Origin of the sequence: Rhodocyclus gracilis (assembly GCF_009617575.1) — a bacterium.
Taxonomy (GTDB): domain Bacteria; phylum Pseudomonadota; class Gammaproteobacteria; order Burkholderiales; family Rhodocyclaceae; genus Rhodocyclus; species Rhodocyclus gracilis.
The window spans coordinates 1-53,511 of the sequence record NZ_WIXJ01000002.1; the positions used below are offsets into that span (position 1 = coordinate 1).

65 protein-coding genes (1 of these 65 only partly in view) are annotated in these 53,511 nt (G+C 64.0%); 41 read left to right on the forward strand and 24 right to left on the reverse strand.

The features are described from left to right. The 6 genes from GHK24_RS03050 to GHK24_RS03075 form a co-directional block, all read right to left on the reverse strand. A partial coding sequence (locus GHK24_RS03050; RefSeq protein ID WP_153468888.1) for a transposase occupies positions 1-153 on the reverse strand: 153 nt, incomplete at its 3' end. 64 nt (positions 154-217) lie between these two features. Then, the gene (locus tag GHK24_RS03055; RefSeq protein WP_153468891.1) at positions 218-565 is read right to left on the reverse strand and encodes a phage protease; all 348 of its coding nucleotides are present in this window, start codon (positions 563-565) and stop codon (positions 218-220) included. A 210-nt stretch (positions 566-775) separates the two neighbouring features. Beyond that, positions 776-2,233 carry a hypothetical protein gene (locus GHK24_RS03060; protein WP_153468894.1) on the reverse strand — a complete coding sequence of 486 codons (1,458 nt, stop codon included), beginning with the start codon at positions 2,231-2,233 and terminating at the stop codon, positions 776-778. Between the two features lie 4 nt (positions 2,234-2,237). Next, positions 2,238-3,311, reverse strand: a complete 1,074-nt coding sequence (locus tag GHK24_RS03065; protein ID WP_194286362.1) for a nucleoid-associated protein — start codon at positions 3,309-3,311, stop codon at positions 2,238-2,240. 285 nt (positions 3,312-3,596) lie between these two features. Continuing rightward, positions 3,597-4,040, reverse strand: a complete 444-nt coding sequence (locus GHK24_RS03070; RefSeq protein ID WP_153468897.1) for a hypothetical protein — start codon at positions 4,038-4,040, stop codon at positions 3,597-3,599. Beyond that, positions 4,037-4,468: a helix-turn-helix domain-containing protein gene (locus GHK24_RS03075; RefSeq protein WP_153468900.1), complete on the reverse strand. Its 432-nt coding sequence runs from the start codon at positions 4,466-4,468 to the stop codon at positions 4,037-4,039. Before GHK24_RS03075 ends, GHK24_RS03070 begins: the two co-directional genes overlap by 4 nt. A gap of 114 nt (positions 4,469-4,582) precedes the next feature. Here GHK24_RS03075 and GHK24_RS03080 point away from each other — a divergent pair, with 114 nt between their 5' ends. Both GHK24_RS03080 and GHK24_RS03085 read left to right on the forward strand, forming a co-directional pair. Next, positions 4,583-4,831, forward strand: coding sequence for a DNA-binding protein (locus tag GHK24_RS03080; protein ID WP_153468903.1), 249 nt, complete (start codon positions 4,583-4,585; stop codon positions 4,829-4,831). A gap of 8 nt (positions 4,832-4,839) precedes the next feature. Then, complete coding sequence (locus GHK24_RS03085; RefSeq protein ID WP_153468906.1) at positions 4,840-5,076, forward strand: hypothetical protein; 237 nt, start codon at positions 4,840-4,842, stop codon at positions 5,074-5,076. A gap of 90 nt (positions 5,077-5,166) precedes the next feature. Here GHK24_RS03085 and GHK24_RS03090 read toward each other — a convergent pair whose 3' ends face one another. Next, positions 5,167-5,544 (reverse strand): hypothetical protein, encoded by a 378-nt coding sequence (locus GHK24_RS03090; protein ID WP_153468909.1) that lies wholly within the window; start codon positions 5,542-5,544, stop codon positions 5,167-5,169. A 120-nt stretch (positions 5,545-5,664) separates the two neighbouring features. Here GHK24_RS03090 and GHK24_RS03095 point away from each other — a divergent pair, with 120 nt between their 5' ends. The 24 genes from GHK24_RS03095 (at position 5,665) to GHK24_RS03205 (ending at position 22,433) form a co-directional block, all read left to right on the forward strand. Further along, on the forward strand, positions 5,665-6,147 hold the full coding sequence (locus GHK24_RS03095; RefSeq protein WP_153468912.1) for a hypothetical protein: 483 nt from the start codon (positions 5,665-5,667) through the stop codon (positions 6,145-6,147). Then, the gene (locus GHK24_RS03100; RefSeq protein ID WP_153468915.1) at positions 6,144-6,452 is read left to right on the forward strand and encodes a helix-turn-helix domain-containing protein; all 309 of its coding nucleotides are present in this window, start codon (positions 6,144-6,146) and stop codon (positions 6,450-6,452) included. The genes GHK24_RS03095 and GHK24_RS03100 overlap by 4 nt, the downstream gene beginning before the upstream one ends. 9 nt (positions 6,453-6,461) lie before the next feature. Next, positions 6,462-7,535, forward strand: coding sequence for a hypothetical protein (locus tag GHK24_RS03105; RefSeq protein WP_228384521.1), 1,074 nt, complete (start codon positions 6,462-6,464; stop codon positions 7,533-7,535). A 3-nt stretch (positions 7,536-7,538) separates the two neighbouring features. Further along, positions 7,539-9,332 carry a DDE-type integrase/transposase/recombinase gene (locus GHK24_RS03110; protein ID WP_153468919.1) on the forward strand — a complete coding sequence of 598 codons (1,794 nt, stop codon included), beginning with the start codon at positions 7,539-7,541 and terminating at the stop codon, positions 9,330-9,332. A gap of 290 nt (positions 9,333-9,622) precedes the next feature. Beyond that, positions 9,623-10,528 (forward strand): ExeA family protein, encoded by a 906-nt coding sequence (locus GHK24_RS03115; RefSeq protein ID WP_228384522.1) that lies wholly within the window; start codon positions 9,623-9,625, stop codon positions 10,526-10,528. Then, complete coding sequence (locus GHK24_RS03120) at positions 10,528-10,875, forward strand: hypothetical protein (RefSeq protein WP_153468925.1); 348 nt, start codon at positions 10,528-10,530, stop codon at positions 10,873-10,875. The genes GHK24_RS03115 and GHK24_RS03120 overlap by 1 nt, the downstream gene beginning before the upstream one ends. Next, positions 10,866-10,997: a hypothetical protein gene (locus tag GHK24_RS13770; RefSeq protein WP_277986400.1), complete on the forward strand. Its 132-nt coding sequence runs from the start codon at positions 10,866-10,868 to the stop codon at positions 10,995-10,997. Before GHK24_RS03120 ends, GHK24_RS13770 begins: the two co-directional genes overlap by 10 nt. Positions 10,998-11,084: 87 nt before the next feature. Next, positions 11,085-11,621 carry a host-nuclease inhibitor Gam family protein gene (locus GHK24_RS03125; protein WP_153468928.1) on the forward strand — a complete coding sequence of 179 codons (537 nt, stop codon included), beginning with the start codon at positions 11,085-11,087 and terminating at the stop codon, positions 11,619-11,621. Then, on the forward strand, positions 11,618-11,857 hold the full coding sequence (locus tag GHK24_RS03130; protein ID WP_153468931.1) for a helix-turn-helix domain-containing protein: 240 nt from the start codon (positions 11,618-11,620) through the stop codon (positions 11,855-11,857). Before GHK24_RS03125 ends, GHK24_RS03130 begins: the two co-directional genes overlap by 4 nt. A gap of 130 nt (positions 11,858-11,987) precedes the next feature. Next, positions 11,988-12,698, forward strand: coding sequence for a DUF2786 domain-containing protein (locus GHK24_RS03135; protein WP_153468934.1), 711 nt, complete (start codon positions 11,988-11,990; stop codon positions 12,696-12,698). 4 nt (positions 12,699-12,702) lie between these two features. After that, the gene (locus GHK24_RS03140) at positions 12,703-13,179 is read left to right on the forward strand and encodes a phage protein GemA/Gp16 family protein (RefSeq protein WP_153468937.1); all 477 of its coding nucleotides are present in this window, start codon (positions 12,703-12,705) and stop codon (positions 13,177-13,179) included. Continuing rightward, complete coding sequence (locus GHK24_RS03145; RefSeq protein WP_153468940.1) at positions 13,176-13,508, forward strand: Mor transcription activator family protein; 333 nt, start codon at positions 13,176-13,178, stop codon at positions 13,506-13,508. Before GHK24_RS03140 ends, GHK24_RS03145 begins: the two co-directional genes overlap by 4 nt. Positions 13,509-13,516: 8 nt before the next feature. Beyond that, on the forward strand, positions 13,517-14,029 hold the full coding sequence (locus GHK24_RS03150; RefSeq protein ID WP_153468943.1) for a hypothetical protein: 513 nt from the start codon (positions 13,517-13,519) through the stop codon (positions 14,027-14,029). A gap of 100 nt (positions 14,030-14,129) precedes the next feature. Beyond that, positions 14,130-14,669, forward strand: coding sequence for an N-acetylmuramoyl-L-alanine amidase (locus GHK24_RS03155; protein ID WP_153468946.1), 540 nt, complete (start codon positions 14,130-14,132; stop codon positions 14,667-14,669). Position 14,670: 1 nt separating this feature from the next. Next, positions 14,671-15,192, forward strand: coding sequence for a hypothetical protein (locus tag GHK24_RS03160; RefSeq protein WP_153468949.1), 522 nt, complete (start codon positions 14,671-14,673; stop codon positions 15,190-15,192). Beyond that, a complete protein-coding gene (locus GHK24_RS03165; protein WP_153468952.1) occupies positions 15,189-15,383 on the forward strand; it encodes a hypothetical protein in 195 nt (64 codons plus the stop codon). The genes GHK24_RS03160 and GHK24_RS03165 overlap by 4 nt, the downstream gene beginning before the upstream one ends. A gap of 42 nt (positions 15,384-15,425) precedes the next feature. Continuing rightward, the gene (locus tag GHK24_RS03170; RefSeq protein ID WP_153468955.1) at positions 15,426-15,815 is read left to right on the forward strand and encodes a hypothetical protein; all 390 of its coding nucleotides are present in this window, start codon (positions 15,426-15,428) and stop codon (positions 15,813-15,815) included. Beyond that, positions 15,808-16,119 carry a hypothetical protein gene (locus tag GHK24_RS03175; RefSeq protein ID WP_153114587.1) on the forward strand — a complete coding sequence of 104 codons (312 nt, stop codon included), beginning with the start codon at positions 15,808-15,810 and terminating at the stop codon, positions 16,117-16,119. Before GHK24_RS03170 ends, GHK24_RS03175 begins: the two co-directional genes overlap by 8 nt. Then, positions 16,119-16,673 (forward strand): DUF3486 family protein, encoded by a 555-nt coding sequence (locus tag GHK24_RS03180; protein ID WP_153468958.1) that lies wholly within the window; start codon positions 16,119-16,121, stop codon positions 16,671-16,673. Before GHK24_RS03175 ends, GHK24_RS03180 begins: the two co-directional genes overlap by 1 nt. Next, positions 16,673-18,085: a terminase large subunit domain-containing protein gene (locus tag GHK24_RS03185; protein ID WP_153468961.1), complete on the forward strand. Its 1,413-nt coding sequence runs from the start codon at positions 16,673-16,675 to the stop codon at positions 18,083-18,085. Before GHK24_RS03180 ends, GHK24_RS03185 begins: the two co-directional genes overlap by 1 nt. Further along, a complete protein-coding gene (locus GHK24_RS03190; protein ID WP_153468965.1) occupies positions 18,085-19,683 on the forward strand; it encodes a DUF935 domain-containing protein in 1,599 nt (532 codons plus the stop codon). Before GHK24_RS03185 ends, GHK24_RS03190 begins: the two co-directional genes overlap by 1 nt. Position 19,684: 1 nt before the next feature. Continuing rightward, positions 19,685-20,482 (forward strand): phage head morphogenesis protein, encoded by a 798-nt coding sequence (locus GHK24_RS03195; RefSeq protein ID WP_153468968.1) that lies wholly within the window; start codon positions 19,685-19,687, stop codon positions 20,480-20,482. 259 nt (positions 20,483-20,741) lie between these two features. Next, complete coding sequence (locus GHK24_RS03200; protein WP_153468971.1) at positions 20,742-21,704, forward strand: GlxA family transcriptional regulator; 963 nt, start codon at positions 20,742-20,744, stop codon at positions 21,702-21,704. 126 nt (positions 21,705-21,830) lie between these two features. Next, positions 21,831-22,433 carry a 1,2-dihydroxy-3-keto-5-methylthiopentene dioxygenase gene (locus GHK24_RS03205; protein ID WP_153468974.1) on the forward strand — a complete coding sequence of 201 codons (603 nt, stop codon included), beginning with the start codon at positions 21,831-21,833 and terminating at the stop codon, positions 22,431-22,433. A gap of 42 nt (positions 22,434-22,475) precedes the next feature. Here the strand turns inward: GHK24_RS03205 and GHK24_RS03210 are convergent, their stop codons facing one another. Further along, on the reverse strand, positions 22,476-23,672 hold the full coding sequence (locus GHK24_RS03210) for a trans-sulfuration enzyme family protein (RefSeq protein WP_153468978.1): 1,197 nt from the start codon (positions 23,670-23,672) through the stop codon (positions 22,476-22,478). A gap of 127 nt (positions 23,673-23,799) precedes the next feature. Beyond that, on the reverse strand, positions 23,800-24,198 hold the full coding sequence (locus GHK24_RS03215) for a RidA family protein (RefSeq protein WP_153468980.1): 399 nt from the start codon (positions 24,196-24,198) through the stop codon (positions 23,800-23,802). A gap of 232 nt (positions 24,199-24,430) precedes the next feature. On the opposite strand from GHK24_RS03215, the gene GHK24_RS03220 reads away from it, so the two are divergent. Together GHK24_RS03220 and GHK24_RS03225 are read left to right on the forward strand one after the other, a co-directional pair. Then, positions 24,431-25,414, forward strand: coding sequence for an amino acid kinase family protein (locus GHK24_RS03220; protein WP_228384523.1), 984 nt, complete (start codon positions 24,431-24,433; stop codon positions 25,412-25,414). A gap of 10 nt (positions 25,415-25,424) precedes the next feature. Then, the gene (locus tag GHK24_RS03225; protein ID WP_153468983.1) at positions 25,425-26,252 is read left to right on the forward strand and encodes an amino acid kinase family protein; all 828 of its coding nucleotides are present in this window, start codon (positions 25,425-25,427) and stop codon (positions 26,250-26,252) included. 181 nt (positions 26,253-26,433) lie between these two features. Here the strand turns inward: GHK24_RS03225 and GHK24_RS03230 are convergent, their stop codons facing one another. The 3 genes from GHK24_RS03230 to GHK24_RS03240 all read right to left on the reverse strand — a co-directional run bounded on the left by GHK24_RS03230 (position 26,434) and on the right by GHK24_RS03240 (position 29,992). After that, complete coding sequence (locus GHK24_RS03230) at positions 26,434-27,669, reverse strand: trans-sulfuration enzyme family protein (RefSeq protein WP_153468986.1); 1,236 nt, start codon at positions 27,667-27,669, stop codon at positions 26,434-26,436. A 152-nt stretch (positions 27,670-27,821) separates the two neighbouring features. Next, positions 27,822-28,634, reverse strand: a complete 813-nt coding sequence (locus GHK24_RS03235; protein ID WP_153468989.1) for an alpha/beta fold hydrolase — start codon at positions 28,632-28,634, stop codon at positions 27,822-27,824. Beyond that, positions 28,631-29,992 (reverse strand): O-acetylhomoserine aminocarboxypropyltransferase, encoded by a 1,362-nt coding sequence (locus tag GHK24_RS03240; protein ID WP_153468992.1) that lies wholly within the window; start codon positions 29,990-29,992, stop codon positions 28,631-28,633. The genes GHK24_RS03235 and GHK24_RS03240 overlap by 4 nt, the downstream gene beginning before the upstream one ends. 447 nt (positions 29,993-30,439) lie before the next feature. Between GHK24_RS03240 and GHK24_RS03245 the strand changes: the two genes are divergently transcribed. Continuing rightward, complete coding sequence (locus GHK24_RS03245) at positions 30,440-31,921, forward strand: phenylacetate--CoA ligase family protein (RefSeq protein ID WP_153468995.1); 1,482 nt, start codon at positions 30,440-30,442, stop codon at positions 31,919-31,921. A 50-nt stretch (positions 31,922-31,971) separates the two neighbouring features. On the opposite strand, the gene corA is transcribed toward GHK24_RS03245, so the two are convergent. The 9 genes from corA to GHK24_RS03290 form a co-directional block, all read right to left on the reverse strand. Next, a complete protein-coding gene (gene corA, locus GHK24_RS03250) occupies positions 31,972-32,937 on the reverse strand; it encodes a magnesium/cobalt transporter CorA (RefSeq protein ID WP_153468998.1) in 966 nt (321 codons plus the stop codon). Positions 32,938-33,126: 189 nt separating this feature from the next. Further along, a complete protein-coding gene (locus GHK24_RS03255; RefSeq protein WP_194286363.1) occupies positions 33,127-33,999 on the reverse strand; it encodes an EAL domain-containing protein in 873 nt (290 codons plus the stop codon). Positions 34,000-34,181: 182 nt separating this feature from the next. Continuing rightward, positions 34,182-35,453 carry an O-acetylhomoserine aminocarboxypropyltransferase/cysteine synthase family protein gene (locus tag GHK24_RS03260; RefSeq protein ID WP_153469004.1) on the reverse strand — a complete coding sequence of 424 codons (1,272 nt, stop codon included), beginning with the start codon at positions 35,451-35,453 and terminating at the stop codon, positions 34,182-34,184. Between the two features lie 206 nt (positions 35,454-35,659). Beyond that, positions 35,660-36,040, reverse strand: coding sequence for a hypothetical protein (locus tag GHK24_RS03265; RefSeq protein WP_153469007.1), 381 nt, complete (start codon positions 36,038-36,040; stop codon positions 35,660-35,662). Between the two features lie 28 nt (positions 36,041-36,068). Then, complete coding sequence (locus tag GHK24_RS03270) at positions 36,069-37,529, reverse strand: 4Fe-4S binding protein (RefSeq protein ID WP_153469010.1); 1,461 nt, start codon at positions 37,527-37,529, stop codon at positions 36,069-36,071. Positions 37,530-37,593: 64 nt separating this feature from the next. Beyond that, positions 37,594-38,394 (reverse strand): FTR1 family iron permease, encoded by an 801-nt coding sequence (locus GHK24_RS03275; protein WP_153469014.1) that lies wholly within the window; start codon positions 38,392-38,394, stop codon positions 37,594-37,596. Positions 38,395-38,415: 21 nt separating this feature from the next. Continuing rightward, positions 38,416-38,775 (reverse strand): cupredoxin domain-containing protein, encoded by a 360-nt coding sequence (locus GHK24_RS03280; protein WP_153469018.1) that lies wholly within the window; start codon positions 38,773-38,775, stop codon positions 38,416-38,418. Between the two features lie 18 nt (positions 38,776-38,793). Then, positions 38,794-40,347, reverse strand: a complete 1,554-nt coding sequence (locus GHK24_RS03285) for a carbohydrate porin (protein ID WP_153469022.1) — start codon at positions 40,345-40,347, stop codon at positions 38,794-38,796. 3 nt (positions 40,348-40,350) lie between these two features. Beyond that, entirely contained in the window at positions 40,351-40,902 is a 552-nt protein-coding gene (locus GHK24_RS03290; protein WP_153469025.1) for an iron transporter, read from the reverse strand. Positions 40,903-41,333: 431 nt separating this feature from the next. Between GHK24_RS03290 and GHK24_RS03295 the strand changes: the two genes are divergently transcribed. Together GHK24_RS03295 and GHK24_RS03300 are read left to right on the forward strand one after the other, a co-directional pair. Continuing rightward, positions 41,334-41,615 carry a hypothetical protein gene (locus GHK24_RS03295; protein ID WP_194286364.1) on the forward strand — a complete coding sequence of 94 codons (282 nt, stop codon included), beginning with the start codon at positions 41,334-41,336 and terminating at the stop codon, positions 41,613-41,615. Between the two features lie 136 nt (positions 41,616-41,751). After that, a complete protein-coding gene (locus tag GHK24_RS03300) occupies positions 41,752-42,720 on the forward strand; it encodes an EAL domain-containing protein (RefSeq protein WP_153469031.1) in 969 nt (322 codons plus the stop codon). A gap of 114 nt (positions 42,721-42,834) precedes the next feature. On the opposite strand, the gene cysK is transcribed toward GHK24_RS03300, so the two are convergent. After that, positions 42,835-43,809, reverse strand: a complete 975-nt coding sequence (gene cysK, locus GHK24_RS03305; RefSeq protein ID WP_153469034.1) for a cysteine synthase A — start codon at positions 43,807-43,809, stop codon at positions 42,835-42,837. Positions 43,810-44,199: 390 nt separating this feature from the next. Between cysK and GHK24_RS03310 the strand changes: the two genes are divergently transcribed. After that, positions 44,200-45,204, forward strand: a complete 1,005-nt coding sequence (locus tag GHK24_RS03310) for a sulfate ABC transporter substrate-binding protein (RefSeq protein WP_153469037.1) — start codon at positions 44,200-44,202, stop codon at positions 45,202-45,204. A gap of 12 nt (positions 45,205-45,216) precedes the next feature. Here GHK24_RS03310 and GHK24_RS03315 read toward each other — a convergent pair whose 3' ends face one another. Continuing rightward, the gene (locus GHK24_RS03315) at positions 45,217-46,029 is read right to left on the reverse strand and encodes a nickel/cobalt efflux transporter (RefSeq protein WP_153469040.1); all 813 of its coding nucleotides are present in this window, start codon (positions 46,027-46,029) and stop codon (positions 45,217-45,219) included. A 95-nt stretch (positions 46,030-46,124) separates the two neighbouring features. On the opposite strand from GHK24_RS03315, the gene GHK24_RS03320 reads away from it, so the two are divergent. The 4 genes from GHK24_RS03320 to GHK24_RS03335 all read left to right on the forward strand — a co-directional run bounded on the left by GHK24_RS03320 (position 46,125) and on the right by GHK24_RS03335 (position 48,483). Next, positions 46,125-46,397, forward strand: coding sequence for a metal/formaldehyde-sensitive transcriptional repressor (locus GHK24_RS03320; protein WP_153469043.1), 273 nt, complete (start codon positions 46,125-46,127; stop codon positions 46,395-46,397). A gap of 157 nt (positions 46,398-46,554) precedes the next feature. Then, positions 46,555-47,496 (forward strand): CysB family HTH-type transcriptional regulator, encoded by a 942-nt coding sequence (locus GHK24_RS03325; protein WP_153469046.1) that lies wholly within the window; start codon positions 46,555-46,557, stop codon positions 47,494-47,496. Between the two features lie 37 nt (positions 47,497-47,533). Beyond that, the gene (gene tadA / locus GHK24_RS03330; protein WP_153469049.1) at positions 47,534-47,998 is read left to right on the forward strand and encodes a tRNA adenosine(34) deaminase TadA; all 465 of its coding nucleotides are present in this window, start codon (positions 47,534-47,536) and stop codon (positions 47,996-47,998) included. Next, the gene (locus GHK24_RS03335) at positions 47,995-48,483 is read left to right on the forward strand and encodes a L,D-transpeptidase (protein WP_153469052.1); all 489 of its coding nucleotides are present in this window, start codon (positions 47,995-47,997) and stop codon (positions 48,481-48,483) included. Before tadA ends, GHK24_RS03335 begins: the two co-directional genes overlap by 4 nt. Positions 48,484-48,486: 3 nt before the next feature. On the opposite strand, the gene ygfZ is transcribed toward GHK24_RS03335, so the two are convergent. After that, a complete protein-coding gene (ygfZ, locus tag GHK24_RS03340; RefSeq protein ID WP_153469055.1) occupies positions 48,487-49,533 on the reverse strand; it encodes a CAF17-like 4Fe-4S cluster assembly/insertion protein YgfZ in 1,047 nt (348 codons plus the stop codon). A gap of 173 nt (positions 49,534-49,706) precedes the next feature. Here ygfZ and mltG point away from each other — a divergent pair, with 173 nt between their 5' ends. From mltG to GHK24_RS03365, 5 genes are all read left to right on the forward strand, one after another. After that, complete coding sequence (gene mltG / locus GHK24_RS03345; protein WP_153469058.1) at positions 49,707-50,708, forward strand: endolytic transglycosylase MltG; 1,002 nt, start codon at positions 49,707-49,709, stop codon at positions 50,706-50,708. After that, positions 50,705-51,319, forward strand: a complete 615-nt coding sequence (gene tmk, locus GHK24_RS03350) for a dTMP kinase (RefSeq protein WP_153469062.1) — start codon at positions 50,705-50,707, stop codon at positions 51,317-51,319. The genes mltG and tmk overlap by 4 nt, the downstream gene beginning before the upstream one ends. After that, positions 51,319-52,413: a DNA polymerase III subunit delta' gene (holB, locus tag GHK24_RS03355; RefSeq protein ID WP_153469065.1), complete on the forward strand. Its 1,095-nt coding sequence runs from the start codon at positions 51,319-51,321 to the stop codon at positions 52,411-52,413. The genes tmk and holB overlap by 1 nt, the downstream gene beginning before the upstream one ends. Beyond that, the gene (locus tag GHK24_RS03360; RefSeq protein WP_153469068.1) at positions 52,403-53,176 is read left to right on the forward strand and encodes a TatD family hydrolase; all 774 of its coding nucleotides are present in this window, start codon (positions 52,403-52,405) and stop codon (positions 53,174-53,176) included. Before holB ends, GHK24_RS03360 begins: the two co-directional genes overlap by 11 nt. Before the next feature lie 65 nt (positions 53,177-53,241). Beyond that, positions 53,242-53,511: the beginning of an ankyrin repeat domain-containing protein gene (locus GHK24_RS03365; RefSeq protein ID WP_153469071.1), read on the forward strand. It continues 549 nt past the right edge of the window; 270 of the gene's 819 nt are visible here — the first part of the coding sequence; the start codon lies at positions 53,242-53,244; the stop codon falls past the right edge of the window.

Genomic DNA, 53,511 nt, shown 5'->3' on the forward strand with positions numbered 1-53,511 from the left:
CTCGTCGGCATCCAGGACGCCGTACTGCTTGCGCCAGCTGTAGATCGTCTGCTCGCTGATGCCGTGCTTCTTCGCAATCTCTGCGACCGGCGCCTTGTCCGCTTCGCGCAGGATCGTCACCATTTGGGCTTCGCTGAATCGACTCTTCCTCATGACTTCCTCTCTTCAAGGAAGCCATCCTCTCAAGTTTTAGATGGTCCGAAAATCTCCGGGCAGGTCAGGTCCACTTGGCGCCGACCACGTAGAGGCCATCGCCCTCGCGCCATTCGAGCGCCTTGAACCAGCCGGCGGCCGGCGCGGGCTGACCGTTCTTTTCTGCGAGAAGCGTCTGGTGCTCGTAGTCGATGACGAAGTCGACGCCCGTCGCCGCCACCTGATTGATCAGGGCGGCGGCGATGGTGGCGTCCATGCGCCAGGCGGGGATTTCGGCGGGGCGGCCGTCGCGCGCCCGGAACTCGCCGGCGGGGAGCAGGCGAAAGTCAGCCGCCGCGTTGACCTCGAAGGTGAGGACGGCAACGCGGCCGGCGGCGCAGCGGGAGGCGGAGGGCTTGATTGGGCTCGACATGCGGCCACCTTAGGGGGTGGCGGTCGAGCCTTCCATTAACGGGGGTTAGAACCTGATGCGGGGTGCTCGCGGGGCGGTGCGGAAAGGGAGCGAAGGGGAAGGTTTGCGCGTTGCCATGGCCCGAATGATCGGGCGCGCGCGAGGCCAGGTGTAGGGGGAAGCGGTTTGGTGGGAGGCGCTATTTACCTAGGGAGGCCGGGGCGCGCCTGATCACGCAGCCAAGCGGAGCACCAACGCAGGCAGATTCCAAACCGCCAGAACCAGGCAGCCATAGATGAACGCACTGACGGCCATCGCCACATGAAGAGTGTTGCGACGCGACTGAATCAGGTTCGTGAAACTTGTGCGCTTTTCTTCCGACGACGTGTAGTTTCTGAGCGCGTCGAGCCATTTATCGCCTTCCCGCTGTGTCAATACGTCATCGCGACGATGTATCACCAACTGCAGGACAATCGAAAGCAACAGATAACCTGCCAGAAACTTGAGGAACAACCCCAACTCCGGGCTGCTCAGCAGCCCTTCCAGCTTCTGCTGGTCGAATTTTCCAACAAAGGAAAACGCGATGAATGCCAGTACCCCAAGCAAGTCGCGCAGCAGCGAGCTCACCAGCTCACGAGCCTTTGTAGCGTAATGATCGGACTGTGACTTCATGTCCTTCATCAGGTCGCGCAGTTCCTTGTAATACGCGTCCTTGCGCTCAAGGATGACGAAGGGGTAGCTGTCTTCGGCTTGTTTTAGAGCGAAGTCGAGATGACGATCCAAACAGGCCAGGAAACACTCACCCGGGTTCAAGTCGAGCGACAAGCGGTCCATCAGCAGCTTGAGCCGCGTCTCCGGACGCTCCGCATAAACCCAAGCCACTGCGGCGACCAAGCGCTGGTGGAGGCTTCTCCAGGCCAGTTCGGAATTGGCGTTCCACAGCGGCAGCGAAAAGCGTTTGGTACCGCGAATCGCTGCCGTGATCGCACCCTCAGAATGCTTGATGTCGTTTGCCAGGCAGGCGGCCAAGACAAGACACCCAAGGCGCATCAGCGGTTTAGCCACTGCCGAATCGAGGGCACCCCATGTGAGCGCCCAGCCCTTCGGCGCAATGCGCATATTCGGACCGCTGCTGGCAGCATGGACGAGCGCATGAACATCGACATCTTCGGGAAGGCGAGGGCCCTCTATCCGCTCCGGAGCCGATGCGTCGAGCGGTAAAACCCACAGCAAAGGGCCACCAACCGGGCTTTTCAGATCACCGACGCGGATCGTGACCGGCTTGCTAAAGTCGGGGTCGTACGCGCTGGAACGAATGAAGGGATTCAGTGTTTCCAGCCAACTGCACAAGCCCTGCTCAGAAAAGAAGAACAGCGTCGCTTCTTCTTTCCTGGCAGGCCAAAGGGACGATAGCCCCGCCTTGCCGAGACTGAAGCTCCAACCGAGCCCCAAAAAGCTATCGTCGTCAGTGAGCTCACCACTATCGACCGACTCGCCGCCAACTACCAGTGACGGCCTTGCATCCGGAACAACCAACTGAAGTTGTGCGCCAATTTCGGCTAGCAAGGAAGCTTGCGCAGCACTCAGACAGGCCCCCTCAACCGTAAGACGAAAGCTCTCCTCGTGCGCCTGTGCGCCCGATCTGCAAAGTGCCTCGACTCGGTCGAGCAATTTGCCGGCTTCCGTCATGTCGTCAGTTCTTCAATGTGAGTTTGCGGGTTTCAATCGTGATCCGTTCCCGGCCGTCTGGTAGGGTCTCTGTCTTGAGACCGACCGCCTCTTTGTCGCCTTCGAACGTGATCGTCACCCCTTCGGAGGTCAAGTAGTGCTGTTTGCACTCGGCAGGACGTAGAGATCCAGGACGCGGAGTGAATTGTTGCCCAGCGACCCCCGCGGCGGCAAGCGCCTCTCGCAATTGACCGGACATTGCCTGTTTTCGGGCGGGATCTTCATCCTTGACCACAGCATTGATGAATTCATCCGTCTCGAACGTGTCATGGTCCTTCAGATAGTTCTGTGCGCGTCCGATATAGCCCGCCGCGTCCTCGCCTGGCGGGATCGCATCCTTGTCCAGGCCGCGGGCCCACTTTTTGACAGCAAAGTGGGTCGCTCTCGTCAGCTCGGCATCTTGCTGGCGTTCCGTGACGCCTAGGAAACCCTTGAAATAGTCCGTCAGACGCGGCTTCGTTTTGCGGTCATAGGCCAGAACATCCCAGGCAAAGTAGCTGTCTGCATCGATCACAGCACTCTTCTGGATGGAAGACTTGGTTTCGCTGAGAGCGTTCGGGTTATCGGTCATTACGGCGATCTTCCGCCCCCCTTCCACTTTTCGTGAGTACGAAAACGAGGCGCTTTTATCCATTTTGACCAGCAGGATCAGCTTCTTCCATTCATTGGCGCTGGCCAAGAAACGCACGACCGCCACCACGAAAACGCCTTCCGCCATCTGGTTACGGTGGCGGTCGGCAAAATCCGTCGCGATCTGCCGGGAAATTACGTTCAAGTTGTGGCGCTCTGCGACAAGTTGCTGGCACTTTTCCTTGAGGTGCACCGCGTCTGGCTTGAAGACGTACTGCGTTCCTTCCAGGATGTCTTGGAGACGAGCCAGAAAGAACTTCTTCTGCTTGGGCTGCAGGCTCACTTCATCAAGAAATTCGACCTTTTCTTCCTTCCCCGCGTCGAGTTCGATGATGTGGAAGATGAAATCAAGAATCTCAAGGCTGTCACGTTGACTCTGACTCAGTACGGATTCGATTGGAGTTGGCACGGGCCTTCCTTCATGAAGAAGATGGTTGATTGAAATTTACGTGTTGGTGACCGACTACTTGCAACTGTTACTTTTGATGCTGAAAGCCTTGCGAACGGCAGCGCCCGCCACACGCTGCAACGCCGCGCCAATCCATTTATAAACGCGCAGGACGATCTCATGCCGTCCGCGGCAGCCATCCGCCTGCCCTACGGCCCCGTTAAAGCCTCGTAGCGCCTTTCCTCCTCTCGATGCCGCTCGAGAGTGCGCCGCCAGTCACGAGTGCTTTCTTGCTTTGGCGATCAGCTATTCCTTCCTCTCAGCAGGTTTCGGATGCCGCGTCGCCTCGGCCGCGCCCCGACGAACGATGAGTGCTTCCACGTGATGGATATCCGCCTTCACCATCTGCAGCGCATCCAGCATCGCCCGCCGCCGGCGCGTCATCCAGACCACCGTTCCACTTACTGCAACGAGGCAGATGGCAAGCACGATTCCAGTAGTTGGCGAGGGTGGCGCCCCCCATGTCGCTACCAGGAACGTCAGCAGTGCCCCCATCGATCCGCCGAACCACCAAACGGTCGGGTGCAATATGAACTCGCGAAAAACAGCGCGGCGCTCTCTCAGCAAGGCTTCACGTTCGACGCGAAGCTCTGGCTCGCTCATCTTTTGATACCGCGTGACATTGCCGTAGTGGTTGACGATTTTTTCGGCCGCTTGACCGAAAGGCGCATTGAAATTGCTTTGCTTCATGATCCCTTATTGATGATCTTTCCCGCAGCCTGCCCGAGGGGCGCGTTGTAGTTCTTCTGCTTCTTGATCTTGGTCTTTACTGCCGCCGGTTTCGGCGGTGTTGATTGAGCACTGCCGCCCTGAAGCGCCCCAATGGCCGCCGCCTTGACTGCCAGCGATGCCTCGCGAAACAGGCTGATCAGCTCGCGCTCGTCTTCCGTTGATGTCGGCGCAAAGCCACCTCCGGTAAGAATCCACGCGGGGTCGGCGTCGAATTCTGCCCACAAGCCCAGCAGAGCCTTTGTGTCCAGCAATCGCTCGCCGCGCTCCCACGTTCCAACGGTCTTTCGATCTACACCGAGGCTTGCCGCGAAGTCGGATTGAGATAGGCGGCCACGAAGCGCCTCTATGCGCTTGCCAATCTCCGTCAAATTAATCTCGTGTGGCACACAAACACCCCTTGACGATGGGAGATTGATCTCCCATAATTCACTCACACCGCACAACACTGTACGGCGACTTAATCGACACCCGAAAGAGCGCCCCCCCCCGAAGGATCTCCCATGAAACAACTGCGTACTGCCGAAGAAGCCCGCGCCGAACTGAAGCGTCAGGGCATCTCCATCACCGCCTGGTCGCTGGCCAACGGTTTCTCGCCGAACCTGGTCTTCGAAGTCCTCGGCGGCCGTAAGAAGTGCGCTCGCGGCGCCGCCCACAACATCGCCGTCAAGCTTGGCCTCAAGGACGGCGTCGTTTGCACCGACCCGGCCCGCGCTCTCGACACGCATGCTGATCGCCGCATCGCCGCGTGAGTCCTGCTATGCCAACGACTGCCAAAGCCCTTTTCGACGCTGCCTTTGCCGGCCCGCGCGATCCGCGCAGCGAGGCCTACAAGGCAGGTGTTCTTGCCGCGCTGCGCTACCGCATCGACGGCGACCGCATGACCAACCCCTTTCCGCCAGCGTCGGCCGAGTCTGACGCCTGGTACGCCGGCACATCGGAAGGGCACGCCCTCTGGCGTAACCATCAATCCGTCGCTGACCGACTGGCTGCGTGAGGTCCGCCATGACAGCCGACCAACTGCTCGCACTGCTCGCCGAGTTCAACGGCAGCAACCACGTCGAACTCGCGATCAAGTACCGCATTACTACTGTGCAGGTTCATCGCCTGGTAGCGCAGCTGCGTCACGCAGCGCTGCGCGCGGCGCTCCTGGCAGGCGTTGAAAACTCCGCGCAAGTCCTCGTGGCATTCCGGTTTCAACAGGAGTTCCTATCTGGCACCGAAGCTGTGCTTCAAGCCGTTCAAAAGGCCAGAGCAGAGGGCTATGAGGATCGTCTTGTGCTTGCTCTGCATATTCTCGCGGCAGCGCCTGCAGCAACTGCGCCGGACTCCGGCCCGACTCCGCCAGTTGCGCCAGGAGAAAGCCAATCAGCGCCTCAAGCCCATCCTGATACAGCGCCGCCTCCTCCAGCGCCGCCGAAGTCGTCGCTGCCATCTGATGCAAGCCGTATTCCATTTCAGCCATGACGCACTCCCCTATCCAAATTATCGACGCTTCATCGTATTTCATGCAAACGACTTGCAACAGCCGCAATCCCGCAATTTGTTTGGCGCGGCCATCCGCCGCCCGGAAAGGGGGCTCCCAATGAGCCGCCGCAATTGGAAACGCGTGCAGCCGACCAGCCTGCGCCACGCGCTGGAGTTGTGCAAAGACCACGCCCGCGAGCGCCGCAACCTCTCGGTTGAGCGCATCGCCGACGAGATGGGCATCACCGATCACTGGTCGCTGTACAAGTGGATTCAGTCCGGCCGCTTCCCAGCCAACCTGATCCGCCCCTACGAAAACGTCTGCGGCATCGACTTCGCCCCCCGCTGGCTGGTGGCCAGCGCCGGCCGGCTGATGGTCGACACCCCGACCGGGCGCAGCGCCTCGGCCGCCGACATCAACGCGCTGCAGGCGGTGCTCAACGATGCCGTCGGCGCGCTGATCGGCTTTTACGCCAGCCACGCCAATGCAGACGAGACGCTCGGCGCGATCCAGTCGGCGCTGGAGACGCTCGCCGCGCACCGCGGCAACGTCGTCAAGCATGCGCAGCCTGAACTCGACTTTGCAGGAGAGGCGGAATGAGCGAGACCCCGCAAACCATCGCTGCCGCCGGCAAGGTGCTCGAGGTGCTCAATGTGCTGATGGGCCACTTTGCCCACGGCCTCGCGCCCTCGGAGCTTGCCAAGGCCACCGACCTGTCGCCCAGCGCCATCGCGCGTTGCGTCGCAACGCTCGTCGACGCGGGCTTTGCCGAACGCATCCCCGAAACCGGCCGCATCCGCCCTTCGACGCGCTTTGCGCTGCAAGCGATGTCGATCATGCGCTCGATCGAATCGGCCAAGAGCCGGCTCGACGAGCTGGCCGCCCGCATCACCACTCAACGTTAAGGAAGAACAATGGCACGCACGCCCAGCCAAGCCACCCCGATCAGCCACGCCGTCCTCGAAGCGGACGCGCCCGGCCTGCCGGCGATCCGGGATGAGATCGCCCAACTGGATGTTCTGGAGACGCAGCTCGACGCTCGCGTTCGCGCTGTCGCTACGCAGATCGGCTACCAGCTGCCCGGCGGCTACACCGACCCGGACCTGATTCAGCGCGACATCAGCGCCAGCATGCGCCGCAGCGTCGAGGCGTGCCTCGAAGTCGGCCGCGGCCTGACGGTGCTGAAGGCCGCTTGCGAGCACGGCAATTTCATCGCTCGCCTGGAGGTGCTCGGTATCGAAACCCGCGTTGCCCAGAAGTTCATGGGGACCGCGCGCAAGTTTGCAAATGCGACGTCAACGCCGCTTTTGAAGGCGGCTGGCAACCAGACCAAGCTCTTCGAAATGCTGGTGCTCGACGACGAGCAGATCGAGGAACTCGAACTCACCGGCCAGAGCGGTGAACTGAAGCTCGACGAGATCGCGACGATGAGCGTCAAGGAATTGCGCGCTGCGTTGCGCGCCACGCGGCAAGACCTCGAAGCCCGCGGTGAAGTACTCGAAGGCAAGAACCGCAAGATCGACGAGCTGACCGAATCGCTCGCCAAGGCGCAGCGCCGCGTGAAGGCGCTGCCGCCGGCCGAGGTGGCCGACGAGCTGCGCAAGGAAGTCACGCAAATGGCGGGCATGGCCGAAGTGGGCATCCTCGCGCTGCGCTCCGGGTTGGCGGCGCTCGCCGAGCATGCCGAGACGCACGGCGCCAACCACGAAGACTTCACCGCCGGGCTGATCTGCCAGCTGGAGCTGGCGATCAAGCAGCTGCGCGGCGAGTTCGACATCAAGACCCGTCCGGACGGCGACGACACGCCCGAGTGGGCGCGCCCCGGCGCCGAAGCGCGCATCAAAGAAGCGACGGCTGCTGCGATGGCAGAAAACGGCTGGGCCTTCGATGCGCAGGGAAAGATGGTTCCCGCCGAGCTGGCGAAGAAGGGCTGGGAACTCGATACGCAGGGCCGCATGGTGGCGGCCGGCACGGTGGCAGAGGCCTGAGCCATGAGCCCGGCGCTGACGGAAAGATTGGTGTCGCTGGCCTGCGCCCTTCGCCAGGCGGCGCACGGCAGCAAGGACGCCATCTACCAGGCTGCGTGCCAGGAACTGGGGATGTCGCGCGCCACGTTGCACCGCAAGCTGAAAGAGGTGGCCATCATGGGCGAGCGCAAGAGGCGTCGCGACGCCGGCAAGACGGCACTGTCGCGCGATGAGGCGCTGGTGATTTCCGGGGTGCTGACGAACTCGGCGCGCAAGAACAACAAGCGTCTGTTCGGCGTGGGCGATGCGGTTGAAGCGTTGCGCGCGGATGAGAAGGTGCGCGCCGAGGGCATCGACAAATCGACCGGCGAAGTCCGGCCGCTCTCGCACAGCACGATTCACCGCGCGCTGCGCGCCTACAAGCTGCACCCGGACCAGCTGGCCGAGCCGGCGCCGGCGACGCAGCTGGCCAGCCTGCACCCGAATCATGTGTGGCAGATCGACGCCAGCCTGTGCGTGCTCTATTACCTCAAGCCCGGCGCCGGCGCACGTGCGCGCGAGAGCGGCCTGCAGGTGATGGAAGCCGACAAGTTCTACAAGAATAAGCCGAAGAACCTCGCCCGCATTGCCGCCAACCGCGTTTGGTCGTACGAGCTCACCGATCACACCAGCGACTGGATTTACGCCGAGTACGTGATGGGCGCGGAGTCCGGCGACAACCTGTGCTCGGTATTGATCAACGCGATGCAGGAGCGTGGCGGACAAGACCTCATGCACGGCGTGCCGAAGATCCTGATGCTCGACCCGGGCTCGGCCAACACGGCGGCGATGACGAAGAACCTGTGCAAGTCGCTCGGCATCCGGCTGATGCCGCACGCGCCGGGCAACGCCCGCGCCACCGGGCAGGTGGAAAACGCGCGGAACATCATCGAGCGCAAGTTCGAAGCGCGGCTGAAGTTCGAGCCGGTGGCGAATCTCGACGAGCTCAACGAGCGCGCCCGGCAATGGCGGATGGCGTTCAACGCAACGGCGATTCATCGCCGGCATGGACGCTCGCGCAGTGCGGTGTGGATGACGATTACCGCAGCGCAACTGGAGAAGGCGCCGCCCGTGGAAGTGTGCCGTGAGCTTGCCGTCGCGGCGCCCGAGCCGCGCACGGTGACGCCGCTGCTGCGCGTGCAGTTTGCCGGCCGCGAGTGGGACGTGTCGACGGTGCCGCAGGTGATGGTTGGCGAGAAGGTGCTGGTGACGCGCAACCCGTGGCGCGACGATGCGGCGCAGGTGGTGCGGATCGACGCCGATGGCCGCGAGGTATTCCACGTGGTGGCCGAGGTGAAGAAGAACGAATTCGGCTTTGCTGAGACGGCTGCGGTGATCGGCGAGCGCTATCGCGCGCCGGCCGATACGCCGGCGCAGACGACCAGCAAGGAAATCGAGCGGCTGGTGATGGGCGCGGACACGCAGGGCGAGGCCGAGGCGGCACGCAAGGCGAAACGCCTGCCTTTCGGCGGCGAGTTCCATGCCTTCAAGACGATCACCGATACCGAACTGCCGAACTATCTGCCGCGCCGCGGCCGGGCGCATTCGCTGACGCCGCCGACGGTGGAGTTTCCGCCGCTCTCGCACGTCGAGGCCGCACGCCGTCTCAAGGCGAGGCTCGGCGAGCGCTGGACGAGCGAGCACTTCGCGCGGCTGGCAAAGCGCTTTCCCGAGGGCGTTCCCGAAGACCAGCTCGATACGGTTGCCGCCGAGCTCGAGGGCGCGCGCGCGGCACTGTGCGAACCGGCGGCGCGGCTTCGCGCGGTGGGAGGTGCGTGATGCTCAGGCTGAAGCTTTTGCTCGGCCCTCCGGGCTGCAGGCAGGCCGATCTGGCGCGGGCACTGAAGGTATCGACCGCGACTGTCGCTCAGATCGTCAATCACGGCTCCTGGCCAAAGAGCTTGCCGCAGGAAACGCTCGAGGCGGGAATCCGGGCCTTTCTTTCGCAGGCCAATGTTCCAGCGGCCGATATCGCAACCGCCTTCGAAGTAGTGGGGCAGACGCGCGCCAACGCGCCTGCCCCGGTCTCCCCGCAGCAAACCACTGACGACTTACCCAAGGAGGATTCCATGTTACTGCGTAAACAAACCCTTCACCCGGCGACGAAGAAGCACTTCTCGCTCTTCCGCGACCCCTTTGCCGAGGATGCCATCCAGTCCGACGAAGACATGTATGTCAGCCCCGATATCCGCTATGTGCGCGAGTCGATGTTCTCGGCGGCCAAGTTCGGCGGCCTGCTCGCCATCGTCGCCGAGTCCGGCGCCGGCAAGACGACGCTGCTGCGCGACCTGGAAGAGCGCATCGAGCGCGAGCACCAGCAGATCGTGCTGATTCGCCCCTACGTGTTGGGCATGGAAGACAACGATCAAAAAGGCAAGACGCTCAAGGCCAGCCACATTGCCGAGGCGATCATGGCGACGGTGGCGCCGCTGGAGCGGCCGAAGAGCAGCCCGGAGTCGCGCTTTCGGCAGTTGCACCAGGTGCTGCGCGAGAGTCACGCGGCGGGCTATCGGCATTGCCTGGTGATCGACGAAGCGCATGCGCTGCCGATTCCGACGATCAAGCACCTGAAGCGCTTCTTCGAGCTGGAAGTGGGCTTCAAGAAACTGCTGTCGATCATCCTGATCGGCCAGCCCGAGCTGCAGGCGAAGCTGTCGGAACGCAACGCCGACGTGCGCGAGGTGGTGCAGCGCTGCGAGATGGTCGAACTGCCGCCGCTGGATGGCGGGCGCCTGGATGACTACCTGCGCTTCAAGCTGGAGCGTGCCGGCAAGGCGGTTGCCGACGTGATCGACGCGGGCGGCATTGACGCCATCCGCGCCAAGCTGACGGTGACGGCGCAGCGGCGCGACAAGGCGGAGACGGTCTCGCTGCTGTATCCGCTGGCCGTCGGCAACCTGATGACGGCGGCGCTGAACGTCGCCGCCGAGATCGGCAGCCCGCTGGTGACGGCCGACGTGGTGCGGAGCCTGTGATGAGCGCCGCCCATCATCTCCAGCCGCGGGCGCTGATCGACTCGGCGGCGCCAGACGCTACTCGCCAAACGTCGATCGCGGCGGCTACCAAGCTGATTACCAGCTTGCTGAACGCCGTGGTGTGGCTGATCAGCCAGCGCTTCAGCGTGATCAGTTTCCACGGATCGCGCGACATCGGCGGCGACAAGATCGTGATCGTCGTGGCGCCCAGCCCGCGCCTGCATGTGGTCTTCAAGGATGACTGCGCCTGGCGCCAGCGGCGGCAGGACGGCGCGCTGACGATCTACACGTGGTTCGCCGATCGCTTCGGCGTGCGCATCGAGTGGGAGGAAGTGACATGCCTTTGAAGCCGATCACCCTCTTCATCCGCTGGCTTGTGCGCCTGCAGCTCGCCTTCCGGCTGTCTTTCTACCTGCGCTACTCGCCGCGCCGGGCGTGGCTGCTGGCCAAGCGGGAGGGCCTGGCATGAGCAGTCTTTTAGGTCGCGACCTACCACCTGTGCGCCGGCACCGATCTCTCCGCTTTTTCCGTTTCACACTGAACTGAAAGGACTCACATGGCAACCGCCAAGAAAACCCGCATCAAATCGGCTGCCGCGATTGTCGCGGTGCCGCAGAACCGCGAGCAGGCCGCAGAGGCCGTGCGCGAGATCGGCGAGCGCCAGCGCGAGCTGGCACGCATCACCGCCGACATGAACGACGAGCTGGCGCGCGTGAAAGAGCGCTGGGAGGCTGCGGCCGAGCCGCACAACGCCCGCATTGCTGCCCTCACGCAGGGCGTGCAGACGTGGGCCGAGGCCAACCGCGAGGCGCTCACGCAGGGCGGCAAGGTGAAGACCGCCGCGCTGACCACCGGCGAAATCCTCTGGCGCCTGCGCCCGCCGAGCGTGCGCGTCACCGGCGCCGAGGCGGTGCTCGACATCCTGCGCCGCATGGGCCTGACGCGCTTCATTCGCTCGAAGGACGAGGTCAACAAGGACGCCATCCTCAACGAGCCGGAGGCCGTGGTGGCGGTGCCGGGCATCAGCATCCAGCAGGGCGAGGATTTCGTGGTCGTTCCATTCGAGGCCGAACTGGCCGGGGAGGCAGCATGAAGAGCATCAACGCAAAGACGGTATCCGGCGGCGACGCGCTCGCGATCCGGAAGGAGAAGCAGCTCAACCAGGCGCAGTTCTGGGGCCCGATTGGCGTATCGCAGTCGGGCGGCAGCCGCTACGAAAGCGGCCGCAAATTGCCGAAGCCGATCCAGCTGCTGCTGGCCATCGCGCACGGCAGCGAGGCCGTCAGCCGGAAGGCTGTGGCGGAGATTCGCGGGGAGAAAGCAGCATGATCGACGAGTGCAGCTACCTCACCAACGGCATTCACGGCTACGCCTGGTAGGAGCCGCGACGCCGCTAACCATCGCCTCAAGCCGCTCCTCCGGGGCGGCTTCGGGAGACTGCCATAACCGGGAACATCACATGACGACCGAACGCGACAAGATCATCGCCAAAATCCGCAAATGCCTCGCCCTGTCGGCCAGCGCCAACGAGCACGAAGCCGAGGCCGCGTTGCGCCAGGCACGCAAGCTGATGGAAACGCATGGCGTTGCCGACCTCGATATCGCTGCGGCCGAGGCCGCTGAGCGACGCGCAAAGGCCGGTGCCAAGGCGAAACCGGCCCAATGGGAAGCAAGCCTTGCGATCCTCACGGGAGAGGCCTTCGGTTGCCGAGTGATCTTCAGCCAAGGATGGGATCGTGCGAAATGGGAACCCATCGGCGAATGGGCCTTCATCGGCACGGGCGCTGCACCAGAGATTGCGCAATATGCCTTCAGCGTTCTTCTTCGGCAAGTGCGGCGCGCGCGGTCTGAGCATATCAAGATCAAGCTCAAGCGCTGCAAAACCGAGACCAAGACACGACGTGCCGATCTGTTCTGCGAAGGATGGGTGGATGGCGTTTCGCGCGCGCTCGGCGCATTTGCCAGCTCGGATGCTGGCTCTTCGGCGATCGAAGCGTTCGTGGCGAAACGCTACGGCGCTCTTGACTCGCTTGAAGCGCGTGATCGCAACGCGGGCAGGAAGCTGCACGACCATGAATACGACGACGCGCAGGCAGGGCATTGCTCCGGTCGTCAGGCTGAGTTGAATCGTGGTGTTGGTGGCGGGTCTGCGCCACTGGCATTGGAGTGACGCCATGAAGACATCAATCTGGAACCGTCGGCGCAGTGCCGAACAGCAGCGCGCGGCGGAGATCACGCAGATCCACGTTGCGCGGCAGCAGACCGGCATGGCCGAGGATACGTATCGCGGGCTGCTGGCGTCGATCGAGCAGGTTCAGTCGTCGAAAGACTTATCTGCGCTCGGCCGGCGCCAGCTGCTCGAGCATTTTCGCAAGCTGGGCTGGAAACCGCGGCCGCCCAAGAAGGCGCCGGCGGCGCGGGCGCACAAGCCGATCGCGCTCAGCAAGGAAGAGATCGAGGCGAAGATTGCAACGCAGTTGAAGGCACTTGGCGCCGAGTGGGGCTACGCCTACGCCGTTGGCCGGCGCATCTTTCCGGACATCGCGCGTTGGGAGTGGCTGACGCCGGAGCAGCTGGGCGCGGTGTCTTCGGCGCTGGAGCGGACGATCCGCTTTCGGGAAAAGTCGGCGCAGAAGGAACAGCGGGCATGAGCCGGGGAGCGCCGCAGCTGATTGCCGACCTGGCGGAAACCATCGCCGCCGAGCTGGTGAAGTCCGGTCAGACGGAAGAAATCGCCGTGGAGATCGGCGTGGCCGTTGCGGACAAGATTCGCGGCGACTGGGGCGGCGAGCCGATCTATATCCCGAAGGGCTGCGCGATCGACATTTCCCGCCGCGACATGGAGATTTTCGAGAAATTCAACGGCACCAACCACCACGCGCTGGCGCGTGAGTACAATCTGACGGTCATACACATTTATCGCGTCGTCAAGGCCGTCCGCCTCGAAATGGTGAAGAAGCGGCAGGGGGCGCTGTTCTAGGGGGGAATATGAAGAGGGTTCTGATTTCGGCGATGTTCGTGGCTGCCCTTGGCGGCTGCGGCTCCGGCGACCCGCAGCCGCCGAAGACGATTCAGGAAATTAGCCAGAGCATCGCAGCTGTTCACGAGGAGAACGGCATCCTGAAAATCAGTCTTGCTGGCAGGGCTGTTCTGAGAGTCAAAGATCTGATGCAAAACGCGTCAATGGAGTCGTATCGGATCTCGGAATCGCTGGTGAAGTACTTCCCTTCTTCCTTGAAGAAGGATGTTGTATTTGTCGTTAGTGCGCCGGTCCAGGACAAATATGGAAACGGTTCCGTTTCCCCCGTTTTCGAGTTGCAGTACCGCGCTGACGACCTGAAGAAGATCAGCTACGGCAGCCTTTATCACAAGCAAATGCTTGAGATGGCTGAACCGGTGAAGTACTTAAGCATCGCCGGTGCCGAGGCCGTTGTCGAATGGTGCAAAGATGATGATAACCGGAGCGCTGCACAGCAGTTCTGCGCTACAAACGCTCGATAGCAGATCAGCAAAACGCTTCCGAGGCCCCGCTCAGAGCGGGGCTTGTTGTTTCTAACTGCGGTTAATGGAGCCTTCGCGCGCGCGTCGCTAACGTGGGCGCATGCCTCGCGAAATCTCCCTTATCGTCATCCATTGCAGCGCGTCGCCCAACGGCGACAGCCTGTTCCGCGGCACGCCCGGAACGCCGAGCCAGATCACGCCGGCGCAAACGATCGACGCCTGGCACAAGGCCCGCGGATTCAAACGCGACGCGGCAATGTGCCGAATCTGGAATCCCGATCTGCGCTCGATCGGCTACCACTTTGTCCTCTACAGCAACGGTGCGGTCGCCACCGGTCGCGCGCCGGCCGAGATCGGCGCCCACGTTGCCGGCTTCAATCAGAAGAGCCTCGGCGTCTGCCTGGTCGGCACCGACCGCTTCACCTCGGCGCAGTGGGACTCACTGCGTGTGCTCATCACCGGATTGCAGAAGAGTTATCCCAGCGCCCGCGTCGTCGGGCATCGCGACCTGTCGCCCGACACCGACGGTGACGGCGTCGTCGAGCCGCGTGAGTGGCTGAAGATTTGCCCCGGCTTTGATGTTGCTGCGTGGATCGCCGGCGGCATGCAGGCCATTTCCGCACACCTCCAGGAGGATTGATATGGAACCGCTCACGATTGCGCTGGGCTTGGCCCAGATCGCGCCGAGTTTGATGCGCTACTTCGGCATCGGCGAGAAACCCGTTGCGATTGCCGAGCAGGCGATTGCCCTCGCCAAGAGCGTGACCGGCGCCACCAGTGGCGAACAGGCGCTGGCGGCGCTGCAGGCCGACCCGAAGCTGGCGCAGGAATACCAGCTCGCCGTGCTCAAGGCCGATGCCGATCTGGAAGCTGCCTACCTCGCCGACCGGCAGAGCGCGCGCGACCGCGACATCAAGCTGCACCAGGCCGGCTACGCCAACAAGCGCGCCGATCTGATGGTGCTGTTCGACGTGATCGGGCTGGTCGCCTGCCTGGTGGTGCTGTCGCTGTTCCGCGCCGACATTCCCGGTGAGGTGGTCGGCCTGCTCTCGACCATTGCCGGCATCTTCGGCCTGTGCCTGCGCGACGCGCACCAGTTCGAATTCGGATCGAGCCGAGGCAGCCGCGACAAGGATGTGCTGCTCAACGGAGGCGCCAAGTGAAAGCCCGCTGGATCTGGCTCTTCCCACTGCTCATTTCAGCAGTGATGTTCTTCCGTGCCTGGTGGGCAGCCGGCCACGAGAGCGGCCTTAGCGCGTCCGCCCTGACTATTTCGGTGCTCGACGCGGCAATCGTCTCGATTGCCGCCTTCGGCGTCACTTTTGCGCTGTGGGTGGCGGTCCGTGAGCGCTGACCTGATCGACAACGCCAGCGGGCGCAAGGCTGGGGGCCGCCGATGACCGTTCAGATGGAGCTTTGGGGGCTGGCCACCTTTCTGGTCGGGCTGGCGATCACGTTCATGAGCTGCGTTTTCGGCTTCGCTCGCGTACTGGGCGCGCAGATCGATCAGCGCCTCAGCGAGAAATTCAAGGCGCAGGAAGAGGCGCGCGAGGTGGGCAGCAAGGCGTTGCGCGAGCACATCGACCGTTACATCGCACAAGCCGATCGCACGGCCGACCAGGTGGCGGCGCTTGAGCGGGACTTTTTGCGCTGGCAGGCGGAACTGCCGGTGAATTACGTGCGGCGGGAAGACTACGTGCGGGGGCAAAGCGTGATCGAGGCCAAGCTCGACGCGCTCTACAGCAAGCTGGAGGTGGTGCAAATGAGGGGGGCAAACAATGGTTGATACCGCCAAGGTTCGGCGCGAGTCGATGCGCTGGAATCTGATCAATACGCTGGATAAGGCGCGGCCGCACACCAGCAGCGAGGCGTTTTTGCTCGACGTGATGCGGGCGATCTATCCGGACGCGACCTTGCTGGAGGTCCGGCGCGAACTGGATTACCTGGCGGATCGGCGACTGGTCGATCTGAACAAGATGCCGTCGGGCGCGTGGTTTGCGGATCTGACGCGCTACGGCGTCGATATCGCCGAATACACGATCGACTGCGCGCCCGGCATTGCGCGGCCCGAGAAGTACTGGAGCGAGTGATGGCTCGGCGGTCGAACATTGACGGACTGCCGGAAGACGTTCGTCGGTGGCTTGAGCGCGCGCTCGCGGAAAACAATTTCAGCGGCTACCAGGCGCTGGAAGAGATGATGCGGGAGCGCGGCTATAGCATCAGCAAGAGCGCGATTCACCGCTATGGCCAGAAGATCGAGCGGCGCTTCGCTGCCATCAAGGCCAGTACGGAGGCGGCGCGCTTCCTGACCGAGGGGGCGGCCGACGACCAGGACGCGCGCTCGGAAGCGGTGATCGCCCTGGTGCAGACCGAGCTCTTCGAGAGCATCGTAAATCTGCAGGAGGCTGACGATAAAGGGTTGTCGCCGGAAGACCGGATCGGCCTGCTGTCGTCGGCGGCGAAGAACATTGCGACGCTGGCGCGGGCGTCGGTCAATCAGAAGAAATTTCGGCTTGAGGTGCAGGAAGAGACGCGCCGGAAGCTGCTCGAAGAGCAGGCGAAGAAGCTTGATGCTCTGCAGAAGAAAGGCGGCGTGACGCCCGAGACTCGCGCAGCAATCCGCGAAGCACTGGGAATCGCGTAATGGCCTTCAGGGGCAACGCTAAGTGCATTCCGCGTGACGTCGACGCGATCTTCCTACCCTATCAGTCGCGGTGGATCACCGATGATTCGATCCTGAAGCTGATGGAGAAGGCCCGGCAGATCGGTCTTTCCTGGTCGTCTGCCTACAAGTGCGACGAGCGCACTGCCGCTCAAGGCGCGCGCAACGACCAGTGGGTCAGCTCACGAGACGATCTTCAGGCTCGGCTGTTTATCGAAGACTGCAAGATGTGGGCGAAGATCATGGACCTCGCGGCGAATGATCTCGGCGAAATCGTAATCGACCCGAAGGCAAAACTGACCGCCTACGTGCTGGAATTTGCCTCAGGCAAGCGGATCCACAGCATGAGCAGCAATCCAGACGCCCAGGCCGGCAAGCGCGGGGGGCGCGTGCTCGATGAGTTCGCGCTGCATCCCGACCCGCGCAAGCTCTGGTCTATCGCCTATCCAGGCATCACTTGGGGCGGCAATCTGGAAGTCCTTTCCACGCATCGCGGTTCTCACAACTTCTTCAACGAACTGATCCGCGAGGTCCGGGAGAAGGGGAATCCGAAGAGCATCAGCTTGCATCGCGTGACGCTACAGGACGCCCTGGATCAGGGCTTCCTCTTCAAGCTGCAGCAGATGTTGCCTGCAACCGATAAGCGTCAGGCGATGGATGAGGCGGAGTATTTCGATTTCGTGCGCGCCGGTTGTGCCGACGAGGAGTCGTTCCAGCAGGAGTACATGTGCAATCCAGCCGACGACGATACGGCCTTCCTGGAATACGACCTCATCGCAGCATGCGAATACGCAGCCACCCTGAACTGGCAGCAACGGGGCTCCGGGCGGATATATACCGGTATCGACATCGGCCGAAAGAAGGATTTGACGGTGGCTTGGCAGGTCGAGGACGTCGGCGACATGTTGCTTACCCGTCGTGTCGAGCGGCTGCAGAACATGCGCAAATCCGATCAGGAGAAGATTCTCTACCCGATGATCGAGGAAAGCGATCGCACCTGTATTGACGCGACCGGCCTCGGAATCGGCTGGGCTGACGACGCGCAGGACAAGTTTGGTTCCTACAGGGTCGAGGCGGTGACATTCTCCACCAAGGTTAAGGAAGAGCTGGCGTATCCGGTTCGCAGCAAGATGGAGGACCGTAAGGTGCTCATTCCCTACGATCCGAAGATCCGCGCAGGCTTGCGTTCTGTGACGAAGCAAACGACCAGCGCAGGCAATGTTCGCTTTACTGCAGAACGCACGCCTGACGGCCATGCCGATGAGTTCTGGGGGCTGGCGCTGGCGATTCATGCGGCATCCAGTCCGCGATCGCCAATTGAATTCACCGCCGCCCCGTCCCGCGCCAGCCGCTGGGATGGCGACGGCCACAGTTACGGTTCAGGAGCCTGGTAATGGCGCAGATCATCGACATCAATGGCCGCCCGCTGCGGCGCGAGACGCTGGCCGAGCCGCAAACTTCCCGCATTGCCAATCTGGCGCAGACTTTTGCCGGCCATCCCTCGCGCGGCCTGACGCCGCCGCGGCTGGCCCAGATCCTGCAGCAGGCCGAGGCAGGCAATCTGACGGCGCAGGCCGAGCTGTTCATGGACATGGAGGAAAAGGACGCGCACCTCTACGCCGAGATGAGCAAGCGCAAGCGGGCGTTGCTGACGCTGGACTGGCGCGTGGTGCCGCCACGCAATGCGAGCAAGGCGGAAGAAGACGACACCGCCTGGGTGAATGAGGTGCTGCGCGACTTCGCCGACCTCGAAGACCTGATGCTCGATGCGCTGGATGCGATCGGCCACGGCTTTTCTGCACTTGAACTGGAGTGGCAGATGGTCGGCCGCGAGCGGCTGATCGCCGCGGCGCACCATCGGCCGCAGAGTTGGTTTCAGCTGGCGCGCAACGACCAGAACGAGTTGCGTCTGCGCGACAACAGCGGCGATGGCGCCGAGCTGCAGGCGTTCGGCTGGATTGTGCACACGCATCGCGCGAGGAGCGGTTACATCGCGCGCGGCGGGCTGCATCGTGTGCTGGCGTGGCCCTTCCTGTTCAAGAACTTCGCTGTGCGCGATCTGGCGGAGTTTCTGGAAATCTATGGGCTGCCGATGCGCCTGGGCAAGTACCCGTCCTCCGGGACGTCGCCGGAAGAGAAGGCGACGCTGCTGAATGCGGTGGTCAGCATCGGCCATGCGGCGGCCGGCATTATCCCGGAGGGGATGTCGATCGAGTTTGAGGAGGCCGCCAAGGGGGCTTCTGATCCCTATGTGGCCATGATCGACTGGGCCGAGCGCAGTATCAGCAAGGCGATTGTCGGCCAGACGACGAGCAGCGAGGCGAAGTCGACGGGAATGGGCAGCGGCATTGCCAATTTGCACGGCGAGGTTCGCCGCGATTTGCTGCTCTCGGATGCGCGCCAGCTGCAGGGCACGCTGACGCGCTGGCTGGTGCAGCCGTTGCTGGCGATGAATCGCGGGGTGAGCGATCCGCGGCGCTTGCCTCGCTTCGAATTCGACACCGGCGAAGCGGAGGATCTGAAGCTGTTTGCCGAGTCGCTGCCGAAGCTGGTGGCGATGGGCATGCGCATCGATCCGGCGTGGGCGCACGAGAAGCTGCGCATTCCTGAAGCCGCAGAGGGCAAGCCGATTCTGGCGCTGGCGCGGCCGCAGCTTGCCGTTCCGCCTGACGAGCGCCCGGCCGAGGCGGCCGACAAAGGCGGGCAGGCGGCAGCGCGAGTTGCGCTGAAGGGCGGTAGCCGGGCTACGGCCGAGCTGGATGAGTTCGACCGTCTGGCGGAAGAGATGGCGGGCGATTGGGAGCGGACGCTGACGCCGCTTGTTTCGCCGATCGAGCGCCTGGCCGAGGAGTGCAAGACGCTGGAGGAGTTCAACGCGCGGCTGCCGCAGACGATTGCGCAAATGGATGCCGAGGCGCTGACGCAGCTGCTCGCCCAGGGCAATTTTGCGGCGGCGATCTTCGGCCGGGTCGGTGGCGGCCAGGTCGATTGATATGGCGCCGCGCATCGATCTGAAGCTGCTTCCGCCGGAAGAGGCGATCGCCTTCTTTCGGCAGAAGGGTTTTCAGATCGGCTTCGACTACCGCGATGTGTGGCAGCAGGAGCATCAGGCGGCATTCACCGTCGCCAAGGCGATGCAGGTCGATCTGCTGCAGGATATCCGCGCACAGATCGACGCGGCGCTGGCCAACGGTACGACGCTGCAAACCTTCATCGCCGAGCTGCGGCCCAACCTGGTCAAGCGCGGATGGTGGGGGCGGAAGCTGATGACCGATCCGCTGACCGATGAGACCAAGGACGTGCAGCTCGGCAGCCCGGCCCGGCTGAAGGTGATTTACGACATCAATCTGCGTACGGCGCACGCAGATGGCCAGTGGACGCGCATCCAGGAGGAGAAGGAGACACTTCCATTCCTGATGTATGACCACACGCCGAGCGCGTACGAGCGGCCCGAGCACGCCGCATGGGACGGCAAGGTGTTGCCAGTTGATGATCCCTGGATTCGGGCGCATTACCCGGTGAAAGCGTGGGGCTGCAAGTGCCGCGTGATCCAGATGGGCCAGCGCCAGCTCGACCGGCAGGGCCTCAAGGTCGGCCAGGCGCCGGCGGAGAAGTACAGCACCTACACCAACAAGCGCACCGGTGAGACGCAGCAGATCCCGGCGGGCGTCGATCCGGCGTTTCATTACCCGCCGGGCGGCCGCCTTGAGAACCTGGGCAAGATGCTGGCCGAGAAGGTCAGCGCGCTACCGGCGGCGATGGCGGATGCTGTCACGAAGGAAAAGCGGTAAGGTCGGGGGCCGCTCAATTCAGCGGTTTGGATTGCCGCTCTCGCCGGGCTTCGTTCATTTCCGCTGTTGCAATAAGATTGCGCGGCCGATCTCGGAAACTCCCGGCTTGTTCCAGCTCTTCCCGGATTTATCGCGCTTCTGCCCCTTCCTTTATCTCACTCCCCTTTATCCGTGGGAAAGAGGTTTCATGTTCGCCGATTCGCATGGCCGCCCACAGTGGCACAATTGACAAAATAAACGCCAGTTCTGCCACAAACACATGCTGCCCATTGCCCTGATCGTCGAACCCGGCGCGACGCCTTCGAGCGTCATGCTGACGATGGATATGCTTAACGTCGCCAGCCGTTCTCCGGAGGCCGAGGGCTGCCGGCTCGATATTCTCTCGGTGCACGGCGGCACGGTGCGTCTGTCGCCGTGCGTGTCGGTCGATACGCAGGCGATGCCGGAGGTGTTGGCGGGCTATGCGGCGGTGATCCTGCCAGGGTTCTTTGCCGCCGACGGCGCAGCGCTGATCGAGCAGTTGCAGACGGTCTGGCAGCCGGTCATTGCCCGCTTGCGTTCGCTGCCCGGCGAGACGCTGCTGGCGGGGAGTTGTTACGGCACCTTCGTCCTCGCCGAGAGTGGCGTGCTCGACGGCGCTACGGCGACGACGCCCTGGTGGTTGCAGGCGGAGTTCCGGCAGCGCTATCCGCGTATCGCGCTCGATGCCGACGCGGTCGTTGTCGATAGCGGCCGATATCTCACCGCCGGGGCGATGACGGCGCATACCGATCTCACGTTGCATGTCCTGCGGCGTCTGTTGGGGGCGGCGCTGGTGCGCAGCGTCAGTCGCATCATGCTGGTCGATGGCGCGCGCGATTCGCAGCGGCCGTTCATGGCGCTGCGCCGGCAGTTCGATGATCCGTTAATCCAGCAGGCGGCTGACTGGCTGGCGGCGCACGGCAGTGCTGCGGTGACGACGGCGGCGCTCGCCGAGGCCCTGCATGTCAGTTACCGCACCTTGCATCGGCGCTTTCAGGCAGCGGCGGGGATGCCGCCCCTGGCGTATGTGCAGGATCTGCGCGTCGAGCACGCCAAGGAGCTTCTGGAGAGCACGCGCATGAGCCTTGAGCAGATCGTCGCGCGGGTGGGCTACAGCGATGTGCCGGCCTTTCGGCGCCTGTTCGTGCGGCGCGCGGGCTTGAGTCCGGCGCAGTACCGGCAGCGTTTCCGGCGCGGCTGAGCGTGCGCGCTTCTCGTGTGGCTTCTCACGGCGGCATAAGTGCATAACGAAGCCGTCTTTGGCGCGCCGCTCGGGCTGGCCTAGAGTGCGGGCTTTTCTAACCGGGCGCCCGCGAGGCTTTCTGCCATGAGTGTTTTCTCGATCCATTCCGCCACCTTCCCGTCTTCTCATGCAGCGCCGTCGCTCGCCGCGCAGGCCGGCGAGGTGATCCACGATCATGCCGAGATCGCCCGCCGGCTGGCGGCGCTTGGCGTGCGTTTCGAGCGCTGGCAGGCCGCTGCGCCTTTGCCGGCGAACGCCGACGCGCAGGCGGTGCTCGCCGCCTATCGCGAGCCGCTGGCGGCCTTGAAGGCGGAGTACGGCTTTCAGTCGGTCGACGTGATCCGCGTGCAGGCGGGGCATCCTGATCAGGAGACGCTACGGCAGAAATTTCTCGCCGAGCACACGCATAACGACTTTGAAGTGCGCTTTTTCGTCGAGGGGCGCGGCCTCTTTTATCTGCACGTCGGCGAGACGGTGTTCGCGCTGCTCTGCGAGCAGGGCGATCTGGTGAGCGTGCCGGCGAATACGTCGCATTGGTTCGATATGGGCGAAACGCCGGACTTCACCTGCATTCGCCTCTTCACCCGCGAAGACGGCTGGGCGGCCGAATTCAGCGGCGATCCGCTGCCGGCGAGCTTTCCGTCGCTGGAGGGCTACGCTGCCGCCGTCTCGGCGCTGCGGCGCTAAGGGCGCGGCCCTCCGGCGGCCTGTTGGCTTACGCGGGCGCGCTCAGGCCAGTGCGATTTCCAGGTCTCTGATGAGATCAGCCGCATCTTCGAGACCGACCGAAAAGCGGAAGATGCCGTCGCCCGCGAACTCCCGGTAGGTGGCTTCCTGCGCGCTCGTCAGGGTGAAGGAGGTGCGCAGCATGTCTTGGGTGGCGAGGTAGAAGATCAGGCTGCGGTGATGCCCCAGCGAGACGGCGTAGTGAATGACCTCCAGCCGTTCCGCGAAAGTGCGGGCAAGGATTTCGCCCGCGCCCTTGACCTGAAAGCTGATCATCCCGGAGAAGTTCTTCATCTGCCGACGCGCCAGCTCGGCCTGCGGGTGCGAGGCCAGTCCGGGGTAAATGACCCGCGCGACGCGTGGGTGGTCTTCCAGCCAGCGTGCCACGCTGAGCGCGTTTTCTTCATGCGCGCGCATGCGCAGGGGTAAGGTCGCCAGACCGCGCATGATCAGCCAGGCATTGAAGGGGCTGATGATGCCGCCCAGATGAATGCCGACTTCTTTGCGTAGAACGGCGAGATCGGCCACCTTGCCCAGCACGGCACCGCCGATGGCGTCACCGTGCCCGCCGATGTATTTCGTCAGCGAATGCACGACAAAGTCGGCGCCCGACTCCAGCGGACGGGTGGCGACCGGCGTGGCGAAGGTGGAGTCGACGATCAGCCTGGCGCCCGCCGCGTGCGCGATGGCGGCGACGGCGGCAATGTCGGTGAGCTTGAGGATCGGGTTGGCGGGCGTTTCGGCGTAAACCAGACGCGTCGTCGGGCGCAGGGCTTGCCGCAGGTTCTCCGGCTGCGAGAGATCGACGCGCGAAACCTCGATGCCCCGCGCGGGCAGATAGTCCTTGGCGAATTCCGCCACGCCGGCGTAGCTCACGTCGGAGATCACGAGGTGATCGCCGGGTTTGAGAAACTGCAACAGCAGGCCGGTGCTGGCGGCCATTCCGCTGGCAAAGGCAATGGCCGCCTCGGCGCCCTCCAGTTCTGCGAGTTTCTGCTCCAGCTGGGTAATTGTCGGGTTTCCCCAGCGCGTATAGATATATGGGGTATTTTCCCCGAAATCCTCGGCAGAGAAAGAAACATCCGGGTCGGTGACGTAGGTGCTTGACATCACCAGATTCGGCGAAGACGCGCCGGTGATTTTGTCGGGGGTTTCTCCGGCGTGGACGGCGAGTGTGGCGAAGCCTTTTTTATATGTCATTTGATTCGATTTCCTTTCCGCTTGTTTCCTGTGGATTAACGCACGGGCGTACGGCTCGCGAGGAAGGGTGCCCTCAGTCCGCGCAAAGGTTCCGGCCAGATATTCCGAGCGCGCCTCTGCGGGATGTTCAGTCGGGCGCCTCTGCCGTCGTGCCGTCAGCCGTGCCGGGGCGACAGTCATTCAGGCAGGCGGCGGTCAGGACGATCTCGACCTTGTACTTCGGGTGGGCGAGCCGGGCTTCGACGCAGGCGCGCACCGGCGCCGAGCCTTCGGGCACCCAGGCGTCCCAGACGCGGTTCATGGCGTCGTAATCGCCTATGTCGGCGAGGTAAATCGTCGCCTGAAGAATACGGCTCGCGTCGCTGCCGGCCTGCTGCAACAAGCGTGCGACGCTGGCGAGGAGATTCTCGGTTTGTGCGGAAATATCGGCGTCGAGATTGGCGGGGACTTCGACGATATACACCGTTTTGTTATACGTTACGGCATCGGAGAATCGGCGGGTGGTGCCCAGGCGTTGAATGGTCATGATCGGATATTTTTACGTAGTCGAAATATGGGGCGCTCAGAAGGATTTTTCCTTGCTATCTGAGCGGGGTGCGTAAAAAAGTAAAGAAATATTAATCGCGCGCCGGCGTGTGCGTGCAAGCATAGCGCACATAGCCCACATGGCGGCCTGGCCTGGATACCCTGACGGCGAGATTTTTGAGGCACAGGCCGCTATTGCACAGTGTGGTTGAATCTATATAACGCTTTACCCTATGCTGCGACCGCACGCTGCCTATGGGCAGGTGGCCGCAGGCCGCACTGAATGCGCTCCGAAGACGCTTCAAGCTCATCTCTGCCCGCAAGTCGCGCCGGTTTTTGACGGCGCGGGAGGCGGGGCTGGCGGGGGCGTGTTGCGAGTGAAAACCGATGACGAAAGGAACCTCATGGCCCACACGACAGCGGAGCTCGAAGAGCTCCTCATGCAGCGCTCGCTGACCGATACGCAGCTTCAGGCTGCGGCGGCGGCGGCGCCGGATTTCCGGATTCTGCCGGAGGCGACGGTGATCAAGATCGGCGGGCAGAGCGTCATCGACCGCGGTCGGGCGGCGGTGTATCCGCTGGTGGAGGAGATCGTCGCGGTGCGCAAGCAGCACAAGCTCTTGATCGGCACGGGCGCCGGCACCCGTGCCCGGCATCTCTACTCGATTGCCGCCGGGCTCAATCTGCCGGCGGGTGTGCTGGCACAGTTAGGCGCTTCGGTGGCCGACCAGAACGCGGCCATGCTCGGCAGCCTGCTCGCGCAATACGGCATCTCGACGGTGGACGGTGCGGGGCTGGCGGCGTTGCCGCTCTATCTCGCGGAAGTCAGCGCCGTCATTTTCAGCGGCATGCCGCCCTACAAACTGTGGATGCGTCCGCCCGCCGACGGCGTGCTGCCGCCGTATCGCACCGACGCGGGCTGCTTCCTGCTGGCCGAGCAGTTCGGCTGCAAGGCAATGATCTACGTCAAGGACGAAAACGGCCTCTACACCGCGAATCCAAAGACGTCGAAGAACCCGACCTTCATCCCGAAGATTTCGGTCGATGAGATGAAGTCTGCCGGCCTGCATGACTCGATCCTGGAGTTCCCGGTGCTCGACCTCCTGAAGTCAGCGCAGCATGTCCGCCAGGTGCAGGTCGTCAATGGCCTCGTCCCCGGCAACCTGACCCGCGCGCTCGCAGGCGAGCACGTCGGCACCATCATCACCGCGAACTGAGGCGCACGTCATGGCTGATACTTCCAACCAAATCAAGCACGTTATTTCTCCGCTCGCGCGTCAGACCCTGCAGGATGGCAGCCTCACGCGTCCGGTCGCCGGGGTGCGCCCCATCCGTCTGCTGCCCTGGTTGCAGGTCGTCAAGATCGGCGGTCGCGTCATGGATCGCGGTGCCGAGGCGATCTTGCCGCTCGTCGCCGAGCTGCGCGCGCTTTTGCCCGAACACCGGCTGCTGATTCTCACGGGCGCCGGCATTCGCGCCCGGCATCTGTTCAGCGTCGGTCTCGATCTGGGTCTGCCGGTCGGCACGCTGGCGCCGCTCGCCGCCAGCGAAGCAGGGCAGAACGGCCATATCCTCGCCTCGCTGCTGGCGGCGGATGGTGTTTCTTACATCGAACATCCGACCATCGCCAATCAGCTGGCGGTGCATCTCGCGGCGGCGCGGGCGGTCGTTGGCAGCGCTTTCCCGCCGTATCACCACCACGAATTCCCCGGCTCGCGCATTCCGCCGCACCGCGCCGACACGGGGGCCTTCCTCCTTGCCGATGCCTTTGGCGCCGCTGGCCTGACGATTGTCGAGGACGTCGACGGCGTCTACAGCGACGACCCGAATGGCGTGAATGGCGGAACGGCGCAGTTCTTCTCCGAAACGAGTGCGGCCGAACTGGCAAAGACCGATGGTTCGCTGCCTTTCGACCGCGCCCTGCTGGAGGTGATGGCCACCGCCCGTCACATCGAGCGGGTGCAGGTGGTCAACGGGCTGGTGCCGGGGCGGCTCACCGCCGCCTTGCGCGGCGAGCACGTCGGCACCTTCGTGCACACGGCGGCGCGCCGCTGAGCTAAGTCGCCAGCCCCTCCTGGCGCGGTCTGCCGTTCAGGCTGCGCCAAAAGTAGTCCGGCCCCCGGCGCGCGTAGTGGCGCCGGGGGCCGGACTTTTTTTGCGGTGCTTGGCGTGTGTCGGCGGATTCTGCCGGGGGCCGGGATGCTGGGCGATCGGCTAGCGGGCGGCCCAGCCCAGCCTAGGCGCCGATGGCGGCCAGCGCGCCGGCGAGATCGCGGCGTAGATCGCCGACGTCTTCGACGCCGATCGACAGGCGCAGCAGCGAGTCGCCGATACCGATGGCGGCGCGCAGCTCGGGCGGAATGCTGGCGTGCGTCATGATCGCCGGGTGCTCGATCAGGCTTTCCACACCGCCCAGACTCTCGGCCAGTGTGAAAACGCGGCACTGCTCGAGCATGCGCAGCGTGCCGGCGAGGTCGGTGGCGAGTTCGAGAGTGATCATGCCGCCGAAGCCGCTCATCTGCCTGCGCGCCAGTTCATGTTGCGGGTGCGAGGGCAGGCCGGGGTAGATGACCTTGGCAACGCCGGGTTGCTGCTCCAGCCAGGCGGCGAGTTCGAGGGCATTGGTGCAGTGGCGCTCCATGCGAAGCGCCAGCGTCTTGACGCCGCGCAACGCGAGATAGCTGTCGAAGGGGCTGGCGATGGCGCCGAGCGCGTTGTGCAGGAAGGCCAGCCGTTCGCGCCAGGCGGCCTGACGCGGCTCGCCACCGACGACGGCAACGCCGCCGATGATGTCCGAGTGGCCGTTCAGGTACTTCGTCGTCGAGTGCATGACGATATCGAAGCCGAATTCCAGTGGGCGTTGCAGGGCCGGGCTGGCAAACGTGTTGTCGGCGACGGTGATGATGCCGCGCTCGCGGCAGATGTCTGCCAGCGCCTTGAGGTCGGCCAGCCGCAGCAAGGGGTTGGTCGGCGTTTCGACCCACAGCATGCGCGTATTGGGGCGGATGGCGGCGGCCAGCGCGGCCGGATCGGCGAGATCGACGAAGCTGAAGTCGAGTCCGGCGCTCTGCCGGCGTACGCGCTCGAACATGCGGTAGGTGCCGCCGTAGAGGTCGTCGCCGGCGATGATGTGGCTGCCGGTGTCGCAGAGTTCGAGCAGGGTGGCGATGGCGGCGAGCCCCGAGGCGAAGGCGAAGCCTTGCGCGCCGCCTTCCAGATCGGCCACACAGCGCTCGAAGGCCCAGCGGGTCGGGTTTTGCGAGCGACCGTAGTCGAGCCCGCCGTGCACGCCGGGGCTGTGTTGCACAAAGGTCGAGTTGGCGTAGATCGGCGTCACCACGGCGCCCGTTGCCGGGTCGGCAAACTGGCCGGCGTGGATGACGCGGGTGGCGAAAGCGAGATCGGCCGGTTTGGCCGCCGCAGCGGCGTTGGCGTGGTCGAGGTAGTTGAAGTGTTTAAGGTCTTGGCTCATCGGCGATGGGTCTCTGCGGTGGACGCCCGGACGGCGGTGTGGGCCGTTTGGGCAAAGGTCGTGGAAATCGGGGGAATGTTTGTGTTCGGAGCGGGTGGCAGCAGGAAAGAACAGGGCGGAGAAGACGGATAGGGCGGATGGGCGGCGCGTTTTCAGGGCAGCAGAAAGCCGCGCAGGCTATCGAGAACGGCGTCGGGTGCTTCGGCCATCAGGGAATGGCCGGCGCCAGCGATGGTCGATAGCCCGGCTGTCGGCAACAGGCTTTGCAGGGCGAGGGTGGCGCGCAACGGCGTCATGCGATCGGCGCTGCCGGCGACGATGTGGATGGCCGCGTCGATCTGCGCCAATGCGGCGGCGTCAGGCGCGTAGCGCCGGCACGCGTCGAGCCCGGCGAGCAGCACGCCGGGGCGCTGGCGGGCCATCAACTGCCGGTTGCTGCCGAGCAGCCAGACGCCCGGCACGGTGTTGCCACCCAGCAGGCCGCGTGGCGAATGCGACCAGTCGTTGATCATCTGCCAGGCCGTCGCCTCGTCGTCGCGTGCCGCTGCGAGCAGCCCGTCGGCGACCGGCATTGGCACCGAGCACCCCAACAGCGCGAGGTGGCTGACGCGCGAGGGGGCGGCCCGCGCGGCGACGTCGAGGGCGATCAGCGATCCCATGCTGTGGCCGACGAGCGCGGCACGCTGGATATTCGCCGCATCGAGCAGCGCGACGATCCAGTCGGCGGCCTCTTCAATGCTGGCCAGCGGCGTGCCCGCGCTGCGGCCATGCCCCGGCAGATCGGGTACAAGGACGCGAAAGCCGTGGTGCGCGAACCAGCGGCTTTGCAGCGTCCAGCCACTGTGATCCTGCCCGGCGCCGTGGATGAATACAACAGCCGGCCTGGCTGAATCAGCGTCGGTGGCGACGGCCGCGACGCCGCCGGTATAGGCGTAGGCGGTCTGATTGGCGATGAGCAGATTCATGCCGCCGCTCCTGTCGCCGGGGCGCTCGGCGCGGGCGTGCTCCCCACGCTGACTTTGCCTGCCGCCGCGAGGCCGCGCGCGAGGTCGGCGAGCAGGTCGTCGGCGTCTTCGAGGCCGACCGACAGACGAATGGTGCCGGGCGCGATGCCGGCGGCCGCGAGTGCCGCGTCGGACATGCGGAAATGCGTGGTCGAGGCCGGGTGGATGACCAGCGATTTGGCGTCGCCGACATTGGCGAGATGCGAAAAGACCTTCAGCGCCTCGATGAAGGCGCGACCGCGCTGTCGTCCGAGTTCGCGGTCGCCTGCCAGCGAGAAGCTGATCACCGAGCCGGCACCTCGTGGCAGAAGCTGCTGAGCCACGGCATGGTCAGGGTGATCCGGGCATTCGGGATGGACAATGCGGCTGATGGGCGCGCCGGCGTCGCGCCGTTGGGCGAGGAAATCCAGCACCCGCCGCGCGTTTTCCGCATGCCGCGCCATGCGCAGCGGCAGCGTCTCGACACCCTGCATGAGTTGAAAGGCCGACAGCGGCGACAGACAGGCGCCGAAGTCGCGCAGCCCCTCGCGGCGGGCGCGCAGCAAGAAGGCGGCTACGCTCGATTCCTCGGCAAACACCATGTCGTGAAAGCCGGGGTAGGGCGCGGTCAGGGTCGGGAAATGCCCGGCATGCGCCGTCCAGTCAAAGCGTCCGCCATCGACCAGCAGGCCGCCGACGACGGTGCCGTGACCGCCGAGGAACTTGGTTGCCGAATGCACGATGAGGTCGGCGCCGTGCTCGAAGGGGCGCAGCAGCCAGGGCGTCGTCAGCGTCGAATCGACCAGCAGCGGCACGCCGTGCTCGTGCGCGATCTGCGATACGGCGGGGATGTTAAGGACGTCGAGGCCGGGGTTGCCGAGCGTCTCGCCGAAGAAGAGTCGCGTGTTCGGGCGCACCGCCGAACGCCAGGCGTCGAGGTTTCGCGGATCGACAAAAGTTGTTTCTATGCCGAATCTTGGCAGCGTGTATTCAAGTAAGTTGTGCGATCCGCCGTAGAGCGAACGCGAGGCGACGATGTGGCTGCCGGCGCCCATCAGGGTAACGATGGCCAGATGCAGGGCGGCCTGTCCGGACGCGACGGCAATGGCGCCGACACCGCCTTCGAGCGCGGCGATGCGCTCTTCCAGCGCGGCGGTTGTCGGGTTGGAAATGCGCGAGTAGACGTGGCCGGCGCGTTCCATGTTGAAGCGCGCAGCGGCCTGCTCGGCGTCCTTGAAGACGAAGGAGGTGGAGAGGTAGATCGGTTGCGCACGCGCGCCAAACTCACTATCGGGCGTTTGCCCGGCATGCAGGGTCAGGGTGTCGAACTGATAACTCATCGCGGACAGGGGCTCGGAAGGAGAAGCGGTGACGGAAAGAGGCAGAAAAACGGCGGAAAGGCTGGCAAAGACGGCGACGAGACAGCAACGGGAGCAAAGCGGCGTTCCCGGCTGACGGCGGTCGCTGCCAGAGCAGTTGGCGCGGCAGCTTACCGGCTTGCCGCGCGGCGTGCCATGACGCGTTTTTAGCTTGCTTATTCTGCCTTGCCCATCTGGGTGCCGCCGCCGGGGTATTCGCCGTCGCCGCACCGTTACGGCAGCCTCTTTCGACGCAGCCTGCGGGGCGTGACAGAGACGGGGCCGATGCATATACGGCAGGCGAAATAGCTTAGCAGAACTGCATCGTTCGCCTGCCTGCGGTGCGCGACTAGGATCGTCGCCCATATCCCACGCCGTGCTTGTGGCACGGCGGCGCGCGTCCTCTCCGCACATTTCAAGGAGCCTGTCATGGCGACTGCCTCGTTTGCTACCCCCCGCGTTGCTCCTCTGGCCGAGCGCCAGGCCGCGCTGCTTTCTTCGTCGCCCGCCTCGCTCGAGCCCGCGCCTGCTGCTCCGCTTCTCGCTACGCCCTTGTCTGCCTCGCCGGCGGCGCGGCGCAGTTCGCCGGATTCGCGTTTCTGGAACGCGGCGCTGGAGACCCAATCGCGCGCCGACTGGGAGCGTCTGAAGCTCGCTTCCTTGCAGGCGCATTTGCAGCACGCGTATTTCGGCTCACCGTACTACCGTGCGGCCTGGTACGCGGCGGGCGTGCATCCGTCGCAGTTGAAGACGCTCGACGATTTGCGGCGCTTTCCGTTCATTAACAAGAAAATCGTCCGCGACCGGCAGTTGGCGGCGCTACCCTTGGGCGACCTCTGCGCGGTGCCGGAGCGCGACATCGTCTACATCTCGGCGTCCAGCGGTTCGACGGGCGTGCCGACGGCGTCGCCGTTCACCCAGCAGGATTTTGACGACTGGATCGACTACGAGGCGCGGCAGTTTTGGTCGTCCGGCTTGCGCCCGGAGGATCGCTACGCGCATTCGCTGAATTTTTCGCTCTTCGTCGGCGGCCCATGCGTGCTTGGCGCGCAGAAGCTGGGCGCTTTGTCGATCCACGCCGGTACCTTGCCGTCGGAGCGTCTGCTGACGGTTCTGCGCCAATTCTCCGTCACGGCGATCTGGACGACGCCTTCGTACGCCTGGTATCTCGGCGAGACGGCGATCAAGCAGGGGATCGACCCGGCGCGTGATCTCTCCGTGCGGCGCATTTTCGTCGCCGGCGAGCCGGGCGGTTCGATTCCCGAAACTCGCCAGCGCATCGAAGCGCTGTGGGGCGCTTCGGTCTACGACTACTACGGTCTCTCCGACATCTTTGGTTCCTGCGCCGGCATGTGCGAAGAGAAAAACGGTCTGCACTGGGCCGAGGATCACATTCACGTCGAAGTGCTCGACCCGGAGAGCGGCGAGCCGGTGGCGGAGGGCGAGCGCGGCGAAATGGTGCTGACGACGCTGAAGAAATCCGCGCGGCCGATGATCCGCTTCCGCACTGGCGACATCGTCTCGGTGACGACGGAGCCCTGCGCCTGCGGTCGTACCTCGATGCGCCTGCTCGGCGTGCATGGCCGGCTCGACGACATGCTGATCATCAAGGGCGTGAACATCTTCCCGAGCGACGTTGAATCGATCGCGCGCAAGGACAAGCAGTTGACCGGCGAATACAAGCTGATCGTCCGCCGCGTCGCGCATCTCGATGAACTGACGGTGCAGATCGAGCGTGTCAGCGCCGATGCGTCGGTCGATGCCGAACTGGCGGGGCGCTTTGCACACCACCTCAAGTCGGTGACGGGCGTTTCGGCGAAGATCGAAGTCTTGCCGCCCGATACGCTGCCGCGCGAGACGCACAAGGCCAAGCGCGTCGACGATCAGCGCAACAACGTCTGGGGAAAATAGTTTTTATAAAACGTGAGGTTGTTGGCGTTTTATAAAGTGATACATCAAGGTCAAAGCCAGCCAGCGCGCTTGAATCGGTAGTAGAGAAAGCCGCAGGTGCTGGCGATGACCGCCAGCGCTGCGGGGTAGCCGTACTCCCATTGCAGTTCGGGCATGTGGGTGAAATTCATGCCCCAGATGCCGGCGAAGGCGGTGGCCGCGGCGAAGATCCCGGCCCAGGCGGCGAGGCGCTTGTTAACCTCGTTCTCTTCGATGGTGACGAGGGAGAGATTGACCTGGATGGCCGTGCTGATGGTGTCGCGGATGGCGTCGACCGAGCCATTGATGCGGTACAGGTGATCGACGACGTCGCGGAAATAGGTCTGTGTTTCGGCGCACAGATGATGGATGCGGCCGCTGGTGAGCTTGCCGGCGGCTTCCATCAGCGGCGCGACGGCGTGTTTGAGCGTCGTCACCTTGCGCTTGAGTTCGTAGAGACGTTCGATGTTCGAGCGCGCCGCGCCCTTGGCGAAGATCTGCTCTTCGACGCGTTCGAGTTCGGACTCCAGCGCGTCGATGACTGGAAAGTAGCGATCCACCACCGCGTCGAGCAGGGCATAGAGCACGAAGCCGGAGCCGTGGCGCAGCAGCTCCGGCTCGCGCTCACAGCGTTCGCGCACGCCGAGAAAGCCATGTCGGCTGCGGTTCCGCACCGAGAGCACGTAGTTTTTGCCGACGAAGACGTTGACCTCGCCAACGTTGAGTTCCTCGCCGTCGAGTTCGACGAGGTGCATGACGGCAAACAGCGATTCGCCGTATTCCTCGATCTTTGGCCGCTGATGGCCATGGCTGGCGTCTTCCACGGCCAGTTCGTGCAGGCCGAATTCGGCCTGCATTTCCGCCAGTTCGGCATCGCTGGCGTCGCGCAGGGCCACCCAGACAAAACAGTCCGGACGACTGACGAAATCGCTGATAGCAGAGATCGGGATGTCGTTGAGCTTGGCGCCTTCCTGATAGGTGGAGCAGTTGATCAACATTTGGGGGGGGGATTCTCCGGCGGAGTGGCTGACTTGGCGGGCGTGGCAGTCGGTGTTGGCCGACAAAATCTCCAACAGCGTGCCCGGCAGCGGTGCATCCGCAGGCACCGCCGCCGTTGACCGCTCGCACTCTAGCCGAAAACCCGTCCTGCGGATAAGCCGCTACGCACGCATCACTAACGCGCGCCGTCAGGCGGCATTCAGCCGGAAGGCGTGCGACGGCGCTGCGTTGGAGGCAGCGCCGGCATCGAGTCCGCCGCGCAGCGCGGCGGCCCGTTCCGGCAGGGGCGGTGCCTGCACGAGATCGACATCGCCCCAATAATCCGTTCCCGCATGCTCAGCCAGACCGCTGGCGTCGATGAGCAGACGCGCCTCCAGCGTGCGCAGCGGCGCAATCAGCGCGCCGAGCGGATGGCCGGAAGCCAGCAAAGGGCGGTCGAGACGGATGATCTGCGGCGCCAGATCGCGCAGCAGGGCGAGATGGGCACGGTTTTGGGCGATGCCGCGCACGGCGATGCCGTAGCCGCGTGCACGATAGTCGGTCAGCGCGCGGATGAGGTGCGCGCGTTGCGCGGGATCGGCCTCATCGACGGGCGAGATATCGAGTTCGAGGGTGATCTGCTTTGGCAGCAGGCCGCACGGGCGCAGGATTTCTTCAAAGGCCAGCCCGTGATCGCTGGCGACCCCGAAAATATGGCGCGGGTGAACATCCAGCAGCAGGTTGCCGCGCAGGCGTTGCTTGAGGAAATTGAGGGCGTGCAGGGTACGCACCTGGCGGTCGAGCTGGATGAACTCCTCGTCGCTGCCGGGGAGCACGAAGACGGCGTCTGGAGCGACCGGGCGCTGCGAGACGAGGCCGCTGACGCGCAGCGAGGCGGCGTGGCCGTGTGCGCTGCCGCTGCGGGTTTCGACGATGGGCAGGAAGATCGATTCGAGGCACAGATCGGCGAAATGGAGCTGCACATCCCCGTGTTCGGTCGCCACGAAAGGTGCCGGCGCGCGCAGGGCGTCGCGGGCGGCATTACGGGCGTTGAGGTGGCGCACCAGATCGGCAAGTGGCATGACGTTTTCTCCGAAGACAGGGCAGCGCCCCGGAGGCGAACGATACCGCCATGCGCGATGGCGGGCTAAGACTTTATGACGATTTATATAGCGGCGGAACGCATATTGGCGGGTGTGCGGGCGTAAAAAACCGGGAGTCCATGGGCCTGCCATGCGACTCCCGGCCGTTGGCGACACCTCGTTTAGACGGCGGCCAGTGCTTGGTCGAGGTCGGCGATCAGGTCGTCGATGTGCTCGATGCCGATCGACAGGCGCACCGTGTCTTCGGTGACGCCTGCCTTGAGCATTTCTTCCGGCGACAGTTGGCGGTGCGTCGTCGAAGCCGGGTGGCAGGCGAGCGATTTGGCATCACCGATGTTGACGAGGCGCGTGAAGAGCTTGAGCGCGTCCTGGAAGCGCGCGCCGCCGGCACTGCCGCCGTCGACACCGAAGGTCAGGATGCCGGAGGGGCGACCGCCCAGGTATTTCTTGGCCAGCGCGTAGTCCTTATGCCCCGGCAGACCGGAGTAGTTGACCCATTTCACCGTGGCGTGGCCTTGCAGATGCTGGGCGATGCGCAGCGTGTTGTCGCAGATGCGGTCCATGCGCAGCGGTAGCGTCTCGATGCCTTGCAGGATGAGGAAGGCGTTGAAGGGCGACAGGGCGGCGCCCATGTTGCGCAGCGGCACGACGCGGGCGCGGCCGATGTAGGCTGCCGCGCCGAGCGCTTCGGTGTAGACGACGCCGTGGTAGGAAACATCGGGCTCGTTGAGGCGGCGGAAGCGTTCCTTGTGCTCCGCCCAGGGGAATTTGCCGCTGTCGATGATCGCGCCACCGATTGAGTTGCCGTGGCCGCCGAGGTATTTGGTGAGCGAATGGACGACGATATCGGCGCCATGCTCGAAGGGGCGACAGAGGTAGGGCGAGGGCACCGTGTTGTCGACGATGAGCGGGATGCCGTGGCGGTGGGCGACGTCGGCGATGGCTTCGAAGTCGGTGACATTGCCGAGCGGATTGCCGATCGACTCGACGTAGATGGCCTTGGTGTTGGCGTCGATCTGCGCGGCGAAGGCGGCGGGGTCGCGGTAATCGGCAAAGCGCACGCTGATGCCGTATTGCGGCAGGGTGTGGGCAAATAGATTGAAGGTGCCGCCGTAGAGGGTCGACGAGGAAATGATGTTGTCGCCGGCCTCGGCAATCGTCTGGATGGCGGCGGTGATGGCGGCCATGCCCGAGGCAACGACCAGCGCGCCGACGCCGCCTTCCAGCGCAGCCAGGCGCTTTTCCAGCACGTCGTTGGTCGGATTCATGATGCGCGAGTAGATGTTGCCGGCGACCTTGAGGTCGAAGAGGTCAGCGCCATGCTGCGTATTGTCGAAGGCGAACGAGCTCGTCTGGTAGATCGGCACGGCAACGGCTTTGGTGGTCGGATCGGGGCTGTAGCCAGCATGAACGGCCAGAGTTTCCAGTTTCATCGCAGAGTCCTTGGTGGGAAGCGACCGGCGCACTGAGGGGCTGGCGTCGGCAGCGTTGGGGGGAGAGTGACCGTCGCGCACTGTAGCGAGGCGGCCACGGGCGGCGAAAGAAGCAATGTGCATTAGTTTATAACCGGAATGCACGGCGGCGTAGGCAAAAGGCTGAGCTTTGGCGTGGTGCGCTCACGTGAGCGCCGTGCGATGGCTCAGTCGTTCGTCCGCTGCGCGGCGATCAGGGCTTGCCGTGCCGGAGGCGGCACTGGCGCTGGCGTCGACGTATCGAGGCCGGTGGCGCGCACACGCGGGCGCGCGCAAGTGCGCCGTTGCGCCCCCGCGCCCGCCGCAGGGGCGCAATCCGGGGCGGCGCAGTCGTGGCAGTGCGCCTTGCTCGTCACGGCGTTGGCCGTCGCTGCTGAAGCGCGTGCCGGGGCGGCGCCGACGATGCCTGCGGAGGTGCAGATCTCGTCGGCGAGGTAGGCCGGATCGGCGACCTTCAGTTCGGCCCCGGCGTGAGCCGGTGTCAGGGCGAACAGCGCCAGGACGGCGAGCCCTGCGCAGAAGCTGCGGTGGTGCGGAGCGGCGTTCATCGGATCAGCCATCGGACGACGACTCGGCTTACCAGATGAAGAAGACCGTGTACCAGATGCCGGCCATCAGTGCCGGCGGCAGGCACATCAGGGCAAAGGCGGGAGTTTGCCGCAGACGCGAGGCGCCGGTTTGCAGGATCAGGCGTCCAGCGAGCCAGAGAGCGCCGGCAACGCCGAGTAGCAGCAGCGTCACGCGCAGATCGGTCATCCAGGCAATCGGCCATTGCTCGGCCTTGAGGTGCGTCAGGGTGAGCATCGACAGGCCGAGGAAGACGCTGACTCCGGCGAGGGGGGCCAACGCCATGGTCAGACGTTGCCAGGGCAAGGCGGGATCGCGCAGCAGGCGGGCGGCGAGCAGCGGCGACAGGGCAAGGCAGCAGCCGAGGAGGAAACCGCCGCCGAGGATGTAACCGAGTACCAGCGCGCCGTCGAGCCAGGTAAAGACATCGCTGGCTTCGGGATAATGCGTCAGCAACCACCACGGGGCGTCGTCCTGCAGGAGGGCGAACGAGTTGCGCTCGATCAGCCAGTCGGCCAGTTGCAGTTTGGCGCGTACGAACCACGGGTTGACCGTCCACTGGAAGGCGGCGGTGGCGACGCCGAGGATGCCGAAGAGCAGGGTGATGGCCTCCGCCGTCGTCGCCCGCGAGTTGGGGGCAACGATCTCGCTGCCGGGCAGGCGCGGCGAGAGCTCGACCGCGTCGCGATGCCCCGCGCAACGGCCGCAGGCGTGGCACTCGGCGGCACTGGTCATGCGCCGGATGTCGACCAGAGGCGCGCAGTTGACGGGAGTGATCGGAATCGTCCGGCGGCTTTCTTCCTGATCCCAGCGTTCGCGATCGACGCGGTAATGCAGCGGCGCTACCTTGGCAAGAATGGCAAAAACGCCCGAGGCCGGGCACAGATAGCGGCACCAGATACGCTTGCCGCGGCCGTAGATCAGGCCGATGGCGACGGCCGCGACGCTCGAACCGCCGAGCACCAGCAGCGCCGCCTGCGGGTATTCGTAAACGCTGACCAGTTGGCCGTAGACGGTGGTACACACGAAGGCAACGAACGGCCAGCCGGACCACTTCAGCCAGCGCGGCACCGGGCGCCCCAGGCCGCGATGGCTGACCCATTCGGTCAGCGTTCCTTCCGGGCAGAAAAGTCCACACCAGACGCGCCCGAGACTCAGCGTGGCGATCATCACCCCCGGCCACCAGACGCCCCAGAACATGAACTGGGCGAAGAGTCGCAGGTTGTCCCAGAGGTGCGCCCCCACCGGCGGCAGGGGCATAAAGGCGGGGATGATCACCAGCGCCATGTAAAAGACGACGACGAACCATTGCAGGCCGATGACCACGCGTCGGTGACGGGCCAGCGTGCGCCCGACGGTGGCGACACCCCGCCGGAATCCCGAAAGGCTTTCCGCCGCGGCGATATCGGCGGCGGGCAGGCTGCTCGCGCAGGCATGGGCACGCGGCTTGCCCTCGGCGCTAATCGGCATGAGCGCGGCGTGGGCGAGGGAGGAGCATGTCGAACATTGGCTGGCCGGTTTCACGGAAACCTTCTTATCGGTGGAGTCGGGATTTGACGAAAAGCACGCTGCCCCAGTAGCCGAGGTAGGCAAGCAGCAGCATCAGCGAGGGTTGCGCGCGGTAGCCGACCAGCGTTGCCAGCAGCGAACCGCCGGCATTCGTGTCATCGAGCAGGCCCGAGCTATCCCACACCGGGTCGAGGAGCGGCGGCAGCCAGCCCATGCCGATCAGTCGTTCGACGCCGGCGACCAGCAAGGCCGCCGCGAACACGAGCAGGAGGGCGCCAGTGGTCTTGAAAAAATGCCGCGGATCAAGAAAGCGCAGTCCGCGCGAGGTGGCCCATGCCGTCAGTAGCGCCAGTGCGAAACCGGCGAGGGCACCGATGGCGAGGGCCGAGCCGTCGCCGTGCTCCATACCGAGACCGTAGAGAAAGATCACGGTTTCGGCGCCTTCACGGGCGATGGCCAGGGCGCTGATGCTGGCAATGCCGATCCAGCTGCCCTGATCGGCCGCTCGCGCGAGTCCGGCTTCGAGATGGCCTTTCATGTGGCGGCCATGACGCGCCATCCACAGGACCATCTGCGTGATCAGCCCGGCGGCGACAAAGAGAATTGCCGTCTGGAACCACTCCAGCGCCTGCCCGGAAAGCTCGTCCTGCGCCGCCAGCATGGCCCAGCCCAGCAGCAAGGCCAGACCGACGCCGCTGCCGACACCGATCCACAAGGCGCGCAGACCGCCCGGCGCCGGGTTGCGCTTCAGCCAGGCGTAGAGAATGCCGATGACCAGCATGGCTTCGACGCTTTCGCGCCAGACGACAAAGAGTGCGTTACCCATACGATTTCCTGCCTTGCGGCGCTATTTGGCGACGATGCGGCCTTGCGCCGTTTCGGGATGAAAGTCGCCAAAGAACTTGTAGGTGCCGGGCTTCAGTGGTTGAAAGATGAGGAAGCTGGAGGCGCCCGGAGCGAGCACCTTTTCTTTCTTCAGTTCGATACTCTCGAACTCCTCGGCGCCGGGGCCTTCGTTTTTGATCATCAGCCGGAATTTGCTGCCAGCCGGCACTTCGAGCGTATCCGGCACGAAATGTCCGGCGCGGATCGTCAGGTTGAAAGTGGGAATTTCCTGAGCCTGCACCGGCGCCAGTGCTGCGAACAGCAGCAATCCGGCGATGATGACCGGGCGGTTGAGGAAGCACAGGGCGCGGTACAGGTTCATGGTTTTTGCCTTTCTGGATCAGAACGCGAGTTGCGCACGCAGGCCGAGAATCTTCACGGCCGAGGCGTCCGCATTGCCGCCGAGTTGCGTCAGGTATTGCAGGTTTGGCGTCAACTCGAACTGCTTGGTGATGCGGTAGCGGTAATAAAGCTCGGCGATTTTTTCGGCACCGGAGGGGTTGTAGGTGAAGCTGTTGATGCACTGGTTATTCGCATCGAGTTCGAGGCATGCCTCACGCGGCGAAGCCCGGAATTCGTTGCTGGCGTGCAGGGCGCCCACGGCGATACCGATGGCGTCGGCGCCGCGCGACCAGTACGCCCCGCTGATTTCGGCACCGAGCGTGAGGGCGCGGTCAAAGCGCACGGCGCCGTTGGTTTGCTGGCCGTAGCGGCTGAACAGCGTGACGCCGTCGCCGACGCGCTGGTCGATCGACAGCCCCCAGCCCGCATGCTTGGTCGTCGTTACTCCATCGAAGTCCACCGCTTTGCTGCGTTGCCAGAAGTAGGCGCGGTAGTGACCGGGGAGTCCGTCAAAGAAACGCAGGGTTTTTTCGGCCTGCGCCATGATGAGCGGCGAGGTCAGACTGCGCTGATAGTTCGAGCCCGTCTTGCCGGAGCCAAAGAAGCCAAGCGACAGGCGCCACGGTTCGGGTTTGTTGAACTCGTTCAGGTACGAGGCAACGAAGCCCGGCTGGAAGCCATTGGCGTCGACGCCGATCTGCGCACCGGCGTCGAGCAGCGGGTTGTGCACGAAGATCGAGTTGAGGAACTGCCGGCCTTCGTCACCTGCGGCGACGTTCTGGTCGAAGAAGCCGAAGAGGTCCATCTTGCCGAAGGTCAGCTCAAGTTTCTCCCGCGAGCGTGGCTTGAAGCCGCCAAAGGGCAGGGGGATGCTCGCCTGATACCAGGCCTGACCAAGAATGGCGACCGAGTCATCCGGGCTGGCGCCGCTGGCACGGAAGGCTACCGCGTTAGGCGCCGAGGCAAAGGCGCCGAGGTTGCTCATCGGTGCATTCAAGCCTTGCCCCTGGCCGATACGGACGTGAGCAAAGATTTTTTGCTCGGTATCGCCAATCGGGTCGAGCGGCAATTCGACGGTGACGTCGGTGCGGTAGTTGAGCTGGCTGTTGCCGTCCTTCAGTCCTTGCGGCAGGCCGCTCGGGCGCTGCGCGACGGTGGTCAGGCTCATGCCGGCCTTGATGCCATCGAGCGCGTCGATCTTGCGTGCGGCCTTCTTGACCGAGAGCGCGTCCATTTCGACGGCCTTCAGACGGGAGGTGAGTTCCGGCTCGTATTCAGAGACGTTGTCGTTGTCGAGTCCTTGATTGACGCGCGCCTGGGTTTCTTCCAGCGTTTTCACGCGCTGTTCGAGCACCGGGGAGGCGTGTTGCGTAGCGGCTTTCACCTGCTGTTCGAGCTCGGCATTGCGTTTTTCGAGCTGCTCGAGGCGGGCGTTCATCTTTTCCAGCAAGCGCAGCGTTTCGTCCTTCTGAGCGGCCGCGTGGGCCGGTACGGCGATCAGCGCTGCGCACGCCAATGCCAGTGGTCGCAGGGGAAAGTTCGCCAGGCTCATCGCTCAGTACCCGCCCTTTTTGCCGATGCCCACGTACGTGAACTCGTTTTCAACTTCGAAGGGCTTGAACCAGGGGCGAACACCGGTCAGACGATCGGTGTGGCGGCCGAAATGGGCGTGCGGATTGGCCGAGGGCGGCAGGATGGTGTATTTGACCTTGTACTTGCCCGGGCCAAAGAGCTTGATGTTGTCGCCGTAGTGCGGGCCGTCATTCGCCACCATCGGCATGAAATCGCCGCTGATTTTCTGGTTGGTGTCGAGCTTGGTGACTTCGTACTTGACGAGCAGATAAGGAATCCACGCTCCTTCTTCGAAGCCGTTGGGGTTGTTGCCCAGCGCGTGAATATCCGCCTCGATGTGGACGTCGGATTCCTCAACCTTGCGCATCATGCCGTCCGGTTCCATGGTGACGGCTTGCAGGTAGATGGCCGCGATTTCCATGCCATTGCGCTGCTGCGGGGTGCCGATCGGGTATTCGACGGCAAGTGCGGATGTAGCAACAAAAGCCGTCAGCGAAACAGCGCAGCTGGCAGCGAGGTGACGAGCGTTGAACATTAGACTCTCCGATAATTGATGTCTGCTGCAAATGAGAAGCGTTATTAATATAGGGCGAATGATCGGAGGCGTCAACGTTTTGCATAATCGGCTGGCGAGGGGATTGGCCGGCGAAACGGCCCTACGCCGAGGGCAGGAACGTGAATCCGGGCGGCGAATGGTTGAAGAGTTGAAGGCGACCAACATGGCGTCCAGCAGACTGATGACGAGCGCCGGCAGCGTGTCTGCTTCATATTCTTATGAACAATTCTTCGTTCTTTTTGGCGTCACCCGTCGCTAACCTGCCGCCAACATGCCATCCGGCCAGGAGCTAGCCATGAATTGCCCGGCACATCAGGAAATCCACCTCGTGTTTCGCCGCCACTGTGGAGGCGGTTGCTGTGTTTGACGACTGTCGACAGCCGACGTCCTGCGCGAGTGGGGCGAGCGGATTGCCGACCTTGCAGCGCAATGCGCTGCGCAAGATTTTCGGACGCTCCGAGTTTTCGCCCGAAGAAGTCGTCGCCTTGGGCTACCGGCGCTTGCAGCAAGCCGAGGGAATCGGCACCAAGGGTTTGAGCACCATTCTCGAATGGTTGCACGCGCACGGGCACGATCTGGTGGTCGCGCCGCCGTCGCGGCCGCGACGTAGCGGCGTGCGTACCGGACAGGACGTCGATCAGGCAATCCGCCTCCTGCGTCAGAACGGCTACGACGTGCTGCGCCGCGAGTAGGGCGACATCGTCCGCAGGCATCGCGAATGCGCCTCATTGCTTATTCACGATAAGCATTAGCTGCGAAAAATTCCGTATTTCTGGCGATTACGCGGCGCCGTTACATTGGCTCTGGATTGTGCGGCCGGGAGCCACCATGAGAGTCACTGAATTGCTGGACCATTTCAATACCTTGAACGGTATCTGGTTCAGTGAAGGCGCGTCTGCGACGGCGGCGCGCTCTGCCGAAACGCGCCTTGAAGTCGTTGCCGGACGCGTCGAAGCGCTTGACGCCAGGCACCGCCTGACGACGGCCTTCCAGCCGATTGTCGATGCGCGAAGTGGTGCCATTCGTGGCCACGAAGCCTTGCTGCGTCCGTGGCGCAACTCGCTGTCGAGCGCGATACGCAGCGCGCAACGGGGTGGGGCGAAGGCGGACTGGCAGTTCGTTTCGCCCGAAGATTTTCTGGCGAGTTCCGACGACGGCCTGGACATCGTTCGCCTCGACCGACTCTGCCGCACCCTGCATTCGCTCAATTTCAGCCTGCATCAGCCGCCGGTGAGCGGCGATCTCTTTCTCAACGTTCATCCGCACCATCTGCTGTCGGTGAGCGGCGAGCACGGCGCTTTTTTCGAGTCGGTGCTGCGCCGTTGCGGATTGGCCCCCGAGCGCGTGGTGATCGAGATACTGGAGAGCAGCGTCGACGACTTGCCGCGATTGGAAGTGGCGCTGGCGAACTATCGGCGGCGCGGTTTCCGTATCGCCATCGACGATTTTGGGCGGCGTCACTCCAACTTCGACCGTCTCTGGCAGTTGCAGCCGGATATCGTCAAGCTCGACCGCAGCCTGATCGTCGCCGCCAGCGAGAATCCGCGTGTGCGGCGCATCGTGCCGCGCTTGGTCGACATCATTCACGAGCTGGATGCCACGACCGTCTTCGAGGGCATCGAGACGGCGGCGCAACTGTCGCTGGCAATCGATGCCGGCGCCGATGCCTTGCAAGGCTATCTCCTGGCTCGCCCTGCACCGGATTGCCGCCATGAGCGCCTTGATCTGGCGCGGCTGCGCGCCACTCCGGCGTTATCCCCGCGGGCGTTGGTGGCGACGGCGGCGGGCGCCATCTAGCGCAAGGTACGGAATGCCCTTGCGCCGCAAGGGCAGCCGAAAACTACGTTCAGACGGCGTAAAAAAGCCCGGTGTCGCTGACGACGCCGGGCTTTTTCGTGGTGGAGGACAAACTCAGACGGGCAGGCCGGCAGCGTCGAAGATGCCTTCGAAAAGGATCGAGCTGAGGTAACGCTCGCCGGAGTCTGGCAGCACGACGACAATCGTCTTGCCGGCGTATTCCGGGCGGTGCGCCAGACGCACGGCGGCGGCAGCGGCGGCGCCGCAGGAGATGCCGGCGAGAATGCCTTCTTCGCGCGCCAGACGACGGGCGAACAGGACGGCGTCTTCGTTGCTGACTTGCTCCACCGCGTCGATCAGCGACAGGTCGAGCACGGCGGGAACAAAGCCGGCGCCAATCCCCTGAATCTTGTGCGGTCCCGGTTTGATCGGCTCGCCGGCGCGGGCCTGCGTCAGCACCGGACTCGTCACCGGTTCGACGGCCACCGACGTGATCGCCTTGCCGCGCGTCTTTTTGATGTAGCGGGAAATACCGGTGATGGTGCCGCCGGTGCCGACGCCGGAGACGAGTACGTCGATCTTGCCTTCGCTGTCGTTCCAGATTTCCGGGCCGGTCGTTTGTTCGTGGATTGCCGGATTGGCTGGGTTCTTGAATTGTTGCAGCAGGACATAGCGATCCGGCTCGGCGGCGGCAATCTCTTCGGCGCGGGCGATGGCGCCGCCCATGCCTTTGGCGCCTTCGGTGAGGATCAGTTTGGCGCCGAAGGCGGTCAGCAGCTTGCGGCGTTCGATGCTCATCGTTTCTGGCATCGTCAGCGTCAGCGGAATGCCCTTGGCGGCAGCGACGAAGGCCAGCGCGATACCGGTATTGCCGCTGGTCGGTTCGATCAGCTCTTTACCCGGCCCGAGCAGGCCGCGCTTTTCGGCATCGGCGACCATCGATGCGCCGATCCGGCACTTGACGGAATAGGCTGGGTTACGGCCTTCGATTTTGGCGAGAACCGTTGCGGCAGCGCCGTCGGTTACGCGGTTGAGGCGAACGAGCGGCGTGTTGCCGATCGATTGTGCGTTGTTCTGGTAAAGCGCCATGAATCTCTCCTGAAAAATCCGGCCTTCCGTGCCAAAAGGGCGGGGAATGAGCGAGAACGAGGTTGAAGAGCCAATCGGTACAAGGGGGTGCAGCAAAAGCGTCGCCATGCGGCGCAGCGCACAGTGTAGGCGGGCCGGCCCAGGCAATTAAGGACGAAAAATTCATATCGACAGATCGCTTGGCGATAAAGCCACGGTGCTATGGTCAATCTCGGCAATATGGCGGCCGCTGTGGGTGCTGCTGCCGCGGGGAGGGTGCCACGCCATGGGCGTCAATCGGAACGCGCTTATGCGACCGCGCCTGATAAGCAAATAAAGATTCCTTCGTTCGCCGGCTCAGCGGGGCTGCATAGACTCGGCTCACGTCCATCCATTCACGAGGAATTTTCCATGAAAATCAGAGGTGTTGTTGCCGGTCTTGCTCTGGCAGCGCTCTTTTCGGCCGCGCACGCCGCCGACGTCAGCTTGCTGAATGTCTCCTACGACCCGACGCGCGAGTTCTACCAGGACTACAACACCGCGTTTTCCCGTTACTGGAAGGCGCAAAGCGGCGATAACGTGACGATCCGACAGTCGCACGGCGGCTCCGGCAAGCAGGCGTTGAGCGTGCGCGACGGTCTGGAAGCCGATGTCGTAACGCTGGCGCTGGCCTACGACATCGACGCCATCGCCGACCAGGGGCTGCTGGCCAGCGATTGGCAGAAGCGTCTGCCGCACAATGCCTCGCCCTACACGTCGACGATCGTTCTCTTGGTACGCAAGGGTAATCCGAAGGGCATCCACGACTGGAACGATCTGGTTCGCCCCGACGTCTCGGTCGTCACGCCGAATCCCAAGACCTCGGGCGGCGCGCGCTGGAACTATCTGGCGGCATGGGGCTACGCCCTGAAGCAGCCGGGTGGCAACGAAGCCAAGGCGCGCGATTTCGTCAGCCGCCTCTATCGCAACGTGAAGGTGCTCGACTCGGGCGCGCGTGGCGCCACCATCACCTTTGTCGAACGTGGCATCGGCGACGTGCTCGTCGCCTGGGAGAACGAAGCGTATCTGGCGATCCGCGAACTCGGGCCGGACAAGTTCGACATCGTCACGCCGTCGGTATCGATCCTCGCCGAACCGCCGGTCTCGGTCGTCGACAAGGTCGTCGACAAGCACGGCACGCGCAAGGTGGCGAAGGCGTATCTCGACTACCTCTACAGCACCGAAGGGCAGGAACTGGCGGCGAAGCACTACTACCGTCCGCGCGACGCCAAGGTGGCCGCGCGCTATGCGCAGCAGTTCGGCAAGGTGAAGCTCTTTACCATCGACGACGTTTTCGGTGGCTGGCGTAATGCCCAGAAGACTCACTTCTCCGAAGGCGGCGTCTTCGACCAGATCTACCTGTCGGGCAACAAATAAGCAGGACCGCGACTAAGCCAGCAGGGCGCTGACGCCCTGCTGGCCCATGACGACACCAATGACGATAATCAGCACGCCCGAGAAATACGGCGCGTAGCGCGAGAACTGGCCAAACCCCGACCAGCGACGCGCCACCTGCTTGGCGCCCATTGCCGCCAGCACCCCGGCCGCCACCATCGTCACCGCCAGACCCACGCTGAAGCCCAGCACTAGCGTTGCGCCGAGGGCGATTTTCTTCAGTTGCAGACAGAGCAGGAGAATCGTGATCGACGCCGGGCAGGGGATCAGCCCCCCGGTCAGACCGAAAATCACGATTTCGCCGTTCGACACCTGCCGGTTGGCGAAGCGTTCGCGAATTTCCCGCGCATGTGCCCGCGCGTGCGCGTCACCGTCTTCCGCCTCGCTATGCGCGTGTGGCGCTGTCGCGACACCATGTGAATGAACGTGGCTATGGTCGTGGTCGTGCGTATGCCCATGCGCGCCCGACTGCTGGCGCCAGGTTCGCCAGAGCATCCACAACGCGACGCCGACGATCAGCACGGAGGAGGCGACTTGCAGGTACGGCTCGCTGGTTTCGACGTTCCAGCCACTACCGAAATAGAGCCCGGCCATGGCAATGAGCCAGACCACCGCCGTGTGGGAAAGCGTCGCCGACAGCCCCAGCAGCACCGCCTGTCCGACCGTGCCGCCAACGGCGACAATAAAGGCGGCCATGATCCCTTTGGAGTGGCCAGGTTCGAGGCCGTGCAAGGCGCCAAGCAGGATCGCGCTGGGCAGGAAGAGCCAGGCATTGCCCTGTTGCAGCAGCGTGGAAAACTCCGTCATGTTGGCATCTCGGCGAGGTAGAATCGTATCTGAATCATACTGCCCCCCAGTATAAAATACTACCCCTCAGTATATTTCCGGTTCGGAGTGAAGCCATGGCGCACACCATCAGCAACAAGAACAAGCTGCTCGCACGGGTTCGCCGCATTCACGGCCAGACCGCTGCCTTGGAAAAACTGCTCGATGGCGGTGGCGACTGCATCGCCACCTTGCAGCAGATTGCGGCAATTCGTGGTGCGGTCAATGGCCTGATGGTCGCCGTGATCGAAGGTCACCTGAGCGAACACGTCGTGCAGGAGCCGCTTCTTGAGCAGCGGCAACAGGATCTCGACGTGGTGCTACAGGTGATCAAGTCCTATCTGAAATAAGCCGCAAACAAATTTCTGCCTTTGTTATAACCTTTGATGCTTAAAAGCTAATAAATAATTATTGGAAAGCATATTGCAGGATTCCTACACTCTCCCCATCCCATGAACGCCCCTCGCACACGCGACGGGCCATGACCGGATTCAGGAGAGCAGGGCCATGAATTTCCAGCAGTTACGCATCATTCGCGAGACCGTCCGCCAGGATTTCAACCTTACCGAAGTCGCGAACGCGCTATTTACCTCGCAACCCGGTGTCAGCAAGCATATCCGCGACCTGGAGGACGAACTTGGTATCGAGATTTTCGTGCGGCGCGGCAAGCGGCTGCTGGGGCTGACCGCGCCCGGCGAAGAACTCGCCACGGTCGTCGAGCGCATGCTGATCGACGCGCAAAACCTGCGCCGCATCTCCGATCAGTTCGCCAGTCGCGAAACCGGCCGCTTCACCATCGCCACGACGCACACGCAGGCCCGCTACGCTCTGCCGCGCGTCATCAAATGGTTCAAGACCGATTACCCGAAGGTACACCTGACCCTGCATCAGGGCAGTCCGCGCGAGATCGCCGACATGCTGAGCAACGGCGAGGCCGACGTAGGCATTGCGACGGAGACGCTCGATCAACTCCCGAGTCTGGTCGCTTTCCCTTGCTACACCTGGAACCACGCGGTGATTGTGCCGCACGGACACCCGCTGCTGGCGCGTACCGAGCCGCTGACGCTGGCGGCGCTCGCGGAATACCCGATCATCACCTATCACGAAGGCTTCACCGGGCGCGCACGCATCGACGAGAGCTTTGCCGCCGCCGGCCTCGTGCCTGACATCGTGCTCTCTGCCATCGACGCCGACGTCATCAAGACCTACGTCGCGCAGGATCTTGGCGTTGGCATCGTTGCCGCCGTCGCCTACGACGCCGACAAGGATCGCGAACTGGCGCTGATCTCTGCCGATGGCTTGTTTCCGCCCAACACGACGCGCCTTGCCGTACGCCGCGGCACGTTTTTGCGGGCATACGCGCACGCCTTCATCGAAAAGCTCGCCCCCGAACTGAGCGAAGAAGTCGTCAAAGCCGCCATCAAGGTCGCCGCGCCGGTCGACGCGTAAATGCGCTGACGCACCTTCCTGCCGGTAGAATTCCGGCATGGACGACGAATACTTCATGCGTGAGGCCATGGCGCTGGCCGATGCGGCGCGGGCGCGGGGCGAGGTTCCCGTGGGCGCCGTCGTCGTGCGCGAAGGCACGATCATCGGGCGCGGCAGCAACGCGCCGATTGGCGCTTCCGACCCCACTGCCCACGCCGAGATCGCTGCCTTGCGTGACGCCGCACAGCGCCTCGCCAACTACCGCCTGCCCGGCTGCACGCTCTACGTGACGCTCGAACCCTGCGCGATGTGCGCGGGCGCCATCATGCATGCGCGTATCGCCCGCGTCGTCTATGGCGCGCGCGACCCCAAGACTGGCGTGCACGGCAGCGTGCTCGATCTCTTCGGCGTGACGCAGATCAATCACCACACGCAGGTTGAAGGTGGCGTGCTTGCCGATGAATGCAGCCGTCTTTTGTCCGAGTTTTTTGCCGCCCGCCGGGCACAACGGGCGCTGACATGAGCAGCATTCTCGATATTTCCCTGGCGCAGCAGACACTAAGCCTGCTCGATGCCGATGGCGCGCTACTTGCCCGCTATGCCGTCTCGACTGCGCTCAATGGCCCCGGCGAGCGTGCTGACAGCGGTTGTACGCCGCGTGGCTGGCATGTGATACGCGCCCGCATTGGCGCGGGCATGCCGGAGAACACAGTGTTTCGCGGTCGCCGCGCGACCGGCGAGATCTATTCACCGGCGCTGGCGGAGCGCTTTCCGGCGCGCGACTGGATTCTGACGCGCATTCTCTGGCTTTCGGGCTGCGAGTGCGGGCGCAACCGCCTGGGCGCGGTCGACACGATGCGGCGCTACATCTACATCCACGGCGCGCCCGATTCGGCGGCGATGGGCGTTGCTGGCTCACACGGCTGTATCCGCATGCGCAACGCCGACATCGTCGAACTCTTCGAGCGCGTTCCCGCCTACACGCGCGTACTCATCCGCGAAGACTGAGCCTCAGGCGCTTTCTTCTTCGGGATGCACGCGCGCGCCGATGCTCAGCGCCGCGCCATCAACGTCTCCCAGATGTAGCGTGCGGCCGTCGGTGAATTCTTCCTGAATGACCGCAAGCGCCTCAAAGCCACCCGCCGGAGAGGGCGCGCCGTCGACCACGCAGCCGCACGCCTGCGGCGCGTCGCCGCCGACCCACAGTGCTTCGCCCGCCACAAGCGGCGCCTCGGAGTGCAGGCGATAGAGGTGGCGCTTGATCTTGCCGAGGTAGCGTGTCCGAGCGACGACTTCCTGCCCCGGATAGCAGCCTTTCTGGAAGCTCACGCCATCGATTTTTTCGAAATCGGCCATTTGCGGCACGAACTCTTCGCTCGTCGCTGCCACAACCAAGGGCCAGCCCGCGCGAATCTCCTGCCAGCGCCAGACAGGCGTGCCAACCGGACGGGCTTGCTTCGCCAAGGCCTGCCAGCGCGTCGGCGCATCGGCGGCATCAATGGCGATTTCGTAGCGATTTTCAGCGCGGCGCAAAACCCAACCCGTGGCGAAGTGCGCCAGCGCGAGGTCTGCGGCGGGCACCGGCAGGCCGGCGCTGGCCAGCGCCGATACGGCGTGCGGGCCACTCAGGCCGAGCAGGACGCGCGCCGTGCCGACTTCGTCGATCTTCACCTTCGAGCGCAAGACGTAAAGGCGAAGGCGTTTGGCGATGGCGGCGCTCAAATCGGTCGCCAGGCGCAAGGTGTAGGTGGCGTCTTCACGCAGGAGGAAGAAGCTTGCCAGCATGCGCCCCTTGGCCGTGCACCAGGCCGCCGGCTGCGCGCTGGCGTCAGCGAGGCGGCGCACATCGCTCGTCAGCTGGTTGTGCAAAAACTCGCGGGCGTCGTCGCCCGAGCAACGGATCAGCGTCAAATGCGGCAGAGGAGCGAGCAGCGTTTCGCCGCTGTCTGCGCGGGCGACCTGCAGTTCGGCGGCCGCATCGCCAAAGTCGGCGATCTCGGTGTTGACGAGGCGGGCGCCAGCGGCGCCAAGGAATGCGTGCCAGTCGGGATGTGTCATCGCGGCTTTCTTTCCGGTAGGGAGGGGCTATTATATGCGCGCTCCGCGCGCTGAACGTGCGACGCCGTGCCCGGATACGAGCACCGGCGAATGCTGCCAACAGACGTTGAGCTTCCCCGGATTGTTCCCCCTCTGCTCCCTCGCTTGAATCGCGGCCCTGCCGCGCTGGATCGATGCTCAAAACCCTCAGGAACCTCATTTTCCTTGCCGTGCTGCTGGCGGTGGCGGCTGGCGGCGGCTTTTACCTGTGGGTGTCGTCGCCACTGAATCTGGTCCGTTCGCCGCTCGAATTCGACATCGAGCCCGGCAGCAGCCTGCGCTCGGTGGCGCGCCAGTTGAACGAGGCGGGGATTGCCATCGATCCGCGCGTTTTTGTTTTGCTGGGCAAACTGTCCAGCGCCGAGACCTCGCTCAAGGCAGGCAGCTATGTCATCGAGAGCGGCAGCACGGCGCGCGACCTGCTGGCAAAGCTGACGCGAGGCGATGTCACGCAATCCGACCTGGCGTTCATCGAGGGCTGGACCTTCCGCCAGATGCGCGACCGTCTGGATGCCCATCCGGATCTGCGCCACGACGCGCGCGGCCTCTCCGATGCCGAGTTGCTGCGCCGCATTGGCGCACCGGAAAGCGCGGCGGAAGGGCTGTTTTTCCCCGATACCTATACCTTTGCCCGTCGCTCCAGCGATATCGACCTTCTTGCCCGCGCCTACCGCACCATGCAGCGGCGGCTGGCGCGCGAATGGGAAGGGCGCGCCAGCGGCTTGCCCTATCGCAGTCCCTACGAAGCCCTGATCATGGCCTCGATTGTCGAGAAAGAGACGGGGCGCGACAGCGACCGTCCGCTGATCAGCGCGGTCTTCGTTAACCGTCTGCGGCAGGGCATGCCGCTGCAGACCGATCCGACGGTGATCTATGGTCTGGGCGACCGTTTCGATGGCAACCTGCGCCGCCGCGATCTGACGAGTGATACCCCCTTCAACACCTACACCCGAAGCGGCCTGCCGCCGACGCCTATCGCCTTGCCAGGGCTGGCAGCCTTGCACGCCACCCTGCATCCGGCAAACAGCCGCGCCCTCTACTTCGTGGCGCGCGGCGATGGCAGCAGCGTGTTTTCTGAAACGCTGGACGCACACAACACGGCAGTCGCTCGTTATCAGAAAGGCAAGACGCGATGAAGCGCGGTCGTTTCATAACCTTTGAAGGACTCGACGGCGCCGGTAAAAGCAGCCAGATCGATCACGTGGCCTCCTCCTTGCGTGCGCGAGGCCTTGGCGTCGTAGCGACGCGCGAACCGGGGGGCACGCCGCTCGGGGAAAAGCTCCGCGAACTCCTGCTGCATGAGCCGATGCATCTGGAAACCGAGGCGCTGCTGATGTTCGCCGCCCGCCGCGAACATCTGGCGGAAGTGATCGAGCCAGCGCTGGCGCGCGGCGAGTGGGTCGTCTGCGACCGTTTCAGTGACGCCACCTGGGCATATCAGGGCGGCGGGCGAGGGCTCGACCGTGCCAAGTTCGCACAACTCGAACACTGGGTGCATGGCCATCTGCAACCCGACCTGACCTTGCTCTTTGATCTGCCGTTTGCCGTGGCGCAAGGCCGCATCGCAGCGCAGGCTCGTGGGCTGGACCGCTTCGAGCAGGAGCGGGCAGATTTTCACGAGCGCGTGCGGGCGGCCTACCTTGAGCGCGCCGCCGCGGCGCCGCAGCGCATTCGCCCGATTGACGCCAACCGCAGCGCGGACGAGATTCGCAAAGAGATTGAAGAAATCATCGCAAGGCTTTGTTAATGAAAATTACTGAGCTTCACGAAAACGTCTGGAGCGGGCTGCTTGCCCGCCGCGAACGACTGCCGCATGCGCTGCTCTTCGCCGGTCAGCAGGGCGTCGGCAAGTTCGAACTGGCGCGCGCGTTCATCGCCTTTTTGTTGTGTGAATCGCCGGCCAAGACGACGCAGGCCTGCGGTCATTGCGTCGCCTGCAACTGGCTGGCGCAGGGCAACCATCCGGACTTTCGCCTGTTGCAGCCCGCCGCCTTGAGTGAAGCGGCGGATGCCGGCGAGGATGTCGGCAAAGAGGCGGGGGAGGCGAAAGAGTCCTCGAAACGCAAGCCCAGCGCGCAGATCACCATCGACCAGGTGCGCGGGCTGGACGACTTTCTGCATGTCGGTGCGCATCGCAACGGTGTACGCGTCGTCCTCGTCACTCCGGCCGAGGCGATGAACCGCGCGACCGCCAATGCGCTTCTTAAATCACTTGAAGAACCCGCCGCAGGTATATTGTTTTTATTGGTTTCAAGCGAGCCGGCGCGGCTCCTGCCAACAATCCGCAGCCGCTGCCAGACGGTGCCGATTCCGACACCCGCACGGGAGCTTGCCGCCCGCTGGTTGGGCGATCTTGGTGTCGACGACGCCGAACGCTGGCTGGCCTTGGCCGGCGGCGCGCCGCTGCGTGCCGTCGAACTGGGGCGCAGCGGCGCGCCCGCCGATGGGCGCGCGCTGCTCGACGCACTGAGCGGCGAACTGGCCCGTGGCGACACGCTGGATGCGCTCGCCTCAGCGGCGGCTCTGGATCGCGTGGTGAAGGCCGAAAAAGCGCTTTCGCCACTGCCGCGTCTGGTCGATTGGCTGCAACACTGGCTCTTCGATCTGACGCTCACCAGTTGTGCCCATGCGCCACGTTACTTCGTGCGGGAGCAGGGGGCCTTGAAACGCTTGGCAGTCAGGACGACCTTGCCGCGTTTGCTGGCCTTCGAACGCAAGGCGATACAATATCGCGCCGAAGCCGAGCAGCCGCTCAACAGCCGGCTCTTCCTCGAAGAGCTGATGATGAGCTACGCGGCGCTTTTTTCCCCTTCTCTGACACGAGATCCGCATGCTCGTTGATTCGCACTGCCACATCGATTTTCCCGAACTCGCCGACGATCTGCCGAACGTACTGGCCCGCATGCAGCAAAACGGCGTGACCAGCGCGCTGTGTGTCGGCGTGACGATTGAACATCTGCCACGCCTGCTAGCCATCGCCGACGCCCATCCATCGATTTTCGCCAGCGTCGGCGTGCATCCGGACAATGCCGCCGATCCCGAGCCCTCGCTCGACGATCTGCTGCGTCTGGCGGCGCATCCGAAGGTGGTCGCCATTGGCGAAACGGGGCTCGACTACCACTGGCACAAGGATCGTCCGGAATGGCAGCGTCAGCGTTTTCGCACGCACATTGCCGCCGCCCGCCAGTCGGTAAAGCCGCTGATCATTCATACGCGCGAGGCCGCCGCCGATACCCTCCAGATCATGCGGGAGGCGGGGGCAGATCGTGTCGGCGGGGTGATGCACTGCTTCACCGAAGATTGGGAAACGGCGTGTGCCGCGCTTGATCTGGGCTTTTACATCTCCTTTTCGGGCATCGTCACGTTCAAGAATGCCGTCGCCCTGAAAGAGGTCGCCAAGCGGGTGCCGCTCGATCGCCTGCTTCTTGAAACCGATTCACCGTATCTCGCGCCGGTGCCGTTTCGCGGCAAGCTCAACCAGCCGGCGTACGTTCGCTATGTGGCAGAGGAAGTGGCCCGCCTGCGCGAAATGCCGCTCGAAGAGCTCGCGGCGGCGAGCAGCGACAACTTCTTCCGTTTGTTTTCCTGTGCCCTGCGCCCCTGATACTGGCGAGCAGCGCACGTGTCCGGGCGCGCGACTTGCGTCGCTCCCTTGTTTCGGAGAGAGAAATGAATAAGACCTTGGGCTACGTGCTCGTCGCCGGTGCCTTGATGTTGCCCCTCGCCGCGTCGGCGGGGGTGTACGACGACATGCTGACGGCACTGCGCTCCGGTGACAATGGCGCCGTCGTCGCGTTGCTTGATCGCGGAGTCGACGTCAACACGGTCGACCGCAATGGCGACACCCTTCTCATGCTGGCCGTGCGCGAAAACAATGCCGAACTGCTCGACCAGCTCCTGCTGCGTCGGGCGCGCCTGAACAGCCGCAACCGCAATGGC

Coding starts and splice junctions, on each gene's coding strand:
- GHK24_RS03175 (WP_153114587.1), top strand. CDS start 15,808: ATGGTTGATACCGCCAAGGTTCGGCGCGAGTCGATGCGCTGGAATCTG.
- GHK24_RS03215 (WP_153468980.1), bottom strand. CDS start 24,198: ATGACCATTCAACGCCTGGGCACCACCCGCCGATTCTCCGATGCCGTA.
- mltG (WP_153469058.1), top strand. CDS start 49,707: ATGCTCAAAACCCTCAGGAACCTCATTTTCCTTGCCGTGCTGCTGGCG.
- GHK24_RS03210 (WP_153468978.1), bottom strand. CDS start 23,672: ATGACATATAAAAAAGGCTTCGCCACACTCGCCGTCCACGCCGGAGAA.
- GHK24_RS03220 (WP_228384523.1), top strand. CDS start 24,431: ATGCTGCGACCGCACGCTGCCTATGGGCAGGTGGCCGCAGGCCGCACT.
- GHK24_RS03055 (WP_153468891.1), bottom strand. CDS start 565: ATGTCGAGCCCAATCAAGCCCTCCGCCTCCCGCTGCGCCGCCGGCCGC.
- GHK24_RS03080 (WP_153468903.1), top strand. CDS start 4,583: ATGAAACAACTGCGTACTGCCGAAGAAGCCCGCGCCGAACTGAAGCGT.
- GHK24_RS03200 (WP_153468971.1), top strand. CDS start 20,742: ATGCTGCCCATTGCCCTGATCGTCGAACCCGGCGCGACGCCTTCGAGC.
- GHK24_RS03230 (WP_153468986.1), bottom strand. CDS start 27,669: ATGAGCCAAGACCTTAAACACTTCAACTACCTCGACCACGCCAACGCC.
- GHK24_RS03260 (WP_153469004.1), bottom strand. CDS start 35,453: ATGAAACTGGAAACTCTGGCCGTTCATGCTGGCTACAGCCCCGATCCG.
- GHK24_RS03285 (WP_153469022.1), bottom strand. CDS start 40,347: ATGAGCCTGGCGAACTTTCCCCTGCGACCACTGGCATTGGCGTGCGCA.
- GHK24_RS03265 (WP_153469007.1), bottom strand. CDS start 36,040: ATGAACGCCGCTCCGCACCACCGCAGCTTCTGCGCAGGGCTCGCCGTC.
- GHK24_RS03205 (WP_153468974.1), top strand. CDS start 21,831: ATGAGTGTTTTCTCGATCCATTCCGCCACCTTCCCGTCTTCTCATGCA.
- GHK24_RS03240 (WP_153468992.1), bottom strand. CDS start 29,992: ATGAGTTATCAGTTCGACACCCTGACCCTGCATGCCGGGCAAACGCCC.
- GHK24_RS03135 (WP_153468934.1), top strand. CDS start 11,988: ATGACGACCGAACGCGACAAGATCATCGCCAAAATCCGCAAATGCCTC.
- GHK24_RS03360 (WP_153469068.1), top strand. CDS start 52,403: ATGCTCGTTGATTCGCACTGCCACATCGATTTTCCCGAACTCGCCGAC.
- GHK24_RS03100 (WP_153468915.1), top strand. CDS start 6,144: ATGAGCGAGACCCCGCAAACCATCGCTGCCGCCGGCAAGGTGCTCGAG.
- cysK (WP_153469034.1), bottom strand. CDS start 43,809: ATGGCGCTTTACCAGAACAACGCACAATCGATCGGCAACACGCCGCTC.
- GHK24_RS03255 (WP_194286363.1), bottom strand. CDS start 33,999: ATGCCACTTGCCGATCTGGTGCGCCACCTCAACGCCCGTAATGCCGCC.
- GHK24_RS03245 (WP_153468995.1), top strand. CDS start 30,440: ATGGCGACTGCCTCGTTTGCTACCCCCCGCGTTGCTCCTCTGGCCGAG.
- GHK24_RS03235 (WP_153468989.1), bottom strand. CDS start 28,634: ATGAATCTGCTCATCGCCAATCAGACCGCCTACGCCTATACCGGCGGC.
- GHK24_RS03335 (WP_153469052.1), top strand. CDS start 47,995: ATGAGCAGCATTCTCGATATTTCCCTGGCGCAGCAGACACTAAGCCTG.
- GHK24_RS03170 (WP_153468955.1), top strand. CDS start 15,426: ATGACCGTTCAGATGGAGCTTTGGGGGCTGGCCACCTTTCTGGTCGGG.
- holB (WP_153469065.1), top strand. CDS start 51,319: ATGAAAATTACTGAGCTTCACGAAAACGTCTGGAGCGGGCTGCTTGCC.
- GHK24_RS03150 (WP_153468943.1), top strand. CDS start 13,517: ATGAAGAGGGTTCTGATTTCGGCGATGTTCGTGGCTGCCCTTGGCGGC.
- ygfZ (WP_153469055.1), bottom strand. CDS start 49,533: ATGACACATCCCGACTGGCACGCATTCCTTGGCGCCGCTGGCGCCCGC.
- GHK24_RS03180 (WP_153468958.1), top strand. CDS start 16,119: ATGGCTCGGCGGTCGAACATTGACGGACTGCCGGAAGACGTTCGTCGG.
- GHK24_RS03290 (WP_153469025.1), bottom strand. CDS start 40,902: ATGTTCAACGCTCGTCACCTCGCTGCCAGCTGCGCTGTTTCGCTGACG.
- GHK24_RS13770 (WP_277986400.1), top strand. CDS start 10,866: ATGCCTTTGAAGCCGATCACCCTCTTCATCCGCTGGCTTGTGCGCCTG.
- GHK24_RS03160 (WP_153468949.1), top strand. CDS start 14,671: ATGGAACCGCTCACGATTGCGCTGGGCTTGGCCCAGATCGCGCCGAGT.
- GHK24_RS03070 (WP_153468897.1), bottom strand. CDS start 4,040: ATGAAGCAAAGCAATTTCAATGCGCCTTTCGGTCAAGCGGCCGAAAAA.
- tmk (WP_153469062.1), top strand. CDS start 50,705: ATGAAGCGCGGTCGTTTCATAACCTTTGAAGGACTCGACGGCGCCGGT.
- GHK24_RS03315 (WP_153469040.1), bottom strand. CDS start 46,029: ATGACGGAGTTTTCCACGCTGCTGCAACAGGGCAATGCCTGGCTCTTC.
- GHK24_RS03195 (WP_153468968.1), top strand. CDS start 19,685: ATGGCGCCGCGCATCGATCTGAAGCTGCTTCCGCCGGAAGAGGCGATC.
- GHK24_RS03325 (WP_153469046.1), top strand. CDS start 46,555: ATGAATTTCCAGCAGTTACGCATCATTCGCGAGACCGTCCGCCAGGAT.
- GHK24_RS03120 (WP_153468925.1), top strand. CDS start 10,528: ATGAGCGCCGCCCATCATCTCCAGCCGCGGGCGCTGATCGACTCGGCG.
- GHK24_RS03085 (WP_153468906.1), top strand. CDS start 4,840: ATGCCAACGACTGCCAAAGCCCTTTTCGACGCTGCCTTTGCCGGCCCG.
- GHK24_RS03270 (WP_153469010.1), bottom strand. CDS start 37,529: ATGCCGATTAGCGCCGAGGGCAAGCCGCGTGCCCATGCCTGCGCGAGC.
- GHK24_RS03300 (WP_153469031.1), top strand. CDS start 41,752: ATGAGAGTCACTGAATTGCTGGACCATTTCAATACCTTGAACGGTATC.
- GHK24_RS03090 (WP_153468909.1), bottom strand. CDS start 5,544: ATGGCTGAAATGGAATACGGCTTGCATCAGATGGCAGCGACGACTTCG.
- GHK24_RS03280 (WP_153469018.1), bottom strand. CDS start 38,775: ATGAACCTGTACCGCGCCCTGTGCTTCCTCAACCGCCCGGTCATCATC.
- corA (WP_153468998.1), bottom strand. CDS start 32,937: ATGTTGATCAACTGCTCCACCTATCAGGAAGGCGCCAAGCTCAACGAC.
- GHK24_RS03145 (WP_153468940.1), top strand. CDS start 13,176: ATGAGCCGGGGAGCGCCGCAGCTGATTGCCGACCTGGCGGAAACCATC.
- GHK24_RS03095 (WP_153468912.1), top strand. CDS start 5,665: ATGAGCCGCCGCAATTGGAAACGCGTGCAGCCGACCAGCCTGCGCCAC.
- GHK24_RS03190 (WP_153468965.1), top strand. CDS start 18,085: ATGGCGCAGATCATCGACATCAATGGCCGCCCGCTGCGGCGCGAGACG.
- GHK24_RS03060 (WP_153468894.1), bottom strand. CDS start 2,233: ATGACGGAAGCCGGCAAATTGCTCGACCGAGTCGAGGCACTTTGCAGA.
- GHK24_RS03125 (WP_153468928.1), top strand. CDS start 11,085: ATGGCAACCGCCAAGAAAACCCGCATCAAATCGGCTGCCGCGATTGTC.
- GHK24_RS03310 (WP_153469037.1), top strand. CDS start 44,200: ATGAAAATCAGAGGTGTTGTTGCCGGTCTTGCTCTGGCAGCGCTCTTT.
- GHK24_RS03140 (WP_153468937.1), top strand. CDS start 12,703: ATGAAGACATCAATCTGGAACCGTCGGCGCAGTGCCGAACAGCAGCGC.
- GHK24_RS03155 (WP_153468946.1), top strand. CDS start 14,130: ATGCCTCGCGAAATCTCCCTTATCGTCATCCATTGCAGCGCGTCGCCC.
- GHK24_RS03110 (WP_153468919.1), top strand. CDS start 7,539: ATGAGCCCGGCGCTGACGGAAAGATTGGTGTCGCTGGCCTGCGCCCTT.
- tadA (WP_153469049.1), top strand. CDS start 47,534: ATGGACGACGAATACTTCATGCGTGAGGCCATGGCGCTGGCCGATGCG.
- GHK24_RS03185 (WP_153468961.1), top strand. CDS start 16,673: ATGGCCTTCAGGGGCAACGCTAAGTGCATTCCGCGTGACGTCGACGCG.
- GHK24_RS03275 (WP_153469014.1), bottom strand. CDS start 38,394: ATGGGTAACGCACTCTTTGTCGTCTGGCGCGAAAGCGTCGAAGCCATG.
- GHK24_RS03225 (WP_153468983.1), top strand. CDS start 25,425: ATGGCTGATACTTCCAACCAAATCAAGCACGTTATTTCTCCGCTCGCG.
- GHK24_RS03115 (WP_228384522.1), top strand. CDS start 9,623: ATGTTACTGCGTAAACAAACCCTTCACCCGGCGACGAAGAAGCACTTC.
- GHK24_RS03320 (WP_153469043.1), top strand. CDS start 46,125: ATGGCGCACACCATCAGCAACAAGAACAAGCTGCTCGCACGGGTTCGC.
- GHK24_RS03105 (WP_228384521.1), top strand. CDS start 6,462: ATGGCACGCACGCCCAGCCAAGCCACCCCGATCAGCCACGCCGTCCTC.
- GHK24_RS03130 (WP_153468931.1), top strand. CDS start 11,618: ATGAAGAGCATCAACGCAAAGACGGTATCCGGCGGCGACGCGCTCGCG.